We start from the raw sequence: 47,373 nt of genomic DNA on the forward strand, positions 1-47,373 counted from the left end.
TTGCTCTTGTTTTAACTGTATCATCGTGTATTAGTAAAAACAAACATCAGGAAGAATTAACTGCTGTTCGTGACAGTTTAAATACTGTAGTAGCTAATCGTGACACAGAAATAAATCAGTTTATTTCTGATTTTAACGAAATTCAGACAAACCTGGATTCTATAAAAAAAATAGAAAACCTTGTAAAAGTTAAATCTGGTAATAAGGAGATATCATCAACAACAAAAGATGAGATCATTCAGGATTTAATCCAATTGCAACAGTTGCTGGATGAAAATAAAAAGCTGGTCGACAAGCTTAAAGGAATGCGTGTTGCAGATTCCAGAAAGCTCAAAAGCTTACAAAAAACAATCAGCCTTCTGGAAAAACAAATTACAGATAAAGATAATGAACTGGCAGCTCTTAATGCCAAAATAGAAACTTTAAATATTGACGTTTCTGACCTTAAGTCAACACTGGAACAACTTAATCAGGAAAGTGAACGCAAATCCAAGGAACTTCTTGAACGTGAGAACATGATGAATCAGGCCTGGTATATTGTTGAGTTTACCGATTCACTTATCGATCAGCAGATCGTAGAAAAAACAGGTGGTTTTATTGGACTAGGTAAAACACTAAAAGTCAGCCAGTCTCTTAATAAAGAAGATTTTAACATGGTGGATATACGTTCATTCAGTTCTGTTCCGGTAAATGCAAAAAAAGCTAAACTCCTGACCGTTCATCCTGAGGGAAGTTTTCATTTTGAAAATGCAGAAAAACGTGTTGAATCATTTGTTATTGATGATCCTCAGGCATTTTGGAGTGTTTCAAAATACCTGGTTATAGCCAAAGATTAATCTGATTTTGAATAAAATACAATAGTAGCCGTCGGATGTTCTCCGGCGGCTTTTTTCTTATTTTTATTTCAAACTCAACCTACAGCTTTTGTAAAGTCTTACATTTAGAAAATTTATTTCCCTTCCTTCAGCTTTTCACGTACGGCCTTTACTTCTGTTGATGACACCGGTTCAGCCTTATTTCCGAAGTTACTACGGATGTACGTCAGAACTTTAGCAATTTCTTCATCCGAAAGATGCGCAAAAGGAGGCATCGGATTGGAATAATATTCACCTTCTATCTCTACATCCTCATTAAATCCTTTAAGTACAATATCAATCAACTTGGTTTTGTCACCCAAAACGAAAGACGTTTGTTTTAATGGCGGTGCAAGATTAGGAACCCCGCTCCCATTGGCCTGATGACAAGCCAGACAATTCATACGATAAACCTGTTCACCTGTTTTGGTCGCCTCACCAGTAGTATTCTGAGCATAGCTAACGGGTATTAAAAACAGTGAAAATAACGTCGCAACCAAATAACTGTGTTTCTTTACGTAATTCTTCATCTTATTGTTGGATATATTGATTTCTATTTATACAAAATACGGTATATGGTTCCGTGAGCATCGTCTGACACATACAACGAACCGTCAGGTCCCTGGGCCAGACCACAAGGGCGGTGTACAGCATCGCCGGGCGAAACCACATTTTCCATGCCGGCAAAATTATCGGCGAATATCTCCCATTCTCCCGTAGGTTTTCCATCTTTGAACGGTGCAAAAACCACATAAAATCCTTCCTGAAGTTCAGGAGCACGATTCCATGAACCATGAAATGCTACAAAGGCTCCGTTTTTATATTTTTCAGGAAACATATTACCGGTATAAAATAACAATGCATTCGGTGCCAGGTGACCGGGAAATGCCAAAGCCGGATCAATAGCAGGCCCATCATACTCTTTTTTTCCGTCTCCGCCATATTCCGGGGCCAGTATTTTTTTGTGCTGAATCTGATCGTAGTACATATATGGCCAACCACAATTGTCTCCTTCTTTAAGGGCATACATAGCTTCTGAAGGTAAATCAGCCGATTCCTGAGTTGTGCAAAGATCCGGAAACAAATCATGCAACTGATCTCTTCCATGCATCATCACATATAGTTGATTATCCTGTCTGTTCCAATCCAAACCTACCACATTTCTTAGTCCGGTAGCAAAACGTATTCCGTCCTCGTATGACTGATCCAATCCATCTGCCTTGAAACGCCATATTCCACCTGCCTGCTCAAGAATAGGACAAGGATCTATTCCGGGAGAACCTTTGGTTCTGTCCCTCTCCTGACATGCATTTGAATAAGCACCGATATTTACGTAAATGTACCCGTCATCGTCCAAAGTAAACGATTTGGAATTATGCTGACGCCTGTCAATCAGCCCACTAACTACCACCTCCGGTTGATCCGGATTCAGCACATGTTGCTTATCATCCAGTTTATAACGGTACACAGTACTGTTTGAACTTGCATACAGGTAATCGTCATTCAAATGAATACCGGTTCCGCCATAATCACCAAATCCTGACTGTTCATCTGCACGTCCATCACCATCTGTATCTGCTAAAAGCAATATGCCTTTGCCATCCACGGTACGATTCAGTTTTACATAAACTTCGCCATTTTGTGTGACGGCTATATGACGTGCCCTTCCTACATTGTCAGCAACCTTTAAAGCTGAAAATCTATCAGGCAGTTTTAGTTCAGCATTATCTGCATCAGGCTTAACACCTGCACCATTGGCTTTATTATTCTTTGCATCCATGCAATTAGTCATAACAAGCATGAGACCCAGTATTACTGTAAAGATGTACGTTTGTTTCATGACAAAAAGTTTTATGTTTACCGGAATAAGGATTGATATAGTAAAAACAGAATTAGACGCATTATGTTTGATTTATAACTATTAATCTCAGGCAAAATACATTCAGGCACTTCAAAACTCTTGCTACACCCAGGATATGGCATAAAAAAATGAATCCACGCATTCTTTGGACGAAATCTTAAAGAATCTGAAATACGTTAAGCTTTGTGAATTTAAATTATTTAACAGTAGTACTTAAATATTTGATTTATTGAAAAATATATTACAAAAGGCTTGTTTTTAAAGGGTTTGAGCAGGTTTAACGGTTTTTGATTTTCAAACATGCCATTAAATTTGCAGACCATATTGTTTATTTTTAAATATATGGAGGGTTCTTTATGAAAATTCGCACACACCACTTCGTCCTGATTTCCCTTCTTACCTTAACCTTGTTGACATTACCAAACACATCCATCTTTGCTGCCGGAGTTGAATTACATACTCCTTTTGTCAGAATTTCTGTTCCACCAGGCGAGTCAGTTGACTACACCATCGATGTAAAAAACAGTACGGGCGAAACTCAGAATATTCCGCTTTACGTGACGGGTATTCCTAAAAGCTGGACCTACAGCCTTAAAGGTGGCGGTTTTAATTTACAGGAACTTTCATTGCTACCGGGTCAGACAAGAACCGTGATGCTGAAGGTGGAAATACCGCAAAAAGTTAATAAGGGTACCTATAAATTAAATGTAGTTGCTAAAAGCTACGATGTATTACACCTGCAGATCAATGTCTCCACCCAGGGAACATATAAAACCGAATTCACTACGAATCAGATTAACATGCAGGGTCACGCAAAATCCAAATTCAACTTTACTACGAAACTACGAAACCTCACAGGCGAAAAACAGGAATACTCTTTCCACGCTTCTCCACCGGAAGGCTGGAATGTAATTTTCAAACCAAATTACAAACAGGCTACTGCTGTAGAAGTTGATCCGAACAGTACCTCAAATGTGTCCGTTGAAATAAATCCACCGTATAATGTACAGGCAGGAACCTATAAAATCCCGGTGGAAGCATCTAACAGAACTACATCGGCTTCACTTGAACTCGAAGTGGTTATAACCGGATCATACGACATGAACCTGTCAACACCAACAGGCAGGCTGAGTGATGAACTGACTGCCGGAAAGGAAAAACGGATAGAATTAACGGTTATCAACACAGGAACAAGCACATTAAAAAATGTGATTTTCAGTGCATCGAAACCACAAAACTGGGATGTTAAGTTTGAGCCGGACACATTAACTGCCGTAGTTGCAGGAGGAAATTCCAAGGTAGTGGCGATAGTCAAAGCCTATGACAAATCCATTCCGGGCGATTACGCCGTCAAATTTACTGCAAGAACCAAAGAAGTCTCATCGGAAGCAACATTCCGGCTCATGGTAAAAACCCCTATGTTATGGGGATGGTTGGGCATTTTGATCATTCTGTCCGTTGTTGCAGCCATATTTATTCTGTTCAGGAAATACGGAAGGAGGTGATTATGGATCACATCATTGAAATTTCAGATCTAACGAAAAAATATGGTGATTATCCGGCTGTAAATCATTTGAGCCTGAACATTGCCAAAGGTGAAATATTCGGACTGCTCGGGCCAAACGGTGCAGGTAAGTCCACTACGATTTTAATGCTGATGGGCCTTACCGAACCTTATTCTGGCCGAATCAGCGTGTGTGGGATCAACCCGGTAAAGCAACCAATTCAGGTGAAGAAAAAGGTGGGTTATCTTCCGGAAGATGTAGGTTTTTATGATGACTACAGCGGACTTGAGAATCTCATATATACCGCACGTCTTAATGGGCTGTCAAAACACGAAGCTGAAGAAAAGGCTAACCTTCTGATGGATAAGGTCGGTCTTGGGCAGGAAAAGAAGAAAAAGACCGGAAAATATTCCCGTGGAATGCGGCAACGCCTCGGTTTTGCAGATGTGCTGATCAAAGATCCGGAGGTTATCATTCTGGATGAACCAACCCTGGGAATTGATCCCTCAGGAGTAAAAGAATTTCTGGAGATGATCGTGGAACTGAGCAAAAAAGAAAAGATGACCGTTTTGCTTTCCTCACATCACCTGTATCAGATACAAAAAGTGTGCGACCGTGTGGGCATATTTGTTAAGGGAAATCTTCTGGCAGAAGGTGATATACAAAGCCTTTCCGCACAGCTTTTCACTAAAGAAAATACATTTATTGAGGGCGATATAGATATTTCAAATAACATTCAAAAAGAGTTGCTGCTTAAGGGGCTGAAGAATATTGAGAATATATCTGAGGTAAGGTTTGATAATAACCACTTCAATATTCGAGCACAAAAAGATGTTGCTGCAGAAGTGTCCAGATTTGTCATCAATAGTGGCGCAGGACTGCTTAGCCTGAATAAAAAAATCCTGGGACTTGATGACATTTATGAACGCTATTTCCAGGGTGCAGAGGCAACTATATGAATACAGTTAGCATTTTAAGCAGATTTAGTTGAATTTATAATTTTTCAAGCATGAAATCCAGTACAATACAACAAAATCCGGCATCAGATTTAACCTCATTTAGAAACTTTTTCTCATCATCAGGAAAGATTAAAAATCCATTATCGTCCACGTTTTGGAACATGGTAAGGAAAGAAATTTCGGATCATGTAAGAAGCTGGAGGTTTATTATACTTCTGATAATTATTTCTCTCACCTGCCTGGGCTCTCTTTATGTATCACTTTCAGGTTTTGCCGAGGTGGTAAAAAAAAGTGCTTCAAATGATGAGTTCTTTTTTTTGAAGTTGTTTACACAGTCAGACGGAACCCTTCCCTCTTTTTTTGTTTTTGTCAGTTTTCTGGGGCCGTTGTTGGGAATCAGCATTGGTTTCGACGCTATTAATTCAGAGCAAAACAGGGGAACTTTAAGCCGGATTCTGGCTCAACCTGTACCACGCGATTATGTTTTGAATTCAAAATTTATTGCAGGCACTGTAGTGATTGCCATCATGTTTTTCTCACTAAGTTTCCTGGTTATTGGAACCGGGCTGTTAGCACTGGGAATACCTCCCACACCTGAAGAATTTCTGAGAATAATGGTTTATACGCTTATAAGCGTCATTTATGTTTCCTTTTGGCTGAACCTGTCAATTCTGTTTTCTGTTAGATTTAAGCAAGCGGCCACATCTGCATTGTCAGGCATCGCAGTATGGTTATTTTTTACCGTATTTTATCCGCTTCTGATGAATCTGGTTTTAAAGGGAATACAACCATCAAGATACGCTTTGCCCAGAACAATCTTCAGATATGAAACATTAAAATACGGACTTACGCAGATTATGCCAAACGAGCTGTTCAGTGAGATCACCTCTACTCTTTTAGTACCTTCAGTGCGCAGTCTGGGCCCCTTAACCCAGGGACAGATACAGGGCGCCATCCCGGGCCCTTTACCTCTGGGACAAAGTTTAATGGTGGTCTGGCCTCAACTTACCGGACTGATTGCGCTTACCCTCATCTGTTTTCTCATCTCCTATTACATGTTTATGCGACGTGAAATACGGTCAAGATAAGCATAATTAAAAATACGAAAAAATATAAACTCTGGAATAAAGAGATAAGAAATGCTTTCGTGCTTGCAGGTATGCATTTATTGTTAATTTTATAGCCTGCTAACGAATATAATAATGAAAGAAAAAGCGCTTAAGACGATTTTTATCATATCTCTTTTTTTGATTTCGGCCTTGAATCAAAGTCAGACACCGGATTTCAGCATGATAGGTTTTGCTACGCTCAACGGTGGAACAACCGGTGGAGAGGGTGGTCAGATGGTAACGCCAACCACATTTACCGAATTAAAGCAGTATGTTGAAGCGACATCAATACCTTATATTATTCGAATTACCAAAGAATTTAATACCGGTGTTGATACGTGGGTGGATGCAGATGGAAGTATCGTAAGCAGTGATACACCAGGTGCCATAGCAACAAATTTTGGAGCTGTTTTACGTGTAGGATCCAACAAAACACTCATCGGCATCGGTGATCAGGCCTTTTTTAACCGTATAGGTCTGGTGGTTCAGTGCCAGTCAAACATTATCATCCGTAACATCCGGTTCACGATGAAAGATGTTCCTGCAACACGCGACGGTGAATATAAGATTCTGGATACGGACGGTGTCACCACAATCGGAGATCCTGACTGTATAGGTATTCAGGCTGACGCAGAAAGTATACCTGAAGCGGAACGCATCAGCCAGCACATATGGATTGATCATTGCGAATTTTATAACGAGAATATTGATAACAAAGACCGGTACGACGGATTGTTGGACAATAAGAACAATGTACAAAACATGACCATTTCCTGGTGCTATTTTCATGATCACTCCAAGGCTATGTTGTCAGGGAAAGGCAGCAGCGATGATTATAACCGGACCATAACCTTTCACCACAACTATTTCTATAGAATCTACGGTTCGAGGCTTCCTCTTTTGCGGTTCGGGCAACATCATTATTTTAACAATTTTATGGAGGATTGTGAAGGTGATGGTCTGGATCTGCGCATCAATACCAACTGTTACATCGAAAACAATTACTTTAAAGACTCAAAAAAACCCGTATTCGGAAAACTTTCAGAAAACGGTCAGGGCCTGCTGGTTAACAATATATTTGAAAATTGTAGCAGACTACCGGAAGGGATTTCAAATATTAACGGTGCAAAATCTGATCCTCTGAGCAGTAGTGAGGAGTTTGTGCGTGCCTGCAATTTCCTGCCTTCAGACCTCTATGATTATGCAGGAGTATTAACTCAAACTACCGATGTCCCTGCTATTGTGAAATCATATTCCGGTGTTGGTAAGATATCTGATGAATATACAAAGATGAAGCCTGCATCATCTTCAACAGCCAGATTCATGGCTGTTGAAAATGGCATTCAGATTATTACAGATCAGGATGGATTTTTATCTGTTTATGCAGTAAATGGCTTAAAACTTTCTGAATCCCGAATCACTGAATCCCCTTCAATTATTCCGGTAAAACATCGAGGAATATATATAATAACATTTTCTAACGCTTATAATACCCAAAGTAGTATTCTGACGATCCAGTAAATAAAAGAGGCCGCTATGTGCGGCCCCTTTTGTATTTATTTTTAATTAATTATTACAAACTTCTTCGTATAAACCTTGTCCTTTGTTCGAATCACAAACATATATTGACCAGGATCATATGCACCAAGACCAATATATACCTTGTTTTCTCCTTTCAGGAACATCTGCTGACCAACATGAACAGTTCTTCCGGTCATATCAACAATCCTGTAGTTCAATACCTGAGTTTCAGGAATTAGAACTGAAGCGGTAAGATTATCTTTAGCCGGAACCGGGAAGAGTGAAATGTTGAGATCTATTGGATCTATGGCAGACAATTCATCACCCATTTCTGCTTTTTTCAGATTAGCACCATCCCATGTAAACGGAACTGTTGTAGCAGGGAATGATATTGCTGCAGATTTTTGTAAAGCCGCACCCGAATAATACATTTTAAACGGATAGTTAACCGGTAACAATTCAAGTGTTGCTTCTCCGTTTATGTCAGTTGTTCCAAATGTTTTCCATCCTCCGGCATAATATTCGGCTGTACCTCCGTAAATCGGACTTCCACCCGGATCTTCAGTTAAAGTAACGGTAACTAACGCCGTCTGATATTCAACATCTGGTAGTGTTGAAATATTCTGACTTTTTTGTAATGTAGCGCCTCCATAACCAACTCTGAACGGATAGCTTAGTGGTAATAGTTCCATTACAGTTGGTGTTGTTCCTGATCCAAATGTCTTCCATCCACTGGCATAATACTCAGTCGTTCCGGTTAAAGGTGTTGTACCGTCTGATTCATAAAAATCAAAGGTAGCTTTAACCGTATTGAATACCACATTTGGATCTAAACCTGCATTCTGACTGGCTTCTTTCGTTGCTCCTCCATATCCGACTTTGAACGTATAACTTACAGGTAATAGTTCCATCGTTGCAGGAGTTGATCCTGAACCAAATGTATGATAACCACCGGCATAATATTCTGTGGAGCCGGTTAAAGGAGTTACACCATCACTTTCGTAAAGATCAAAGCTCACATTTACAGTGTTATATACGATGGCAGGATCCGAAGATATATTCTGACTTATCTGTTGTGATGCACCTCCATATCTTACAATAAACGAATAGTTTACCGGTAACAATTCCATTGTAGTTGGTGTTAAACCTGATCCGAATGTTTTCCATCCGCTGGCATAATATTCTGTTGATCCAACCAATGGAGTCACCCCATCACTCTCAAATAAATCAAATGTTGCCTTTGCAGTCTGATAGATTACAAAAGAATTACTGCTCAGATTCTGACTTTTCTGTAATGATGCCCCGGCATAATACATCTTAAATGCAACATTACCAAAACTACCGTCCATAATGCTTAGTATAGAGCCATTTGAATTTGTCGTTCCATCAACATCATACCATCCACCAGAATAGTACTGGACTTCGCCGCCAGCTATTCCTTTATTTGCGCTGTTGACAAGCCTGATATATGAGATGGTTTTTTCCATTTCCGAACCTTCAACAGTCAGTGTTTGCTGAACAGCAGGATTATCCACGTTACCGAACCTGAATGGATAATTACCCGGCAAAAGATTCATCGTCGGTTTTGTAAATGGTTTCCAACCACTTGCGTAATACATAATATCACCTGTAAAATGAAGTGTTACCGCTGTGCCTGTAAAAATAACAAGTGGATCCGTTCCAACGTTTTGTGACTTTTGCAGGCTTGAACCACCATAGTAAACTTTAAATGCATAATTTACAGGAAGCATATCTATTGTTGCTGTTGTGGTACCAAATGGCTTCCAACCACTGGCATAATACATTCCGTCGCCTGCAAGTTCTCCACCGTCAGCGTCCAGTAATTTCATGGTAACAGCTACTGTATTGAATACAACAACCGGATCACTTCCAACATTCTGACTTTTTTGCAAACCAGCACCACCATAATAAACTTTAAATGCATAATTTACAGGAAGCATATCCAGAGTAGCAGTTGTATTACCAAAGTCTTTCCAGCCACTGGCATAGTATTTACCATCACCTTCCAGTTCAGTTAAGCCATCTGAAGATAAGAGCTTCATGGTAACTGCAACGGTATTGAATACCACAACCGGATTATCTCCAACATTCTGACTCTTCTGCTGTGAGGCACCTCCATAATAAACCTTAAAAGCGTAATTTACAGGAAGCATGTCGAGTGTGGCAGTGGTTGTCCCAAAATCTTTCCACCCACTGGCATAATATTTACCATCACCCACTAACTCTGTTAAGCCATCTGAAGATAACAGTTTCATGGTAACTGAAACTGTATTAAACATCACAACCGGATCAGTTCCCACATTCTGACTTTTCTGCTGACTTGCACCACCATAGTAAACTTTAAATGCATAGTTCACCGGGAGCATTTCCAATACAGCAGTGGTCGTTCCAAAATCTTTCCAACCGCTTGCATAATATTTCCCATCACCGGTCAGTTCTGTTAATCCATCAGAAGAAAGCAGTTTCATAGTCACGGGAACCGTACTAAATACGACCAAAGGATTATCGCCCACATTCTGGCTCATCTGCTGATAAGCGCCGATATAATTCATTTTAAATGCATAATTACCGGGCAACAATTCTACCTCAGGTGTATTACCCGTTGCATCTGTTACACCAAATGCCTTCCATCCACTGGCATAATATGTTGCGGTTCCACCTTCGAGACCAGTACCAGCAGAATTTTGTAATCTTACCACAACTGCTTTTGTCTGGAACAGAACCGGAGTTGTTGTCGCAATGTTTACGTTGGACAATTGCTGATAAAAACCTGCCCAGTTCATTTTAAAGGCAAACTTTGTTTTATCAGTGTCCAGCATAAGAAATATATTTCCATTCACATCCGTAATACCGGCTTGCTTCCAGCCAGCGTCATAATACGTGGCAACTCCACCCTCAAGGCCATTCCCTTTACTGTCAATCAGTTTTATGTGAGCCAGACCTTTTGCCATTGAACATCCTCCAATCGTTAGATCTACCCTTTCAGCTCCTCTGAAATTAAATGTATAGGTTCCGGGTAATAACTCCATCGAAGGCTTATTAAAGAACCTACTGTCACCTGTTGAACCACCAAAAGAAATATCTCCGCCATAGTTTAACGTCACATTTGTTGTATTCCATGTTAAAAGATTTCCATCAACCGGAAAATTAATTTCAGTTTTGTAGTCGGTTGTACCCTGATATTGCATACGGAAAGAGAATGTTCCGGGAAATAATTCGGCCTCTGTTTCACCTGGGTTAGAACTTCCTGTATTCCCTCCCGGAAACCACCATGTTCCTGTACTTGAACCAGAGCCATAAGCTGGAGATCCACCATCCAGAGGTTCACCACCGCAGGTTTCAAGCCGCAATGTCAACAACTGGGTTTGAAAGCTATAAATGGAACTCAACTGCTGTGCCACAACACTTGCGGAATTATTGAACTTCATCTCATAAGAAAGATTCTCATTAGATCCGTCCCTGATATCAAGCAAAAGACCATCGGCATTGGTTTCTCCGGATACAAACCACTGTGTTGGAGATGAATATCCTCCACGGGCTTTACCACCGGCTAATGGATTCCCATCGTGATCCAAAAGCTGAAGCTGAGAGAAAACTTTTTCAATGCTGGTTAATCCATGATAATCCATTTCAACGACCATTGATCGCGGATCATTCCACTTATAACCAATATGGAATGTCATGGTATTTCCATAAAAATCGTTTGGAAATAGTTCCCTCGTATTCCAGATGCCATCCGTTGCACCAAAACTGCGCCAGGATCCACTTGCACGGTAGTCCAGATAACCTCCGGACCAGTGAATGGTAATACGTGTAGTTGAGAAGTTAAACGTATTACCTTCAGGGGCAACAACAAATTCAACCCTGTCAGTACTCGTACTTTCATAAATAGCAAAAAGCCTGTAAGTATCACCTACAGTGAGATCAACACTTGTCCCGGCATCATATTGCCCAACATAATTGGGACCTTTAAATACCTGGTACTTTGCTTCAATCGGATTTCCCTGGCTGTCGTACGTATTAACCAATACGGTCGCACCTTCAGCAGAAAATCCCAGTGTCAACAGAAATAAACATAACAATAGAAAGGTTTTGTTCTTTTTCATTGCAAGATTTTTGTGATTGCAAATAATTTATTAAGTAAGGGATAAGTAAAAAATTACTAAGGTTAATCAGGTATGTTAACCTGAAGAACAGAGAAGAACATTCATAATATTCTAAGGCCAGATTGTTCAGACGCGGTTTTTAACGTTATAAAAACTGCAGAGTGAATGTTACAAATTGAATTTATGTATGGGTGATTTAATATTAAGGTATAATAATTCCTTGTTAATGGAAGATATCAATGTATATGTCAAAATTTGAGAATACATTCAAAGTGGGGTTAACATTTAATTCTCTGCATTTTAAGACATCTAAATTTAAATAAAAGTAAATTAATTACATATGGGTAATTCATGCACTTTTTACCTTTTTTGAATAAAGTAAAATCAATGCAACCATTTCCATTCTATCACACTCTGTTAACCATTAAATCTATTAAAACAATCTGATATGAAACTTTACTTAAACCTACTTATTTTTACAATTCTTATTCTTATCATCAGCTCCTGCGATACTGGTAATTATGAAACCGGATTTTATACATACTGAGATTTTCAAAGTATGCAGGGTATTCCGGAAAATGAACAGTATAAAGATTACGGAGAAAATCCGTTTGTAAATGTAACTGATGATCCTGTTTCCACATTTTCGGTTGATGCCGATGGTGGTTCATATGCCAATATGCGTCGTTTTATTAATTCAGGACAAGTTCCACCTGTTGCATCCGTAAGAATTGAGGAATACATCAATTATTTTACATTCGATTATCCTGAGCCAACAGATGGTGAGAATGTGTCCCTGAATTCAGAATTATCTACCTGTCCATGGAACAGTGAACATTACCTTTTACGACTCGGCATGAAAGGAAAGAGCATTCCCGTTAATGAATTACCGTCTTCCAATTATGTATTTTTGATTGATGTATCCGGATCCATGAGTTATGACGACAAACTTGAGACTCTCAAAGCAGGGTTTAAAACCATGGTGGATAATCTGGGTCAAAATGACAGAATAGCTATTGTAACTTATGCCGGTCACGCCGGTGTGTTACTCCAGTCAACCTCAGGATCAGAAAAAAGCAAGATTAAAAAAGCCATAGATAAATTGGGTGCAGGTGGTTCTACTGCCGGTGCTGAAGGCATTAAAACAGCCTATGCCATTGCAGAAGAAAACTTTATTGAGGGCGGAAACAACCGGGTAATTCTTGGTACCGACGGTGATTTTAATGTTGGTCCCTACTCTACCGAAGACCTTGTTGAACTTATTGAGGAAGAACGTGAGAGCGGTGTTTATCTTACCGTTTTGGGTGTTGGAACCGGAAATCTGAATGATTACATGATGGAACAGGTAGCCAATAAGGGCAACGGGAATTATGAATACATCGATAATGCCAACCAGATAAAAAAGGTATTTACCTATGAACTTGCAAAATTCTATACCGTGGCTAAAGATGCCCGCATACAGGTTACATTTAATCCGGACAAAATTGAAAGCTACAGACTTATAGGTTATGAAAACAGACAGATGGATGATGAAGATTTTAAAAATGATTCTACCGATGCCGGTGAGATTGGTTCAACTCAAACCATTACAGCACTGTATGAAATTGTGATGAACCCTCAACATACCGATGGAATCTATGCTCAGTTTGACTTCAGATATAAAAAACCGAATGAGGAACAAAGCCGGTTGATCTCACATGAGGTTACTTCAGAACCGGTAAATCTGGCTTCAGCATCTGAAAACATGCGGTTTGCAACAGCTGTAGCCGGATTCGGATTGTTGATGAAAGAGTCTGATTACATGGGTACCTTGAACAAAGAGATGGTGATCGATCTGGCTATAAATGCCAAAACATTTGATCCACACGACTATCGTCAGGAATTTGTTAGATTAGTGTCAAAATAGCTTTTCAGAGCTAAGCGGAAGCAGGAAAGTACAACTCTCCTCTTCCGCTTTTCACATTTTAACAGAATTTGATTTTTATGCAAAATTTTTATCTGTTATTTAAACCGAATGCATAATGACTGGTTGGCTAAAACTGAATTTATTTTTTCAATTCCTTTATTTCAATTCTAAAACTCATCTGATTAGCAAATTCTGTCCATGGAGCCATACTGGAGGCCCTGGAAAAGCTCAATCCACTTTTCGCCTTCCCAACAGATAAATGAGTTGTTTTATATTCACTTGTCCAACTTGCAAGAGTTTCTAAAGTGACGATAAAATCATTATTAATTGTAATGTTATAGCCTGAAAGGTCAACGCTATCCCAGCCTTTTTCCTTCTTTGAGATAAATCGTATATCTTTTGTATTTATAATTTTCTGAGGATATTCATCTTCTCCACTATAAATCCTAATTCGGTATAAAATACTATCACAATAATTTTTTCTTATATGGAAATAGAACTTTTCTAATAGAATTGATTTATCGTTTCTGAACAAAGTGCCAATTTCAGCGCCGTTAATTGCTTCGCTCCATACCCAAGCCATTCTTCCAGCTTTTTTAGAGCCTATATAAACAGGTTCTTCATTAGAAGGTTTTACAGTAATTTCCTGAATTTGAATCCTTTTTTCTTTCATTTTCAGATTCAATAATTCATCATGCATTTTTTTAAAATCTCCAACCTTAAAATCAATACTAACATATCCTACATGTGAGAATCTAATTATCTTTTCATTATCAACTCCAGAAATGTCTATTTTATACATGCCATTACTGGAAGATATAGTTCCTTTGTTTAAACCAACAACACCAATATTCACATATGCTAATGGAGTATAATTTTCATCTGTCAATTTTCCGGAAATACTTTGGGCATTAATTAATATTGGCACAAAGAGTAACATCAAATAAAGTAAAGTTCTTTTCATTATTAGTTCTGGTTTATTCGTATTAATTAATTTTTTAATCTATCAAAATATGAAAATTACGACTGTATGTCAAAATATTACTTTTCCCAAAGCTTAAAGCTTTGAGAAAGTATTTTACGGATAACAGTAAAACCGGCTGCTTTTATCCTTTTTCATGTTTAAGATTTCGGCATTATTGAACCGAACCTCGGAATTATCCTTAATCTGTCCTGTTATTTCCGACATCATACACCTGACATTAACATTACTTCTGTCAGCATCCAGATTTATTTGGTCAAACGATCCGTTATAGGCATAGAACCGGGATTCTGACAACATGGCATTAACCACATGAATTTCAGTATTTCTAAATCCGCTCAACTCGCTATTTCCACTTCCCTCATAATTTAGAGTGTCTGATTTCATGTCATTGATCCAAACATGACTTTTATTTGAAATAAGGTTAACAACATGAGGATTAGTAATATTAACGGTCAGATTAATATATGCATCTGACTTTTTAATAAATAGTGTGTCATGTGCTAAATGATAGTTTATTTTAACATCATTAGTATCCTTTCTGACCATAACCGTGATTTCCGTGATTTCTCCACTTCGTACTGTTACAGACTGTTCGTCAACAGAAATATATTTAAACGATGGAAGTTCCTCAGATATAGTTTTAAAATCCATCTGTTCCCTGTGCCTGGTTTCGTGATCAAATTGAGTAAGATATATTACAAAACCCAGGAATATCAGTGCCAGAAGACTTATATAAGAGAATAGAATTATTTTACTTGTTTTCATTGTTTTATACATTTTTGCAGGTTAATAATTATGGGCTCCATCTCCTCCTTTGAAAGATTCAGCAGATCAACCTTTTTTATAAATTCAGGTAGCTCCTGCTCAAAAAATTCTTTCTTCCTGTTATTCAGGATTATCTTCACGGCATCGTCATTGATAAAAAAGCCAATACCTCTTTTATTACTGATAATATTATCGTTCTGAAGTTCAGTATAGGTTCGCATTACGGTATTGGGATTAACCCCGATGTCAGCTCCCATCTCCCTTACCGAAGGTAAACGATCGCCGGGATGATATACTTCATTCAGAATCTTCTCACAAATGGTATCACCAATTTGCTGAAAGATACTTTTGGTATTTTTAAATTCCATATTAAACCTCCTTCTCCTTTAACCTGAAAAATGCAGATGCATGTAACACAAGAGTTGAAAAAACCAAAACAGACGTAACTATATTCATCCCTGTTTCTTTTGTTATATCAGGATCAAAACCATGTGCATGTGTAAAACCAAATATTTCATCCAGGATCCAGCCATATAACCAGTAGGTACCAATAAGCACTGCAAGAAAAATGAGGGTCTTAAATAGCGGAGCTTTTGAAAAGAAAGCAGATCCGGTAAACGGAATGGAAATTAAAAACAATACCATGGCATAGATAGTAACCTCTCCTTGTGTAAAGTGCACTTCCTTATGGATCATTTTGAATGGCGTCCAAAGGTTATATCCCAACTCATAATGAGTAGTTGTAAAGCTGTTAAATATGGCTCCTGCAAAATTGGCGGCCAGCCAAAACAGTACCGGAAATACAAGGATATAGATTAAAATCCTGAACAAAACTTCAAATAAATATTTTTCGGTCATTGAATTTGGTATCAGCAGATAATCCATGGTCTTTTTCGAATTTCTGAATGCAGGAAAAGCTGTTCCGGAAAACACAATTCCACAGATTGCAAAAAGAGCCAGAAAAAGAGCGGATTGTTTATTAATATCCCAGCTTCTGTAATTGCGATCCACTCCGAGGATAAAAAGGGTCACTGCTGTAATGGCAATAAATAATCCTACCGAGGCGATTAAAAGAAAAGACCGTTTCATGATCACTTCGCGCCTGATGAGTAAACCGAAACGTTTGATACTAAAAATGGATTGTATACTATTCATAATCATAAGCTTTTTAGTCGAAACTGATGCCTTTGGTGGCTGCATTAAATAAAATCTCAATATCCAGGTCGGTCTCCTCTCCGTTTCGTGGAGTGACAATCTTATATCCACCCGGAACCGCCTCCTGATACAGTGGTTGATACTTATCCGGATCTGTTACCGATTTAAAAGAAAACTTTTCTGTAATATCATAGATGCTGTGGTTCAGTATAATAGTGCCCTGATCCACAATGATCACCTTGTCAATTATGGTCTCAATATCCTTAACCTGATGCGTTGATATCAGTACCAGCTGATCTTCAGTCAACGCACCGGAAATCACTTTTCTGAATACGGCCTTTGAAGGAATATCCAGGCCATTGGTCGGTTCATCAAGGATTAAAAGCTTGCTGCCACAGGACAAAGTCACTGAGATCAGAAATTTCTTTTTCTGTCCATAAGAGAGCTTGTTAAGCTTCCGTCCCGGATCCAATTCAAAATCCAAAAGTATCCGGTCCATTTTTTGGGTGTCAAATCCGGGATAAAACCCGCGAATGGCACTGACATAATCTTTCATGGATACTGAAGGCAATTCAAACTCTTCCGGAATAAAGAAAATATCCCGTAACAATTCAGGGGTTCTGCATCCGGGCTTAAAACCCAGAGTCTCAATACTACCTTTATCTTGTGTTTGTAACAATCCGGCAATGAGCTTCAACAGTGTTGTCTTGCCGGCACCGTTTTTCCCTAGCAGGCCTACAATACTTCCTCCCTGAATATCAAGGGTAAGCTGATTGTATAAAGCCGGCTGTTTACGGTAAGCAAATGTGAGCTGATCAATTTTTATCATGTTCTATCGTTTTGGTGTATTAGTATATTAATACACTACAAATTAAAATGGTTTATTTGGAAAAAGCAAGTAAACGTTAAAAAATAATCAGATTATGTTGTATTCCGGAGGTTTTCTGGATACTTCATTAAGATATTTTGTCTTCGGGTAACCCACTGTCAGAGCTGCAAATACCTGATGTGTATCCGGAATTCCAAAAGCTGTTCTCATTCCTTTACTACGTTCCATGGCTTTCACAATAAACCCGATGAAGCAACTCCCAAGACCGGCTGAGTGAGCGTAATGTGTTGTATATGTTGCCCAGATTAAGGCATCATCTTTAGCCAGACTGTATTTACCCTTAGTACCATGAAAAAGTAACACCAATGGTGCACCATGACAGATTTGGGATGGGTTGGTTTCCTGCCTTTTAGTATATTTTTGCTTGTATGCTTCCAGGCTTTTTACGCCGTACTGAGGAGAAATAAGATTTACAAAGGGTGAGATTATCGGGTGTGTCAGAACTCCTATTGCCTTTAACAGTGTTTTAGCCGTAAGGTCATTCAGTTCCTGAATTCTCGTTCTGTCCATTACAGCTGTTACCTGAACCGTTCTTTTATTACTGGCAGAAGGATAACGGCTCATATTTGTAATCATATCATCCAACAAATCTGAAGGTATAGCTTTGTCTTTGTAAGATCTGCAACTTCGTAAGTCTGCAGTAAAATTACGGTATCTTAAGGTATCAATACCTGAATTCATCACTGGCAACACATCACCAAACTCGGGCTTTACAGCCTGTTCAGGGCAAACAGCCACACAGTGGCCACAATGAATACAGGAATCATTAATGTGCCAATGGCCTATTTCAATGGCGTCTGAAGGACAATCCTTCACACACTTCATACATTGGGTACATAAATCGGATGCAATAGCAGGCATATTTTTTAAACGAAAGTAATCATTTTAAGAAAACAGTCTTAGCTAAAGCCAATAATAAGGCCATTTCTTCGTACGCTGTTCCCTACTTTTTTCTTCTTTCAAGACGGGAAAGATAACGTTCTTTTGCTTCCTCAGCATCAGCATCCTTATCGATATAAATTCTGGTTTTAAAATCGATGATTACTTCCTTGAGGTTATTGATATCAGGAGAAACAGCTGTGGGCTGATTTTTTTTATACATGTTATTAGCCATAACTAACGTTTTAAATTTAAATATCGAATTCATGGTAAGAGGAAGTATGCAGCGTGATGGTGCAACATAACTCAGGATGGGAAAACGATCTTAACGTTTAAATATACGACTAATAAACCTGAGATGTCCCCGGTAAATTCAAATAATGATATAGTTTATAGATAATTAACTAAAATCGATCCACAGAATCATATATATTGCGATACAATAGTACTTAGTTGATTTTTATCCACAACACCCGATTGACGCCAAAGACTCTGTCCGTTTTTAAAAAGTGCTAGGGTTGGTACACCACGAATCTGAAAACGCGCTGCAATTTCCTGGTTTCTATCCACATCTATCTTTATGACCTTTACCTTTCCTTCCATTTCGCGTGCAAACTGAGCCAGAATAGGTGATTGTACTTTACAGGGGCCACACCACTCTGCAAAAAAATCAATTAAAACAGGTACATCTGAATGAATGAGTGCATTAAAATTTCCCTTCATGATATATAAAAAAATCGGGCAGGCACTGCGTCCTGCCCGGGTTTAAATTATTATGATATTTTAATGGTTTTTGCCGGTTTTGGTTTTACCTCTTCCCTTTTGGGAATACTGATATGCAAAATTCCATCTTCGTACTTAGCGGAAATTTTTTCAGCATCCACAACTTTTTCAGATACACTGAAACTACGCTGGAATGACTGATAACTGAATTCCCTTCGGGTGATTTTCTCACCTTCTTTTTCTTCGTTTTTAAACTCTTTTTCGGATGAAATTATCAAACGTCCATTGTCATAGTCTACTTTGAAATCGTCTTTTTTCATCCCTGGTGCTGCAACTTCAATCGTGAAGTCGTTATCGGTTTCTTTAACATTTACAGCCGGTAAGGTTGAATTCATACCAGCGTAATTGAAATTGTTCCAGTCCATCAGATCTCCTTCAAAAAATCTGTCCAGTAATGAAGGAAAGGATGGAAACATGTTGTTCTGATAGTTATCAGATGATTTTCTTAACAGTGACATAATTGAATCCTCCATTTTTTAGTTAGACTTATGTTTTAATTTCGACACTAATTAATCAAAGGATATGCCATAAGATACGGGTACAACATAGCGGAAATATCACATTTATTGTAAATATCTGGATGTCAGTTTTTTCAAAAAATTATGTTTTAAACGGCAATTTATACTTTTTAACTATCTATGCCAAAATGACTTACACAAACAATTCAACAATGAAAATTTGACACTGAAATTTATTTTTTTAATCGGCTCAGCCGGAATATTTTATTGGATTCTTATCTGATGATTCCTGTCCTATCCAACCCAGATGCGTGTGCTTAAAATCATCCTTGTGCTTCAGCCCGTATCCAAATATGCGATCCATAGAGCTGTGACCGAACAATACAATTCCAATGAACAGCAACCAGTGAAGTTCCAGAAAATAACCAGTCAAGGCAATAATTAGAGCGAGAGCACGATGATGAAACAGGTTATATATTGCTGCTCCTATCCGTGGTCCGGATAAATAGCCCAGCATGCTAAGGTCAGGAATCAGCAGACAAACCCAAAAAAGCCACCAGTTGAATCCCAACACAAGCGACATCACGTATGCAAAAATCATTAAAGCTGCCTCCTCAAGTCTGATCATCTGAGTCATATTCAAACAATTAAGTTTTCCTGATCCCTTACCATCTCTTCCATGTAGAATTTTGGACATATGGCATCGTTAAAGTACGCATCCATGGACTGAACCAGTTTACGCAACCTGCTTTCAGTTTTAAGATCTGTACAATTACCATTTGCATCAAATTTTTCCTTAACATGAGCTACGGAAATGGGTCCCGGAAGAATTATCCCTCCTACATGCGAACAGACACCCCGTAAACTTTCCAATGATTTAACAGCTCCAATTTCACCACTGGCCACTCCTAGCAGGGCAATGGGTTTTCCTGATAACACGGATGGATAGCCAAGATTTTCTATAATCAGTTTTATCACACTACTGAATGATCCGTGATACTCCGGTGTGGCCAGAATTACACCTGTAGAATCAGCAACAAGATGTCGAAGACGACTTACATCTTCTGAGTGATTTTTCATCCCCGGAAAGGGCAGTTCATAATCTACAGGATTAATAATGTTTACTGTAAGATCCTTCGTTTTTCGTATCTCATCAACCAGAACTTTAACAACCTTAGATGTATAATTTCCCGGCCTCACACTGCCAATTATTATAGATATAACTTTTGTCATAATGTTAAATATTGTTCTCTAGCATAACAATCCTCAACCCATAATGATCATTACAGTTTTGCCAAATCCTTCAGTTAATAAGTTTCCTGTCTGAAATCAATGCACGAGAATACGCAAGGAATAAAAATGCATTAGACCTTTGCCTGGTATTTCAGGAAGTTTTTCTCGTAAGCATTGAAAATGATTCCCAGGCATACCACTTTTGCTAAAAAGGATAAACCGTAGATTAAAGAAACAGATAAAGTCACGAAGCCCTAATTTTTCCCATTTATCTTTTGACTTTTCCCTTTTGACTTTTCCCTTGATCTGTCAAAACTTTCGGTAAATAAAAACATGTATTTCTTTAGTGGTAATGGAAGATTCAAAATCATCGTAGGATAAAATAACATACTCAGAATCAGCCTCAGCAGAACCATTGCCAAGATTCACCGCATGAACATCCACCCATATTTCGTCCTCTGTATTTCGCAGATTGTATCCAACAACCGTTGAAGCACGCATACCACTTTCGTTGGTATTACCATCAAAATTAAAGAATCCTTTTGCTGCAGTCCCACATGGAATTTTGTAAATATTAAAATAAAGTAATTGGTCAGGAATAGGATTGTTATCTTTATCCAGTACTGTAACAGTAGCTTTCAACGAAACGGTTATTTCCGGTGCAACCGTATCATCACATGGGTCCATCTTAGTATCAGAGCAAGAAAATAAAAGTACCGCCATCGCTGTTACCAACAAACGAACCGGGGAGATTTGTGAACTTTTCATGGCAACTGAAAATTTGCAAGTTTTATGTTGAAGTACATAAATTTACGTCATTTTCAGTAGTTTACGAAAAATATCTTCTTACCGGAAAGCGGTACTTTCGTCAACTATTTTTGAGCATCTATAATATTGTTCTTCTTCTTTCATGCTTTTAAAAAGGTGACCCGTTCATCAACCCCTTCTTTGAATGCCAATATCATAAACAACAATTCTAATCCATTTGCTACGACCTTTTTATAAATAATTAACACGAACAAAAAAAACCGGTATCACTTGAATCCTGTAACGCTAATATCCTTTTCAGTAAAGAGATTCAGAAGGATAAATATTTACAAACATCGTAAAACCTGTAGATAGTATTACACATTCTGAGGAATTATTTCACGTTTTATTCTATAAGTGACACTGTTTCTCATCTTTCAAATTTCTCTGTTGAATACACTGTCAGAAGGATATAAACGCCTTCACATTATTTAATACTTTTTTCTGGTAAGTGGTCCTTTTATTGGTACATCTTAAAACCGAAACATTTACAGACAGACAAAAAAAATACAAAAATGAACGCCGAAAATAGTTACTTACCAATAGAAGATTACGGATTAATAGGCAATCTGCAAACCGGAGCCCTGATTTCCAAAACAGGATCCATTGATTACCTGCCCTTCCATCGGTTTGATGCTCCACTAGTGCTCGGATCTTTACTCGATGCAAATAAAGGTGGTTATTTTTCTGTTGAACCGGAAAGCAAGGATATAAATCATAAACAACTCTACCTTCCGGATACTGCAGTCTTACTGACGCGATACCTGGCAGAAGATGGCATAGCTGAATTAACCGATTTTATGCCACCGGTATTTATTGAGGATAAAATGATTCTGGTCCGAAAGCTCAAAGTCATAAAGGGAGCTCATACATTTCTATTCACATTTAAACCGGGATTTAATTTTGGACGTACACCGTTTGATTATCATGTAAAAAAAGACCGGATTATCATTAGCACAGATAATGGTGAGAAGCTGATCCTGAAAAGTAATCTTGAATTCACGTTTCAGGATGGACAATTTACAGCTAAGGCTGACCTCGAAACCAAAGATGAGGTGTTCGTAGTTCTCATCAGTGGTGATGAAGAAGACTCAGTGATAGAACTGAAACCATCTTCCTACTTTACAAAAAAACTATTTACTAAAACCATTAATTTTTGGCACAAGTGGATAAAAAAATCATCATATAAAGGGAAATGGCAGGAGATTGTCAACAGGTCTGCCATTACACTTAAAATGCTGACTTCTTATGAATTCGGATCAACCATAGCAGCAGCTACCCTGGGACTGCCGGAAGTTATTGGCGGAAACCGTAACTGGGATTACCGCTACACATGGATCCGTGACGCTGCGTTTACCATGCGCGTGTTTTTACAGCTGGGATATATGAACGAGGCAAAACATTTTATTCACTGGATTGAGGATCGTTGTAACGAAATTAATGATGCAGGCGATTTGAAACTGATGTACAAAGTGGATGGCGGAAAAGATATAGAAGAAAAATCACTGAATTTTCTGGAAGGCTACAGAAAGTCATATCCTGTACGAACAGGAAACGGTGCATACAGCCAGTTTCAACTTGATATTTACGGGGAACTTATCGATACCATTTACCTGTATAACAAACACGGAGGCCCTATCAGTTATGAATTTTGGGTCAATTTGAAGAAGTTTGTCGACTTTGTTTGCGACAACTGGAAAACAAAGGACCGTGGAATGTGGGAAGTGAGGGACGAAAAACGTGAGTTCCTGATTTCAAAAGTCATGTCGTGGGTTGCCATAGACAGGGGAATACGGATCGCGGAACATCGTTCTTTCCCTGCGCCACTGGAAAAATGGAGAAAAACACGCGATGATATTTTCGATGACTTTTATAATAATTACTGGAATCCGGAACTCAAAGCATTTGTGCAGTTCAGGAACTCAAAAAGTCTGGATGCTTCTTCTTTACTAATTCCACTGGTAAGAATTCTTAGTCCGAAAGAACCAAGATGGATGTCAACGCTTAAAGCAATTGAGAACGATCTGGTGACCGACACACTTGTTTACCGGTACAGACTGGACGAAGGGGCCAGTGATGGGTTCACAGGAAAGGAAGGAACATTCAGCATGTGTTCATTCTGGTATGTAGAATGTCTGGCAAGTTCCGGCGAGAAAGAAAAAGCTGTACTGGCATTTGAAAAGATGCTGGGATATTCTAACCATCTGGGACTGTATTCCGAACAAATCAGCATGAAAGGAGAACAGCTAGGGAATTTTCCGCAGGCCTTTACCCATCTGGGACTCATCAGTGCAGCCCTCCAACTGAGCAAAACAAAATAGATATAAGATACAAGACATAAGACAAAAAAATGGATGATATGAAACTGAAGGGAAAAGTGGCACTGATTACAGGTGCCTCAAGTGGAATAGGAAAAGCAATCGCACTTCGTTTTGCTGCTGAAGGCGCAACAGTTGTAGTGAATCATTTTAATCAGGAAGATAAGGCCAAGGAAGTGGTAGAGAAGATTCGTTCAGAAAACGGGAAAGCCATTTATATTGAGGCAGATATCAGTGACGAGACGGCAGTCAAAGCCATGTTTGCTAAAATAATGGAAAGGATAGGCACACTTGATATACTTGTGAATAATGCCGGAAGACAAAAGGATGCTCCGTTCTGGGATATGTCATTACAGGATTGGAATACTGTAATAAATGTGGATTTGACTGGTCATTTTTTATGTACTCGCGAAGCTGCTAAACTTTTTCTGCAGAAAGAAACGCATGAAGATGAAATGCCCGGCAATATCATATTTATTACCTCGGTTCATCAGAATATTCCCTGGGCACAACGCGCCAATTATACAGCAGCCAAGGCTGGTGCTTCCATGCTGATGAAGACCGCTGCCATGGAACTCGCACCAAAGAATATCAGGGTCAATGCTGTGGCTCCCGGTGCTGTAAAAACAGCCATTAACATCGAAAACTTCAGGGATCCCAATGAGAAAGAGAAAATACTCCGTAAAATACCGTTCGGAAAAGCGGGAAGGGCTGAAGATATTGCTTCTGCTGTTTTATGGCTTGCTTCCAGTGAAGCCGGATATATCACCGGTGAAACCTTATTTGTTGACGGAGGAATGGAGCTCTATGCCGATTTTGCCCACGGAGGATAGATCAGACGTTTCGTTCAGATAAACTTTATTTCCACTTCTCCACCCTTCTGCGCCATCTCAAATATACCACTATTCTGTATCGTGGTCATTGTTTTAAAACAACTTTGGGTGAGATCGCTGAAAATTTTATCCTTTTCTTCGGGAATACAATCCATATGAAAATAGCAATGCAGATGGTTTTCATCTTCCTTATCATATTGGATTATAAATGCCGCATGTTCCGGGAAAACCAGGTCATCATAAGCGTACATAATATTCAATCCGGTGGATTCCTTAACTATTCCGCGCACCTTTTCTAAATCGTAATATGCCATGTCTTTTCTATAACAGTTTGAACCACATACGTAACTGGTGAAAGAATTCGGCATCATCGGCAGAGCGACATTTTACCAGCTGCATATTTATTGCATCTTCGAATTCCACATCGTTAAATTCGAGCCATTTTAACATCTCCCTGCGGGTTTTAAACTCTGCACATTTATCTCTCAACTCTTTGCTGGAGATCGCATCTCCCAGAAACTGAATTGCTTTACTCAGGGCCATATTTCAAAAATTTAAATTTCACATGATGTTGAACTACACGAGTTGCAGGAACTACCACACGAGGGAGTTGTCTCAAAAGCCATCTGTGATGAAAAAAGCTCCAACTCTTCATCAATAAAATAAAGTATATTTTCCTGTAAATCATCTCCTTCAGCTCTGTAAACATTAATTCCACTCTCTACAAACAATCCCAAAGCCATAGGCGGCATTTGCTGACTGATAACCGCATAAATACCCATCTTTTTCAGGCCAATGCTTATATTTCCCACATCCTCACTTATCGACGAGGTTTCAATCCACTCTACCATTCTTGAATCGGTATCATATACAGAAGCAAACTCTGCATTATGAAAACTTTTTGCCAGAACATTCCTTGAACGCTCAGTATCAACCACCGGAATAATCACTTTCATATGCGTTATCTTTTATATTCTGATCCGGTTTAAACAATACAAATGCCACAAATTAAATTAAAATGAATATCAACAGGTTAGACAACATCATAGTGTATATATCCTACATTTTTGTAGGAACATATTCAGAATTCAACATATTTGTCGTCTGGAACAGAACCTTTCAGAGTCATTATTCCCCTGTAAGCGAAAAGAGAAAATGAATTGAGAACAGATAAAAAACCCGGACGATGAATGCCCGGGTTCTGCTTGTATGAATGAAAATACATACATCTACATGTATGAAAAAGAGAAGTACTATTTTATAATCTTACCGGCACGCACCTGCTTATATTTTTCCCAGTTGAAATTGCGCAGAAACTGATCGGCAGCTCTGGCACCACGCACAAAAAGGTCAATTTTTGCTTCTTCCGTGATCCCAAAGTTCAACCAGTCGTGTTCACCGATATCAATATTCTGAACCAGCATTCGTAATTCCGGATTTTTAAGTATAAACTCATAATCATGCAGATGCCTTATGGAATTAAAAAGAGCACCAAACAAGCCTAAAGGGCTTTCCACTGTATTGGCTTTATTGCGATCAACACCAAGTTTTACACCAAATGTAGGTAAACGCGGAACCGTATTAAACTTATGAAATAAATCTATGGGAAAGTTCGACATGATGCCACCATCCACAAAATAAGCTTTTTCAGGAACGACTCCTTTAAATTTGGCCATATCGTACCACCGGTTCATGGCATCAGGTCCCTGTGGCAAATTATCTATGACCAACGGTTCAAAGAAATACGGAATCGACATTGAAGCCCGTACATAATACGCAGGATTTATTTCATCGGCATTTGCCCAGTATAGCGACCTCATGGCAGGAAATTCCACTTTAGTTTCTGTTGTAATATCCGATGCAATCACAGCAAATTTTGGCTTCAACCCCTCTAAAGTTCTGTCCACCCCATCACGTATTTTTAACCCGTCGGGCAGGCTGATGAACTGATCAAGCAGATCTTTGGTGGTTACAATACCATTTTTCATGAGCACATCAGCCAGCCACCGGTAAAAATCATTCCCCGGATTCAAGCCAAGACTGTCAAATACGTTATCAATCACCTGCATTCCTTTCCAGATAAGCTTAACGCGTTTGGCTTTTTCCACTACGGCCTCAATAAAATCTTTGGAATCCTTATCACCATCCACAAAATCGTACAGATTTTTCGATGCTAATACGTTCAAAAGCTTTTCATATTTCGACTCATTGATATTACCTAACGAGGCTAACAGCAATGCATTGATTGACCCGGCTGATGTACCCGCCAGACTGAAAAAGCGGATACCCATTTGTTCCATCACATAAGTATAGCCGATAAGCGCAACACCAAGAACGCCACCTCCCTCCTGCACTAACTCCACATATTGGTTCTTCTCTGAATCCACAACGTCAGAGTATATTTTTTTATCAATTCCATCCTGCTTCAAATTACGCAAGGTCATAAAGACCTCCGGATTTTCTGTAAAATCTGAAATTTCCATAGTAGTATAATTAATGTTTACAATATCTAACCAATCAGAAAAATGTAGAGAGTAGCAACCTGGAGGATGCAATTGCAAGTTAGATTTAATTTAATGTGGGGAGAATTTTTAGTGATAATCAGTCAAATATATGTTAATAAAAACAGAAAGTCAATATAATTTAAATGACATTAAACGTAAGACTTAAGAAATAAGATTGGTAAGCACCTGTCAGAAGCAATAATTTTAATGGCTGTTCTCTGTTAAGTTTTATTTTCATAACTTAGCCTGATAAACGAAATATCCTTCCGAAATGAAAAAAATAGTTATTGTTGCCATACTTTCAACATTTCTTATTGGTTGTCAGCAGAATATATCAAATAAAACCATAGTGTTAAAAGCCTCAGGTTATGTGTTGGCTGAACCGGACCAGGCATCCATTGATCTTAATCTGAACTGCGTGGATAAAAACATGGAAAAAGCCAAATCAAAATTGATAAATAAAGCCAATACGGTAAACGACATACTCAAAAAACTGGGCGTCGATGAAAAAGATATACTCACAACCAGTTTACGCTTAAATAAAGAATATCAGTGGCGAAATAATTCAAATGTATTCACCGGATACAATGCTTCATCACAGGTTCATGTGGTGATCCGGAATCTGGATATCCTGGGCGACTTTTATACCCGCTTTCTGGTTATGGAGGACCTCTCCATTGGGAATTTAACTTACCAGCACAGTAAAATCGACAGCCTGAGCAACGAAGCTTACCTGAATGCACTTGAAAATGCCAGCATACTGGCAGATAAATTATTGACAAAATTGCCTGAAACCAACAAAACCATAGGCCGGATTAGTAATGTAGAACTGTCAGTTTCTGAAAATACAGAAACAGCTAAAATGCTAAACAACTTTGAATCTGATAAAAATTATAAGACGCAGATGCCAGTCAGCACTGGGAATATGGCAGTAGAACAAACCTTATTCGTAGAATATGTTATTTACTAAACCTGTTGAATCATGAAAAAGATAACAGCGGTCATACTACTTATTCTCGCAGTTACTGCCTGCAAAACCACCAGTGGCTTACCTGCATCAGAACGGGATGGCAGTTCCTTCGAAAGGGCCATCATTGTGAACAGTGTTCCAGAAGAATACCAGTATGCCAGGGAAAACTGTGAAGATTGCCAGTTTGTTGGACAATCACTGGTATATGAACGTAAAAAACCTTACGACATCCTTGAATTTAAAACCCAAACCGGAGAAACCATCAAATACTATTTTGATATTTCGAAGTTTTTTGGAAAAGATTTTTAAATTAAATCTCTAGTATACCCATGTACAAATGCCTGTTTATATTAATCCTGTTAATGAATGTTACACTGCTAAAATCTGAAAATGAAACTGAAAAGTATATTAGCAAAACATTGGAACGTTTAGACAAACTCCTTACAAAAGGGACCTTTACAGATGGATATGTATTTATGAATAACGATACTATAGCCACAAAACTACTTGCATTCAAAGGCAGAGCAAAGAGTAACTATTATTTGTTTTGTATTTCAAAGGATGCCAGTGATTCAGTCAAAGTTTACAGGGCAAATGAGATAAAAGGATATCAAATTGACGATAATTTATACTTGTCACATTCATCGCAAGGAAGTGATTTTTTTATTCAAAAGATTAAATCCGGCAGGGTTGATCTGTATGAACGGGATTATATTCCTTCGGACAAACACTTTTTATATTATCTGAAATTTCCGCAGTATAATGATCTAATGGTCATTAGCCCCTATGAAGATAATTTTAAAGTTTGGGAATATGATAGAAACAGTTCATCTGGTGTCAGGGGGCAGCAAACAGCCATTATTGAATCTAAAAAGATTCACCAAAAATTTAAAGTTTTTATCAATCAATACTTCGGGGATTGTGGTACGGTAGTTAACCTGGTTCAGGCTGAAATATTTTTTATAGCCGATTTACCTGAAATTGTTGAAACCTTTAACAATTGCGATAAAAACTAATCGGGAACATTGTGCATGACATACAGCTTAAACCAACGATTGAAAAAATCTGCGTTTATCGGCGAAATCTGCGGGAAGTCAAAATTAATCAAACGCCAGCGAATTAAAGCGCCGTATACCGATCCGATCAATCGTTCCTTTGCCTTTATAGTTGCATAAAAATACAACCAGTTCAGCGATTTCTTCCGGTTGAATGAGGTCTTCTGTATTGATGTCCGGTCGGACTTTTGAAACCATTTCTGTATTTACACCTCCGGGTGATATCATATGAACCCGGATTCCCAGTTCCTGAACCTCTTTAGCTAAGGCACTGGTAAAACCGGCTACAGCATGCTTGGATGAGGCATATAAACTCTGGTTAGGATAGCCTTTGTGATCCACCACCGATCCTATGTTGATGATTACCGGACGGGAAGTTTCTTTCAGGTAAGGCACAGCCTTTTGACACAGGAAGTAAGAAGCCTTAACATTGACATTAAAAATAGTGCGCCAATCTTCAATGGTACTCTCAGCAAATGGCCGGTTCAAAGCTATACCGGCATTGTTAACCAGCACATCCAAACGGCCAAAATGACTGATGGTTTGGGAAATGATATATTCCGGGGCAGTATCATCTTCCAGATCAACTGCCACCGGTAAAATTTCTACATCTGAATTTTTGAGCTCTTCAGATATGATTGCCAGACTTTCATGAGAACGTGCCACCAGTGCCAGATTATACCCATCCTGAGCAAGGGCAAGCGCAATATGCCTTCCAATTCCTCTGGATGCTCCGGTTATGATGGCCACTTTTTTCATGCTTGTCAGGCAAAGGTATTTTGTAACAAATAAGTTTCTGCTTCAACACTCCAGAGGCCGTTATGAGCCTTACAGATTTCATCGAGTTTTGCAAACAAAGGATCTGTTTTTCCTTTTTCAGCGAAATCCGAAATCGCAGTTAGCGGCATATCCAGATGGGTATAAATCAATTTTTTACCACCCGGAATATGAGGAAGATCCAATGTGGTTTCAGGTACTGCATTCAGTCCGCCAATATGGGTGACCAGACCGGCAGGATCCAGTCCCTGTGCGAACATTTCCAGCGATTCCACCATGTCGTCGTTATTTCCGCCACTGGTTCCAACCACATGTGTTGATGCATAATGGACGTTATAAAAGTTAAAGCTTGCTTTAAAGTTCGGATCAGATGGCCCGGCAAAAAAGTTCAGGCATCCATCCTGTCCCAAAATGGCATCCCCCTGTTCTATCACCGGAGGAACCGGCGCAAATACAAATACATCGTCGTAACCTGTTCCGCCTGTCTGATCGCGCAATGCTTTTACAGGATCAGCCACATCACCCGTATTCAGATAAATCAGTTCTATGCCGTTCAGTTTTGCAGCTTCAGGAGGAAAGATCGATGCAGCCCTGTCCAGACGTGACTGGTCAATATCGGTTACCACCATCAAAGATGGTTTGCGATCCTTACGATTTATCACATAATTGATGGCTGCAAGTCCCATCGGACCAACACCGGCAAGGATGGCCATTTTTCCACCATCCACAATTTCCATTTTGTGTTCGTATGAACCGGGCGTTGTATGGTAGTTGGCATGCATGGCACCAATCACACACGATAATGGTTCAGCCAGTGACGCCGGATAATAACCGGGACCGTCATAAGCCAGCAGACAATCCTGAACCAGTACGTCTTTCGGAATGATCACATAGGTTGCATCACCACCACAGTAAGGATAAGAGTAGCCTGGTGCACTTAAAATACCTACAGGTCCTTCGGGATAATAAATCGCAGGTTGTATGGAAAATTTCTGACCTGCCTTGAATTTGTGCTGCCAGTTTTTACCGATTTCAACCAATTCTCCAGCAAACTCATGCCCGATAATGATCGGATTATCAGCTACATTGTCAGGAATACGCTTATGATCTGTTCCCTGGGTTGCCGCCTTGTAAGACGACATGCAAATGCTGTCGCTGACCACCTTTGCCAGGATCTCATCATCGCTGATAGCCGGTAATTCAAACTCTTCGAGTCTTAAATCTTTTTTACCGTATAATCTTACTGCTTTTGTTTTCATTGTTTCGTGTTTTATAGACTAACGTCTATACTTTTATATTGTTCTGATAGTTAGGCGTAGTCTCCAGACTACGTCGATCTGAATATAAGCAAATGACGTAGTCCAGAGACTACGCCTAACTGCTTAAGTAATAATTACCGCAACATTTCCTGGCCGCCGCTTACCGGTATGGCCTGACCTGTTTCGTTTTTCTGATCGATGGCATAAAGCACTGCTTTCACCACATCTTTAGGTGAACAGCCTTTTCCAAGTGGCACCTGAGCCAGATAGAATGCTTTCACATCATCAATGGTTTTGGCACCGGGAACCTTACCAGCATTCAGATACTGCACAAACAAGCCGTTTTCAGGATCGGACCACAGAGGACCTTCATAAAAGTTACCCGGACATACCGAGTTGACTTTAATTTTGTCAGGTGCGAGTTCCAATGCAAAGGACTGTGTCAGCCCAATGCCACCAAATTTTCCACCGGCATAGGCAAAATTCTTTTTACTGCCTTTCAGTCCTGATTTTGAGTTAATCTGAATGATATCGGTGTAATATGCCGGTTTATATGCATTCTGAAGCTTCATGACAGCTGAAGCCACTTTAGTGCAATAGAAATAGGCGTTGTAATTGATTTTTGTTACAAGATCGAATGTGGCCGGATCCATTTCATCCAGTCCGCCTGCACGTAAGATACCGGCATTACTGATAAATGCATCCAGTCCCCCAAACTCTGCAACGGTCGTGTCCATCAGGTTATTCAGACTGTCCATATTCGACACATCCGTCTGAACAAAAATGGCGCGGTTCTTTGAAGCGATGTCATTAAAAGCGACTGCGGTCCTTTGTCCCACTTCGGGATTAATGTCAGCCACCACAATATTGGCACCTTCAAGGATCAGTTCCCTGGCTATGCCTTCTCCAAAGCCCTGTGCAGCTCCGGTAACAATGATCGTTTTATTTTCTACCCGTCCCGGTTTTGCTGATCCGGCAGCTACCTTACGGCGGTAATTCTCTACCTCCCAGGTATCGATAAACTGTATCTGTTCGGCTGTCATGGCGTGCGGACCTCCAAAAGATTCAGAAATCCAGCCAATTTTCAGCATGTCCTCAAATACATCCAGAATAATGTTGGTCTGCGCAGCTGTTTCAGCAATGGCTGCAATGCCATAGTCCTTAATTACAACGACTTTAGGTTCATGCGTCTGCTCTTTCTGAAACACCTTATATTTCTGCTGAAACTCAGCAATGAGCGCTGCTGCTGATTCTGTATTCTCAAGGTAAATGTAGTTGGATTTGCAATAGACAATGATATCCGGTGTAAACGGTTTGCTGACTTTATCAAAGTTTTCAGCGTTTGATGCAAAGTGTTCCGTCAGTTTATTTCGACGTACCTTTAAGGTCTTAACTTTGTCATCGGAAACCAGCATACGAATAGCCGGAATAAATTCAGAGACACCATCTTTTACCGGCAAGGCTTCTTCCGGCAGTTCATTTTTGATCTGTGCTTTTACCTTACTGAAAATATCATCGTAAATGGATTTGACTTCATCCGTTGTATCTGCAGCAACAAAAACACCGTGGTTCTGAAGGAAAATAACTTTCGGATCAACCCCTTTTTCTTTCACATATTTCTCAACCTGACTTTCAACTTCCTTAAATAAAATATAGCCCGGATCGGTATAAGGAATGTAAATGGCAGAGTCACCAAACAGTTCATTTATAACCTGTCCAGCATTCTTACTGCACAACAAACCATTCAAATATGTAGGATGCAGGTGGATCACAAAGCTGTAATTCATCAGGTCGTGCAGTGATGTCTCAACGGACGGGCGACGCTCTTTTGTTATGGTTGCCGCATACAAATCGTCTTTAATCTGCTGTTCTCTTTCAAACGGATCGCTGCTGTAACTGTTTTGTGCAATCAGCTTCAGTTTAGCGCGATCAAGAACCGCAAATCCTTCTTCGGTTATGGTGCTCAGGGCACTTCCACTGGCTTTGACCCAGATTTTATCGTCTGTCTTTACCGAGGTATTCCCTCCACCGGCAATCACCATCTCACTGTTTTTCCCGTAAAACTGCGATATTTCAATCAGATCTTTAACGTGTTGTTCCATATCTGTCTCGTCCCTGTTATTTAATAAATGATTTGATCACTTCATCACCCATTTTAATGTAGCTCTCAATATTTTGTTTATCTGCATTGCCTTCCTCATCCACATAACCGGCCTGATCGTTGGCATGGAGATGCTGATGAGCTGCAATCAGACAGGCACCTTCGTACGATACATGTTTCAGGTCGTCCGGTAGTACCTCTGTACCTTCAATCTTAACTTCCACCGGAAATACACCGGGTGTATTGTGCTCTGATCCTAAAAATACTGCATATCCTTTCGCCCTGAAGTAAGCTACAAATTCCCTCAGTTTTTCCACTGAGTTTCTGGATGGAATTAATTCAACGGCATGCACATTCAGTTCCTGCAGAATGGTATCCATGGCTTCCCAGTGCGATTCAAATTCCGTCAGAATATTCCCTTTTTTATCGTCCAGCAAAACCGGATAACATGGAATACCACCGGCATTCAGAATAAACTGAATAATGCGTTTCAATGGTGGGAATGCCGCCGGATCTTCTTCCACAAAAGCTTTTCCGCCACTTTTAAGCAGGTTTCCACGCAATTCATTTTCCACAGAAGCGATATCATTCAGATTGGCTTTTACCGCCTTTCCGTCATACAGCTTTTCAAAAAATGCGTTACGGTCGGCTTCATCAGCAAATTTTTCAAATACCGCAATACGGATCGCTTTAGCGATGTGTCGCTCACGGACCAGCTCTTCAGCGTAATCAGCTTTTACCGACTCGTATGTGAATCCCAGTTCCGGATCGATGGCCTCAACCAACGCACTCGCCTTTTGTGTCATCTCCTTTATCTGGCGCTGGCTTTCACTGATCAGTCCGTCAATAAATGCTTTATTTTCATCGTTGATCACTAATGGATAACTCAGGCCTTTTCCGCTAAAGTAGATTCGTCCCGGATTATTCGGGTCATTAATTCTAATTCCTTGTTCCTGCAGGTCGCTCAGCAAGCCGATAAACTCCACGTTAAACTGAGGATAGACTTTATATTGTTTGCTTAGCCTGCTGAATTCAGGATAACCGTCCATGGTAAAAAAGTCGTTGATACCAAGTACATGTACATCCTCTTCCCTGGCCATTTTAAACATCTGTTCAATAGAATCGAAAGAACAGAATGAATAAGGCGAATGGACATGCCCGTTTACATTCAGGATGTCCAGTTCGCTGTTTATTATCATTGGATTTTTTGTCATATTATACTGATGCTTAAATTCCCAGTTTGTTTCTTCTGATCTGCTCGGCTTTGGTAAAGTTGCTTTTCACGGTATGTCCTTTCAGCGGAACAATTTTTTCGTGAATGGCATCCAGATACCAGTCCGGCTGTGGGAAGAAATACTCTTCCAGCTCATAAGCAGGTGTGATCCAGTTGCGTGACCCAACCACTACCGGAGGTGCATCGAGGTAATCGAAAGCCAGTTCGGCAATGTTATGCGCAAAATCGTTCAGGAAAGATCCACGGGCAGTGGCATCACCTGTCACAATCACACGGCCGGTTTTCTTAACGGATTCAATCACCGGTTCATAGTTGAACGGCACTAAAGAGCGGGCATCAATCACCTCTGCTTTCATGCCATATTCAGCTTCCAGTTTATCGGCGGCTTCCAGTACACGGTATAAGGTAGCACCAACCGACAAAATGGTAATATCAGAACCTTCACGTTTTACATCCGGTTCACCAAACGGAATCTCATAATACCCTTCAGGAACACCTTCCTTGTGGAACTGTTCACCAATATCGTAAATACGCTGACTTTCGAAGAATACCACAGGATCTGTTCCCTGTAAAGAGGCGTTCATCAATCCTTTGGCATCATATGGTGTAGCGGGGAATGCTACTTTAAGACCAGGAATATGTGCTACCAGCGATGTCCAGTCCTGTGAATGCTGTGCACCATATTTCGATCCTACCGATACACGAATTACAACCGGCATTTTAATGAGGTTACCACTCATGGCCTGCCATTTCGGTAACTGGTTAAATACCTCGTCACCACTACGTCCCAGGAAGTCACAATACATAATTTCCGGCATCACACGGCCACCACACATGGCATAACCGATAGCTGTTCCAACAATGGAGGCTTCAGAAATTGGTGAGTTGAACAGGCGGTTGTAAGGCAGAGCCTCAGTCAGGCCCCGGTAAACGGCAAATGCACCACCCCAGTCACGGTTTTCTTCACCATAAGCAATCAGGGTCGGATCTTTATAAAAACGGTCGGCAATGGCTTCAAACAAGCCATCACGTAACTGGTATTGTTTCATTTTAGAAAACGGCTTACCATCCTTATCGAAGGCATAGCGCTCTTTGCGTTCAATCTGTTTTACGCGTGGGTTTTCTGCCAATGGATGGTTAACTTCCGGTTCGCGGTCTTCCATTTTATCCACTGACTCGTCAGAGAACATCATATTACCAATCAGTTCAGGATATTTTTCCATGTCCATGCGTGGCGATACTTCATCATCGATAGATAATTTCAGCATGGCCTGTAATTCAGATTTTATATCTTCCCAAACAGCATCCAGATCATTCTGAGCAGCTACTTTGGCTTTAATCAAATCTTTTCCGTACGATGCAATACAATCCTGCGATTCCCATGCCTCTACTTCTTCTTTTGAACGGTATGAAGATGCATCTGAAGGCGAGTGTCCGCTGTAACGGTAGGTTAGTGTATCGAGTAATACCGGACCTCTTTTCTCATCCAGAATCTCACGTTTGCGACGATAAGCATCAATCACAGCTAAAGGATTGTAACCGTCAATACGTTCTGCATGCATCTGGTCGCGGTTCACACCGGCACCAATACGGGCTGCAATGTCATATCCCATGGTTTCACCGCTGGTCTGACCACCCATACCATACTGGTTGTTCATGATGTTGATGATGACCGGTAGTCCACCTTTCATATCACCTTCCCACAACTGGGTAAACTGATCCATGGATGCAAAGGAAAGGCCTTCCCAAACCGGACCGGTTGCCATAGAGGCGTCACCGATATTGGCAACAACGATACCTTTTTTACGGTTTACCTTTTTGTATAAGGCAGCACCAACAGCAATATCACCACTACCACCTACGATGGCGTTATTCGGATATACACCAAAGGGCGTAAAGAACGCGTGCATACTTCCACCCAAACCTTTGTTAAAACCTGTCTCACGGGCAAAAATCTCAGCCAGTGTACCGTAAATCAAAAAGCGGCGTGCCAGTGCTTTGGTATCTCCAGAAAAGTCTTTTTTAACGATGTTAAGAATGGCACCATCAAAGAAGTTTTCCATGATCTCCATCAGCTCCTTGTCACTCAGTTGACGAATAGCACTTAAACCTTTGGCTAAAATCTCGCCATGGCTACGGTGTGATCCGAAAATAAAGTCATCCACACCAAGGGTGTAGGCCATACCAACGGCAGCTGCTTCCTGACCGATAGAAAGGTGGGCAGGACCCGGATGGTTATAAGGGATACCACTGTATTCACCTGTGGTTTTTATCAGGTTCAGCATGGTTTCAAATTCCCTGATCACCACCATATCGTGATAAATGGACTTTAACTCTTCGTTGGTAAAATTGGCTTTTTCTTCTTCAACAGTCTTGTTATACTGGTTAACGGGAATTGGCTTAAATGTCAATTCTCCTGATTTCCGGACCGCTTTTGGGTCGATAAACTGTGCTTTAGGCATATCTGTTTGTTTTTATTATTTCGTTACAGGTAACGGGTTACGCGTTACTTTAATACGTGTCACCAGTGACATGTAACCCGTAACTTATTTATAGTTCAAATTCTAAATTTTCAATCTCAATTGCGATCTGCTTCAGGAAGCGGGTTGCTTCTCCTCCATCCAGCGCGCGATGGTCATACGTTAAACTCAGACCGATGTGAGGCACAAATCCGTACATGCCGTCTCCCAGATCTTTCGGACGTGGTAAAATTGTGTTGACACCAAGAATCGCAGACTGTGGCAGGTTGATAACCGGAGTAAAGATCTCCACACCATAGTTTCCAAGATTGGAAACGGTAAACGACGCTGCTTCAGAAGCCAGCAATGAAGGATCGATGGCACCTTTACGACATGCTGCAGCTACTGTACCCATTTGATTGGAAAGTCCCTTTATGGATAAATCATCCGCATTTTTAATGGCCGGAACCATCAATCCACGTTCTGTATCAACCGCTAAACCAAGATGAACCTTTTTAAATAAGCGCATCTCTTCACCCAGGAAGTGTGAATTGGCCTGTGGAAATTTCTTCAGTGCTTTAACAACGGCATAGCACACCATATCGTTAAGTGTGATGTTGGTATCATAACCGTCTGCCATGGCTGCTTTTACTTTTTTGCGCAGTTCCAGCATTCTGCGTGCATCCGCACTTAAATGGTGCGTCAGCTGAGCTGAATTCTGCAGCGACGCATGCATCGCTTTGGCAATCAGTTTGCGAATCTGAGTCAATGGCTTTATCTCATAATCTTCACCATATACAATATTCGGTGCCGCAGCCAGATCTTTACTGGTAATGCGTCCCCCCAAACCTGAACCTGCCGATGCGGACAGGCCTTCGCTGCTCATCATCTTTTTCGCCAGTGGCGTAGCTTTTGGTCTTGAACTCATGGCATCTTTCACGTCACGTTCAATGACACGGCCTTCAGGTCCTGTTCCTTCAAGCGATTTCGGATCAAGCCCCTCTTTCTTAGCCAGGTTTTTAGCCCTTGGTGAAACACCGGTAAATTCAGCACTCTCTTTCGGTTGAACAGGAGCTTCAGCTTTCTTTTCTACCGGTGCCGCTTTTTCTTCCTTTTCAGGCACAGCCGCAACCTCAGTTTCCGGTTCCGCTTCGGCACCACCTTCCGGTTTAAACTCAGAAACATCTTCACCTTCCGAACCGATTACACATACATTCAGTAAAACCGGAACTTCGTCGCCGGCTTCATAAAATCGCGCCAGTAAAACACCATCGCAGGGTGCTTCTTCCTCAAACGAGGCCTTGTCGGTTTCATACGAAAATAAAACGTCTCCCTTGGATACTGAGTCCCCAACATTTTTAAACCAGTCGGAAATGATGCAGACCTCTACAGATTGCCCCTGTTTGGGCATGATAACAGCTTGTGCCATATGATATTATTTCAATTTTTTGTCAACTTATATTTACATGTTAACACACATGTAATCATTCTGAAATCTTTATGAATAAACCATTAACACAGATTTATTCAAAAAGCACCACAAACTTATAACAATAAACTTGTATTTACAAGTTGGTTAAACTATTTTTTTTACATACTTTTGAAAGCTGGATTTTGAAACGCACTAAAACAGGCAAAAATGGAACAGAATTTACCGCAATACAGAAGGCTTTATGAAATTCTGAGACGGAACATTATTAGCGGAATGTATCCGGAGGGTAGCCTGTTGCCATCAGAAAATGACCTGTGCCGCATACATAATATCACCAGGCCCACAGTTCGTCAGGCTTTAACGGCTCTGGTCAGTGACGGATACATTAAGAAGCAGAAAGGAAAGGGAAGTATTGTAAATGCCTTGCCAAAAAATATCGGCATTCTCTCCATACAGAGTACCACATCAGCTGTTGGTGATCAGAATCTGAAAACAAAAATCATTGTAAAACCGGAAATTCGCCCCTGGCCGGAAGATTTTATTTTTCCTGTTGATGATGATATTAAAGCATTGGGGTGTATTTATTTTGAACGCCTGCGGTTTTTAAATAATGATCCTATTTTTTATGATATCAGCTATATGCCAAACATCAATATGCCACGGTTTACGACTTTAAAGCTTGAAGACCGGTCCTTATTTGATGTGCTGCGATCCAATTATCAGGTAGAAATTAAGGGCGGTGAACAAAACCTGAAAGCGATAATTGCTGACAATAACATCAGTAACTTTCTGAAAATAAAACCCGGTAGTCCGGTATTAAACCTTGAACGTAAGATTGAGACCAACCGTGTTGGGTATCACTTCTACTCCATCATTTATTGTAATACATCGAAATACGCCTTAACGGGGATATTTTAAAAAGACACAAGAATCAAGACGCAAGATAATTATTCACCGGGTGAATATTTACATCATGGCTATAATCACCCGGTGAATAGTCCCAAATTCGTAATTTTAACTCATCCCCTTTTGTAACGAGGATGTTATGAGTGGTACATAAATAATGTCTTTTCTAGTCCTGTTTGTATCTTAACTACTTTGGTCCTCATCGGGTAAACCCCGAACCGTAAAGACAATCCACAAAATCAGAAAAATCAAAGCCATTCCAATCAATCCGGATGCCAGCAAATTTTTAGTACTGATCTCAACATAATGATGAAGTATCACCATTCCCAACCAGAAAATCAACGATGTAAAATAGGAAATGGCAGCAACTTTATGCGCAATTTTCCTTGCCAGTTCATCCTCTGGTGTATATCCATCCTTTTTCCCTTTAATCCTGCCATAGCTCAACACAATTCCCGAGAAGAAAAACGCAACTAATACAACAATAAAAACAATCTCCATGACCTCTGAATCGGATTCTTTTGTCTGAAAAAGAATTATTCCTGACAAGACCAAAACCCAGGTCAGGACAAATAGAGGAAGAAACAGCCTTTTCATACTTGTGCATTTAAAAAACCGGGTAATAAAGTTATGAATATTCAGGTTCAGTAACAATATTCTGTATTATTCACCGGGTGAATAATAACGATATTTAAATAATCACCCGATGAATACTTATGCTATTATTTTAATTTGTTCTAAATAAATTAATCAATTATTTTTGCAGGCAAATTTTCTGATTATGGATCCGTATGGAGGCAAATTAAAACTCATAAATAAACTCGGGCGTGAACAGTTGCTTGAACGTCTGAACAACGAAACATTCAAACGCACAACTATTTCGTTTTACCGTTATGTTATTCTGGAAGATCCGATGGAGATGCGTAACCTCCTATTTAAAACATGGAATGAACTTGGTTGTCTGGGTCGCATATATGTAGCAAAAGAAGGGATCAATGCACAGATGAATATACCGGAACATAATTTTGAAGCCTTTAAGTCACACCTCTACTCCATCCCGGAATTCAGCGATGTTCCTTTTAAGTTTGCTATTGAAGATGATGGCAAATCGTTTATTAAATTATCGGTCAAAGTAAGACGACAAATAGTAGCTGACGGTCTGAAACCGGAAGATTATGATGTGACCAACGTTGGAAAACACCTGACTGCTGAAGAGTGGAACCGGAAGATTGAAGAAGGTGCTTTGGTCGTGGATATGCGCAATTACTACGAGAGTGAAATCGGTCATTTTCAGGGTGCAAAGTTACCACAGGCTGAAACGTTCCGTGATGAATTACCGGAAGTACTGGATATGCTGAAAGGCCATGAGGACAAACCTGTACTTCTTTACTGTACCGGTGGTGTACGGTGTGAAAAGACCAGTGCCTACCTGAAACATCACGGGTTTAAACATGTCAATCAGTTGTATGGCGGCGTCATTGAATATACACGACAGGTGAATCACAACAACCTGGAGAACAAATTCAAAGGCAAAAACTTTGTATTCGACAAACGACTGGGAGAACGGATTTCAGATGAGATCATCGCGCACTGCCATCAGTGCGGAAAGCCCTGCGATACCCATACCAATTGTAAAAACTCACATTGTAACCTTCTGTTTATTCAATGCGAGGAATGCAAAACCAAACACGACGGATGTTGCTCGGATCGCTGTGAAACTATTTATCAAACACCGGAAGAGAAAAAGAAAGAAGTTATGAAAGAACTGGGTTTTGTCAAATCACCGCGCTATTACCGGCACGACTGTTCTTTATAGGTTCAGGTAAATACCACGTCGCCATCACCATCCTGAAACGTTAATCCGGCATTTTCATTTTCCGCAAATGAAGCATATATATTCATACTGAACGGACGGTACTTTATAAACGGAGATTTCAAAGATTTAAGTTTTTCTGCCAGTTCGGAATCCAGAACCGTTAATGTTTTGATTTTGTGTTCTGCACAATAGTTCATCAGAAACTCTGCCATGACATCCGGAGCCGCACTTCCAAATCGGTATAAAAATTTCAGATTGCCCTTTTGACGGGAAAGAATCAACCTGGTTTCTTCTCCTGATACCTTGTGAACCAATGTGACCAAAAGGTATTCAAAAGCATCAAGATAGGATGTAAACGGATAATTGATTCTATCTGATTTATCCGTTGATACCCATGGATAATTAAAAATCCACTTAAATTCCTTCACCGCTCTTTTTAAGGGTGAAATGGTATCCATACAGTTATTGAGAAATGATATAGTTGGTGAAGAATCCAGATAAACCGAATAAGCGCTCAGGTCATATTTGGAAAACAATCGTGCTTTTATTTTTGCATAGGACGTAATAAATGGATCAATAAGAAATGAAAAAGCATTAATAAGCTTATATTCTTCTCTTCCACTGGTGAACGTTTTTACATCAATATTACCGTAAAAACGAGCTCCGGTTCTTTGACTTAAAAGCTTAAACTGACCTGTTTTATGGTATAATTTGTGTGAGGCATCAGCATAATTGGTATACATCAGCCGGCCTTCCCAATCCTCATACATTTCCCGAAGCAGCAGATCAGAATATCCTTTTCTTCTTTCATCCGGATCCACCCAGTTTCCGCTGCACCAGCCAAAGTTGTAAAGCTTTTTTCCCAGAACGATCTGATCCGCAAAAACGGTCCTAAATGCAATGAGTCGCTTTTCAGAAATTAAAAGATATAAAGAAATATGATCTTTAACGGACCGGGGATTGTGAATATAAGATTGTACACGTTGTGGTGAAATTGGCTTAATATTCAGATTTCTATAATAGTCACCAGAGACAAATTCAGCCAACTCTGAAACATGATACTTTTGAATATGAAGTTTATCAGAAACCTTTATTTCAATCATAAGCCCTCATATTTCATTACAAGTAGTTTACATCCGTTCAGGTACTTCAATTCCAAGCAGACTTAGAGCCGTTTCAACGGTTTCGCCTGTTGTTTTTGAAATCAGCAGGCGAAGCTGCTTTTTCTTTTCATCTTCTTCTCCCAGAATGGTACAGTCGTGATAAAACTGGTTGTATTCTTTAACCAGCTCATACGCATAATTGGCAATTAACGCAGGACTGTAATTATCACCGGCACTTTTCACCACCTGTGGAAAATTGGATAAGCGCTTGATTACGATGCTCTCTTTTTCATTCAGTTCAATATCCGGATCTGCTTTACCGGTAACTGTAATTCCGGTATCTGCTGCTTTACGTAATACAGACTGAATCCTGGCATAGGTATATTGTATGAACGGGCCTGTATTCCCATTAAAATCAATGGATTCCTTTGGATTAAAGGTCATGTTTTTGCGCGGATCAACTTTTAAAATAAAGTATTTCAGAGCTCCCAATGCAACAATTCGAAAAATGTTTGCTGCTTCCTCATCAGAAAAACCTTCCAGTTTTCCCAGTTCGAGAGAAACTTCCCTGGCCGTATTGGTCATATCCTTAATCAGATCATCTGCATCAACCACTGTACCTTCACGGGATTTCATTTTTCCTTCAGGAAGTTCCACCATGCCGTAGGAGAAATGAACCAAATCCTTACCCCATTCAAAACCCAGCTTGTCCAACAAAATAGATAAGACCTGGAAATGGTAATTCTGTTCATTACCTACCACGTAAATCATCTTGTCGATGTCGAAGTCCTCATAACGCAATTTTGCAGTCCCGATATCCTGCGTCATATAGACTGATGTGCCATCGCTTCTCAGAAGTATTTTTTCATCCAGTCCGTCTTTGGTAAGATCTGCCCATACGGAGCCGTCATCCCGGCGGTAAAATACACCTTTTTCAAGGCCTTCCAATACTTTCTCCTTGCCTTCAAGGTAGGTATCCGACTCGTAGTAAATTTTATCAAAAGCTACACCCAGCGCCTTATAGGTTTCATCAAAACCGGCATAAACCCAACTGTTCATGGTTTTCCAAAGCGTATAAACTTCGTCGTCTTTTGCTTCCCACTTCCGTAGCATCTCACGGGCTTCAGACATCAACACCGAAGCTTTCTCCGCTTCTTCTTTTGTCATGCCCTGAGCCTGCAGGTCTGCCAGTTCCTTTTTAAATTCCTGATCGAACTTCACATAGTATTTACCAATCAGATGGTCGCCTTTCATGCCCGTTGATTCCGGTGTTTCACCTTCACCCCATTTTTGCCATGCCAGCATGGATTTACAAATGTGAATACCCCTGTCGTTAACAATATTGGTTTTAACCACTTTATTACCATTGGCTTCCATGACCTTAGCCAACGAAAATCCCAACAAATTATTGCGGATATGTCCCAGGTGAAGCGGCTTATTGGTATTTGGCGATGAATACTCAATCATCACCAGCGGGGAATCTTCATTTACTGCTTTAAGACCATAGTTCTCAGTAGCTGCAATGGTATTCAATTGTTCAATCAGCTTTTCTTCCCCAAGCAACAGGTTCAGAAAACCATTCACCACATTGAAATCTGAAATAAAACCTTGTTCTTTTAGGTATGACCCAATTTCTTCTGCAGTATCCTGCGGTTTCTTCTTTGATGCTTTTAAATAGGGAAAAACAACCAGTGTTAAATCACCTTCAAAATCTTTCCGGGTCTGCTGAAACTGAACGGATTCAACCTTCTGTTCCAACTGATATAATGTTGCCAGTGCTTCTGTTACAGCTTTTTTTAACTGAACCTGAACATTCTCCATCTTTTTACTCTGATCGTTTGAAAATTATCGTAACTGTGCATCCAGCTGATGTTCGTAGGCTTTTATCAGACGGTGCATAATTTTATCTATATCTTTATCTTTCAATGTTTTGTTCTCATCCTGAAGAATAAAACTTACCGCGTACGATTTTTTACCGTTTGGCAAATTCTTTCCTTCATATACATCGAACAGGGACACTTCCTTTAACAAATTTGACTCTGTTTTATAGGCTATCTTTTCAACTTCCTCAAACCGTGTAGTTTTATCCAGTAACAGCGCCAGATCACGTCGTACTTCCTGGTATTTACTGATCTCTTTATAAGCTGTGGTTACCTCCTTTATTTCTTTCAGAACCACGTCCCAGTTGAAGTCGGCGTAGTAAACTTCATTATCAATGTCAAACTGTTTCTGTAATTTTTTGGCCACCTTACCAAAATACACCAGCGTATCGCCTTTCCGGGTCAGATATGTCATGCCGTAATCAAGCAAATCATCGTCTTCCACCTCGCCACCAATCAATGAACCGGAATGAATACCCAGTTTTTTCAATGCATTGAGCACATACGCTTTCAGGTCGTAGAAATCCATCTCTTTCTGAGCCTGATTCCATATTTCTTTTGATCCGAAACCCGTGATAGCAAGCGCCAGATGCTGTACCTCGGAATATGCTGCCAAAGCAACGCCATCCTTTAAATCTTCTTTTTTATCAAAATAATAGCAGTTTCCGAATTCATACAGTTTCAGATCACTGTTTCTTCTGTTCTGATTATATACCACAGATTCAAGCACACCAAATAAGAGTGTCTGTCTCATGGCATTCAAATCTATGCTCAAAGGATTCAATATCTCAACAAGATGCTCCGGCTTAAAGGTTTCCAGACCTTCATAATAAGACGCTTTGGTAAGCGAATTATTCATAATTTCATAAAAACCCTGGGCTGAAAGTAAATCACCCACCATGTTTTTCACGCGATGATCATCAGGCTTTTTGGCATACGAAATGGTTGAGTGTACCGTATCGGATAATTCAACCTTGTTATAGCCATAGATCCGGAGAATATCCTCCATCACATCTGCTTCCCGCTGAACATCCACCCGATAGGTCGGCACTTCAAGTTTCAGAATATCACCTTTGTCTTCTGCTACCTTTATTTCAAGACTATTGAGGATATTCAGAATAATCTCTTTAGTCAGGTTTTTGTCTATGATTTTTTGTGTTCTGGACACCGAAAATTCCACCTCAAAAGGTTTTACAGGTTCCGGATAGATATCCACGACCTCAGAACTGATCTCACCACCGGCCACTTCCTTTATCAGCATGGCAGCCCGTTTCAGTGCGTATACTGTTCCGGCCGGATCAATTCCCCGCTCGAAACGGAAAGAACTGTCTGTACTGATCTGATGGCGACGTGCGGTCTTACGCACCCAAACCGGATTAAAGTAGGCACTTTCAAGGAATATTTTAGTTGTGCTTTCTGTTACACCCGAATCCAGCCCACCAAATACACCACCGATACACATTCCCTCCGTTTCATTACAGATCATCAGGTCCTGATCGCTCATTTCACGATCCAGTTCATCGAGTGTTGTAAATTTTGTACCGTCTGCAAGTGTTCTGACCACAATTTTATTACCCGATATCTTGTCCCCGTCAAAGGCATGTAAAGGTTGTCCCAGTTCATGCAATACAAAGTTGGTCACATCAACCACATTGTTGATCGGGTTCATGCCGATAGAAACGAGGCGTTTCTTTAACCAATCAGGAGATTCCTTTACGGTAAGACCTGAAATGGTTACGCCACTGTACCTCGGACAGGCCTCATGATTTGCAACGCTTACATCCAGCGTATAATTTGTATGGTCAACTTTAAAATCGTCTACCGAAGGCCAGTTGACTTTAATATCTTTGCTTTCCTGTTGCAGATAGGCAGCAAGGTCGCGGGCCACACCAATGTGCGAACCGGCATCTATACGGTTTGGCGTCAGATCAACCTCGATCATATAATCTGATTCCACCTTGAAGTAATCGCTAGCCAGTGTTCCCGGAACGGCTTCGGGATTCAGCACCATGATGCCGTCGTGTGAACTGCCCAAACCGACTTCATCCTCTGCACAGATCATCCCTTCAGATACCTCACCACGAATTTTTGCTTTCTTAATCGTAAAACTGTCATCACCCATAAAAAGCGTTGTTCCAACCGTTGCGACGATTACCTTTTGTCTAGCCGCTACATTCGGTGCACCACATACAATTGGTAAAGGCTCACCAGTACCAATATTCACTGTAGTACGGCTTAATTTATCGGCATTGGGATGTTTTTCACAGGTCAGTACCTCACCAACCACAATACCTTTCAGTCCACCTTTCACAGATTCCACCTCTTCCACACTCCCTACCTCCAGTCCGATATCGGTTAAAATACCTGATAATTTGTGAACGTCTAAATCTGTGTTGATGTAGCTTTTAAGCCAGTTATACGAAATATTCATAGTTCTTTTTTGTCCTTGTTTTCAAGATGTGCAAAAGTAATAAATTTTATTTAGAGAAACAGGGCGTTAGAGGGATAAACCCGATTAAAGTTATCGAGGGTTTCACTCAAAGTGAAGCCCTCGGTTATTCCCTGTTCTTTCGCTCCGCCGCAGCTCTGTTTGGCGGGGAATTCTTATGTACCATACTTTCGCCCGTACCGGGCTTAAATGACAACAGTACTTCTGTGAATCTTTCAAAAGGTTCAGCTTCGTGGAGGCCCCGAACTATCCGGGTGTTGTAGAAATATACAACATAATGAATGAAAATCTTCCGTCATCCCGATATGCATCGGGATGCCACCCTCTTTTTAAAAGAGGGACATAGGCCTGCAACTTTGATGGTATCGTTGTCCTCCTTTTTGAAAACCTTAGATTTGTGGATATATTCTTAAATGATCTGGAAAGGCTTAAATTTGAGATAATAACATAAATTCAAAAAGAAAGGAAAACCAGTAAGTAA

General features: G+C 40.0%; 42 protein-coding genes (1 of these 42 running past the window's edge). 13 read left to right on the forward strand and 29 right to left on the reverse strand.

The genetic code is table 11. The features are described from left to right. Positions 1-836, forward strand: partial view of a Cbp1 family collagen-binding glycoprotein adhesin gene (locus ACE01N_RS15765; protein ID WP_380591055.1) — the 3' portion only. 22 nt of this gene lie to the left of the window's left edge; the window shows 836 of its 858 coding nt (coding positions 23-858); its start codon lies beyond the left edge, outside the window; the stop codon is at positions 834-836. 113 nt (positions 837-949) lie between these two features. Here ACE01N_RS15765 and ACE01N_RS15770 read toward each other — a convergent pair whose 3' ends face one another. Continuing rightward, positions 950-1,384: a c-type cytochrome gene (locus tag ACE01N_RS15770; protein ID WP_380591058.1), complete on the reverse strand. Its 435-nt coding sequence runs from the start codon at positions 1,382-1,384 to the stop codon at positions 950-952. A gap of 23 nt (positions 1,385-1,407) precedes the next feature. Beyond that, positions 1,408-2,694 (reverse strand): PQQ-dependent sugar dehydrogenase, encoded by a 1,287-nt coding sequence (locus ACE01N_RS15775; RefSeq protein ID WP_380591061.1) that lies wholly within the window; start codon positions 2,692-2,694, stop codon positions 1,408-1,410. A 377-nt stretch (positions 2,695-3,071) separates the two neighbouring features. Between ACE01N_RS15775 and ACE01N_RS15780 the strand changes: the two genes are divergently transcribed. The 4 genes from ACE01N_RS15780 (at position 3,072) to ACE01N_RS15795 (ending at position 7,809) form a co-directional block, all read left to right on the forward strand. Beyond that, positions 3,072-4,220, forward strand: a complete 1,149-nt coding sequence (locus ACE01N_RS15780) for a COG1470 family protein (RefSeq protein WP_380591064.1) — start codon at positions 3,072-3,074, stop codon at positions 4,218-4,220. A gap of 2 nt (positions 4,221-4,222) precedes the next feature. Next, positions 4,223-5,179, forward strand: a complete 957-nt coding sequence (locus ACE01N_RS15785; protein WP_380591067.1) for an ABC transporter ATP-binding protein — start codon at positions 4,223-4,225, stop codon at positions 5,177-5,179. Between the two features lie 50 nt (positions 5,180-5,229). Next, positions 5,230-6,267 (forward strand): ABC transporter permease, encoded by a 1,038-nt coding sequence (locus tag ACE01N_RS15790; RefSeq protein WP_380591070.1) that lies wholly within the window; start codon positions 5,230-5,232, stop codon positions 6,265-6,267. Positions 6,268-6,381: 114 nt separating this feature from the next. Further along, entirely contained in the window at positions 6,382-7,809 is a 1,428-nt protein-coding gene (locus tag ACE01N_RS15795; RefSeq protein WP_380591073.1) for a pectate lyase family protein, read from the forward strand. 41 nt (positions 7,810-7,850) lie between these two features. Here ACE01N_RS15795 and ACE01N_RS15800 read toward each other — a convergent pair whose 3' ends face one another. Continuing rightward, a complete protein-coding gene (locus tag ACE01N_RS15800) occupies positions 7,851-11,936 on the reverse strand; it encodes a T9SS type A sorting domain-containing protein (RefSeq protein ID WP_380591076.1) in 4,086 nt (1,361 codons plus the stop codon). A 559-nt stretch (positions 11,937-12,495) separates the two neighbouring features. Here ACE01N_RS15800 and ACE01N_RS15805 point away from each other — a divergent pair. After that, positions 12,496-13,842 (forward strand): vWA domain-containing protein, encoded by a 1,347-nt coding sequence (locus tag ACE01N_RS15805; RefSeq protein WP_380591079.1) that lies wholly within the window; start codon positions 12,496-12,498, stop codon positions 13,840-13,842. A 139-nt stretch (positions 13,843-13,981) separates the two neighbouring features. Here the strand turns inward: ACE01N_RS15805 and ACE01N_RS15810 are convergent, their stop codons facing one another. From ACE01N_RS15810 to ACE01N_RS15865, 12 genes are all read right to left on the reverse strand, one after another. Beyond that, the gene (locus tag ACE01N_RS15810; protein WP_380591082.1) at positions 13,982-14,806 is read right to left on the reverse strand and encodes a carboxypeptidase-like regulatory domain-containing protein; all 825 of its coding nucleotides are present in this window, start codon (positions 14,804-14,806) and stop codon (positions 13,982-13,984) included. A gap of 114 nt (positions 14,807-14,920) precedes the next feature. Further along, positions 14,921-15,592, reverse strand: coding sequence for a hypothetical protein (locus tag ACE01N_RS15815; RefSeq protein WP_380591085.1), 672 nt, complete (start codon positions 15,590-15,592; stop codon positions 14,921-14,923). Then, on the reverse strand, positions 15,589-15,960 hold the full coding sequence (locus ACE01N_RS15820) for a GntR family transcriptional regulator (RefSeq protein ID WP_375729244.1): 372 nt from the start codon (positions 15,958-15,960) through the stop codon (positions 15,589-15,591). The genes ACE01N_RS15815 and ACE01N_RS15820 overlap by 4 nt, the downstream gene beginning before the upstream one ends. 1 nt (position 15,961) lies before the next feature. Then, the gene (locus ACE01N_RS15825; RefSeq protein WP_375729243.1) at positions 15,962-16,747 is read right to left on the reverse strand and encodes a hypothetical protein; all 786 of its coding nucleotides are present in this window, start codon (positions 16,745-16,747) and stop codon (positions 15,962-15,964) included. 13 nt (positions 16,748-16,760) lie between these two features. Continuing rightward, on the reverse strand, positions 16,761-17,576 hold the full coding sequence (locus ACE01N_RS15830; protein ID WP_380591090.1) for an ABC transporter ATP-binding protein: 816 nt from the start codon (positions 17,574-17,576) through the stop codon (positions 16,761-16,763). 87 nt (positions 17,577-17,663) lie between these two features. Continuing rightward, on the reverse strand, positions 17,664-18,497 hold the full coding sequence (locus ACE01N_RS15835; RefSeq protein WP_380591093.1) for a nitroreductase family protein: 834 nt from the start codon (positions 18,495-18,497) through the stop codon (positions 17,664-17,666). Between the two features lie 82 nt (positions 18,498-18,579). Further along, a complete protein-coding gene (locus tag ACE01N_RS15840) occupies positions 18,580-18,750 on the reverse strand; it encodes a hypothetical protein (protein WP_375718865.1) in 171 nt (56 codons plus the stop codon). Positions 18,751-18,938: 188 nt separating this feature from the next. Further along, positions 18,939-19,238 carry a thioredoxin gene (trxA, locus tag ACE01N_RS15845; protein WP_380591097.1) on the reverse strand — a complete coding sequence of 100 codons (300 nt, stop codon included), beginning with the start codon at positions 19,236-19,238 and terminating at the stop codon, positions 18,939-18,941. Positions 19,239-19,288: 50 nt separating this feature from the next. After that, positions 19,289-19,771: an Hsp20/alpha crystallin family protein gene (locus ACE01N_RS15850; protein ID WP_375729239.1), complete on the reverse strand. Its 483-nt coding sequence runs from the start codon at positions 19,769-19,771 to the stop codon at positions 19,289-19,291. 235 nt (positions 19,772-20,006) lie between these two features. Continuing rightward, the gene (locus ACE01N_RS15855; RefSeq protein WP_380591101.1) at positions 20,007-20,453 is read right to left on the reverse strand and encodes a DUF4260 domain-containing protein; all 447 of its coding nucleotides are present in this window, start codon (positions 20,451-20,453) and stop codon (positions 20,007-20,009) included. Further along, positions 20,396-20,989: an NADPH-dependent FMN reductase gene (locus ACE01N_RS15860; RefSeq protein ID WP_380591104.1), complete on the reverse strand. Its 594-nt coding sequence runs from the start codon at positions 20,987-20,989 to the stop codon at positions 20,396-20,398. The genes ACE01N_RS15855 and ACE01N_RS15860 overlap by 58 nt, the downstream gene beginning before the upstream one ends. A 309-nt stretch (positions 20,990-21,298) precedes the next feature. Next, on the reverse strand, positions 21,299-21,757 hold the full coding sequence (locus tag ACE01N_RS15865) for a hypothetical protein (protein WP_380591107.1): 459 nt from the start codon (positions 21,755-21,757) through the stop codon (positions 21,299-21,301). A gap of 554 nt (positions 21,758-22,311) precedes the next feature. On the opposite strand from ACE01N_RS15865, the gene ACE01N_RS15870 reads away from it, so the two are divergent. Both ACE01N_RS15870 and fabG read left to right on the forward strand, forming a co-directional pair. Next, positions 22,312-24,117: a glycoside hydrolase family 15 protein gene (locus ACE01N_RS15870; protein ID WP_380591110.1), complete on the forward strand. Its 1,806-nt coding sequence runs from the start codon at positions 22,312-22,314 to the stop codon at positions 24,115-24,117. 38 nt (positions 24,118-24,155) lie between these two features. Then, positions 24,156-24,947, forward strand: a complete 792-nt coding sequence (gene fabG / locus ACE01N_RS15875) for a 3-oxoacyl-ACP reductase FabG (protein ID WP_380591113.1) — start codon at positions 24,156-24,158, stop codon at positions 24,945-24,947. A 14-nt stretch (positions 24,948-24,961) separates the two neighbouring features. Here fabG and ACE01N_RS15880 read toward each other — a convergent pair whose 3' ends face one another. The 4 genes from ACE01N_RS15880 to ACE01N_RS15895 form a co-directional block, all read right to left on the reverse strand. Continuing rightward, positions 24,962-25,261 (reverse strand): hypothetical protein, encoded by a 300-nt coding sequence (locus ACE01N_RS15880; protein WP_380591116.1) that lies wholly within the window; start codon positions 25,259-25,261, stop codon positions 24,962-24,964. 7 nt (positions 25,262-25,268) lie between these two features. Further along, positions 25,269-25,490, reverse strand: coding sequence for a hypothetical protein (locus ACE01N_RS15885; protein WP_380591119.1), 222 nt, complete (start codon positions 25,488-25,490; stop codon positions 25,269-25,271). Positions 25,491-25,501: 11 nt separating this feature from the next. Then, positions 25,502-25,903, reverse strand: coding sequence for a NifB/NifX family molybdenum-iron cluster-binding protein (locus ACE01N_RS15890; protein ID WP_375729231.1), 402 nt, complete (start codon positions 25,901-25,903; stop codon positions 25,502-25,504). Between the two features lie 297 nt (positions 25,904-26,200). Further along, the gene (locus tag ACE01N_RS15895) at positions 26,201-27,430 is read right to left on the reverse strand and encodes a patatin-like phospholipase family protein (protein WP_380591123.1); all 1,230 of its coding nucleotides are present in this window, start codon (positions 27,428-27,430) and stop codon (positions 26,201-26,203) included. A gap of 292 nt (positions 27,431-27,722) precedes the next feature. Between ACE01N_RS15895 and ACE01N_RS15900 the strand changes: the two genes are divergently transcribed. Genes ACE01N_RS15900 through ACE01N_RS15910 form a run of 3 tightly spaced genes read left to right on the forward strand, consistent with a single transcriptional unit; the run spans position 27,723 to position 29,437 of the window. Further along, the gene (locus ACE01N_RS15900; protein WP_380591125.1) at positions 27,723-28,421 is read left to right on the forward strand and encodes an SIMPL domain-containing protein; all 699 of its coding nucleotides are present in this window, start codon (positions 27,723-27,725) and stop codon (positions 28,419-28,421) included. 12 nt (positions 28,422-28,433) lie between these two features. Next, a complete protein-coding gene (locus ACE01N_RS15905) occupies positions 28,434-28,730 on the forward strand; it encodes a hypothetical protein (RefSeq protein WP_380591128.1) in 297 nt (98 codons plus the stop codon). 53 nt (positions 28,731-28,783) lie between these two features. Next, entirely contained in the window at positions 28,784-29,437 is a 654-nt protein-coding gene (locus ACE01N_RS15910) for a hypothetical protein (RefSeq protein WP_380591131.1), read from the forward strand. Positions 29,438-29,521: 84 nt separating this feature from the next. Here ACE01N_RS15910 and ACE01N_RS15915 read toward each other — a convergent pair whose 3' ends face one another. The 6 genes from ACE01N_RS15915 to ACE01N_RS15940 all read right to left on the reverse strand — a co-directional run bounded on the left by ACE01N_RS15915 (position 29,522) and on the right by ACE01N_RS15940 (position 38,735). Continuing rightward, positions 29,522-30,235, reverse strand: a complete 714-nt coding sequence (locus ACE01N_RS15915) for an SDR family NAD(P)-dependent oxidoreductase (protein WP_380591134.1) — start codon at positions 30,233-30,235, stop codon at positions 29,522-29,524. 5 nt (positions 30,236-30,240) lie between these two features. Continuing rightward, positions 30,241-31,512 (reverse strand): zinc-binding dehydrogenase, encoded by a 1,272-nt coding sequence (locus ACE01N_RS15920; protein WP_380591137.1) that lies wholly within the window; start codon positions 31,510-31,512, stop codon positions 30,241-30,243. A gap of 134 nt (positions 31,513-31,646) precedes the next feature. Next, on the reverse strand, positions 31,647-33,614 hold the full coding sequence (locus ACE01N_RS15925) for an SDR family NAD(P)-dependent oxidoreductase (RefSeq protein ID WP_380591140.1): 1,968 nt from the start codon (positions 33,612-33,614) through the stop codon (positions 31,647-31,649). Positions 33,615-33,630: 16 nt separating this feature from the next. After that, positions 33,631-34,812, reverse strand: coding sequence for a PHP domain-containing protein (locus ACE01N_RS15930; protein WP_380591143.1), 1,182 nt, complete (start codon positions 34,810-34,812; stop codon positions 33,631-33,633). 28 nt (positions 34,813-34,840) lie between these two features. Beyond that, positions 34,841-37,309, reverse strand: a complete 2,469-nt coding sequence (locus ACE01N_RS15935; protein ID WP_380591146.1) for an alpha-ketoacid dehydrogenase subunit alpha/beta — start codon at positions 37,307-37,309, stop codon at positions 34,841-34,843. An 88-nt stretch (positions 37,310-37,397) separates the two neighbouring features. Further along, the gene (locus tag ACE01N_RS15940; RefSeq protein WP_380591149.1) at positions 37,398-38,735 is read right to left on the reverse strand and encodes a dihydrolipoamide acetyltransferase family protein; all 1,338 of its coding nucleotides are present in this window, start codon (positions 38,733-38,735) and stop codon (positions 37,398-37,400) included. Positions 38,736-38,945: 210 nt separating this feature from the next. Here ACE01N_RS15940 and ACE01N_RS15945 point away from each other — a divergent pair, with 210 nt between their 5' ends. Next, entirely contained in the window at positions 38,946-39,656 is a 711-nt protein-coding gene (locus ACE01N_RS15945) for a GntR family transcriptional regulator (protein ID WP_380591152.1), read from the forward strand. Positions 39,657-39,827: 171 nt separating this feature from the next. Here the strand turns inward: ACE01N_RS15945 and ACE01N_RS15950 are convergent, their stop codons facing one another. Beyond that, positions 39,828-40,241: a hypothetical protein gene (locus tag ACE01N_RS15950; protein WP_380591154.1), complete on the reverse strand. Its 414-nt coding sequence runs from the start codon at positions 40,239-40,241 to the stop codon at positions 39,828-39,830. 184 nt (positions 40,242-40,425) lie between these two features. On the opposite strand from ACE01N_RS15950, the gene trhO reads away from it, so the two are divergent. Next, positions 40,426-41,460: an oxygen-dependent tRNA uridine(34) hydroxylase TrhO gene (gene trhO / locus ACE01N_RS15955; RefSeq protein WP_380591157.1), complete on the forward strand. Its 1,035-nt coding sequence runs from the start codon at positions 40,426-40,428 to the stop codon at positions 41,458-41,460. 2 nt (positions 41,461-41,462) lie between these two features. On the opposite strand, the gene ACE01N_RS15960 is transcribed toward trhO, so the two are convergent. The 3 genes from ACE01N_RS15960 to pheT are packed head-to-tail and all read right to left on the reverse strand — an operon-like array spanning position 41,463 to position 46,874. Next, on the reverse strand, positions 41,463-42,563 hold the full coding sequence (locus ACE01N_RS15960; protein WP_380591159.1) for a hypothetical protein: 1,101 nt from the start codon (positions 42,561-42,563) through the stop codon (positions 41,463-41,465). A 27-nt stretch (positions 42,564-42,590) separates the two neighbouring features. Next, positions 42,591-44,384, reverse strand: a complete 1,794-nt coding sequence (gene argS, locus ACE01N_RS15965; protein WP_380591162.1) for an arginine--tRNA ligase — start codon at positions 44,382-44,384, stop codon at positions 42,591-42,593. A 24-nt stretch (positions 44,385-44,408) separates the two neighbouring features. After that, positions 44,409-46,874, reverse strand: a complete 2,466-nt coding sequence (pheT, locus tag ACE01N_RS15970; RefSeq protein WP_380591165.1) for a phenylalanine--tRNA ligase subunit beta — start codon at positions 46,872-46,874, stop codon at positions 44,409-44,411. Positions 46,875-47,373: the final 499 nt, after the last annotated feature.

Origin of the sequence: Quyinboa ferrireducens (assembly GCF_042436675.1) — a bacterium.
Classification (GTDB): Bacteria; Bacteroidota; Bacteroidia; order Bacteroidales; family UBA5342; genus JBHJHP01.

Coding starts and splice junctions, on each gene's coding strand:
- ACE01N_RS15770 (WP_380591058.1), bottom strand. CDS start 1,384: ATGAAGAATTACGTAAAGAAACACAGTTATTTGGTTGCGACGTTATTT.
- ACE01N_RS15775 (WP_380591061.1), bottom strand. CDS start 2,694: ATGAAACAAACGTACATCTTTACAGTAATACTGGGTCTCATGCTTGTT.
- ACE01N_RS15780 (WP_380591064.1), top strand. CDS start 3,072: ATGAAAATTCGCACACACCACTTCGTCCTGATTTCCCTTCTTACCTTA.
- ACE01N_RS15785 (WP_380591067.1), top strand. CDS start 4,223: ATGGATCACATCATTGAAATTTCAGATCTAACGAAAAAATATGGTGAT.
- ACE01N_RS15790 (WP_380591070.1), top strand. CDS start 5,230: ATGAAATCCAGTACAATACAACAAAATCCGGCATCAGATTTAACCTCA.
- ACE01N_RS15795 (WP_380591073.1), top strand. CDS start 6,382: ATGAAAGAAAAAGCGCTTAAGACGATTTTTATCATATCTCTTTTTTTG.
- ACE01N_RS15800 (WP_380591076.1), bottom strand. CDS start 11,936: ATGAAAAAGAACAAAACCTTTCTATTGTTATGTTTATTTCTGTTGACA.
- ACE01N_RS15805 (WP_380591079.1), top strand. CDS start 12,496: ATGCAGGGTATTCCGGAAAATGAACAGTATAAAGATTACGGAGAAAAT.
- ACE01N_RS15810 (WP_380591082.1), bottom strand. CDS start 14,806: ATGAAAAGAACTTTACTTTATTTGATGTTACTCTTTGTGCCAATATTA.
- ACE01N_RS15815 (WP_380591085.1), bottom strand. CDS start 15,592: ATGAAAACAAGTAAAATAATTCTATTCTCTTATATAAGTCTTCTGGCA.
- ACE01N_RS15820 (WP_375729244.1), bottom strand. CDS start 15,960: ATGGAATTTAAAAATACCAAAAGTATCTTTCAGCAAATTGGTGATACC.
- ACE01N_RS15825 (WP_375729243.1), bottom strand. CDS start 16,747: ATGAATAGTATACAATCCATTTTTAGTATCAAACGTTTCGGTTTACTC.
- ACE01N_RS15830 (WP_380591090.1), bottom strand. CDS start 17,576: ATGATAAAAATTGATCAGCTCACATTTGCTTACCGTAAACAGCCGGCT.
- ACE01N_RS15835 (WP_380591093.1), bottom strand. CDS start 18,497: ATGCCTGCTATTGCATCCGATTTATGTACCCAATGTATGAAGTGTGTG.
- ACE01N_RS15840 (WP_375718865.1), bottom strand. CDS start 18,750: ATGGCTAATAACATGTATAAAAAAAATCAGCCCACAGCTGTTTCTCCT.
- trxA (WP_380591097.1), bottom strand. CDS start 19,238: ATGAAGGGAAATTTTAATGCACTCATTCATTCAGATGTACCTGTTTTA.
- ACE01N_RS15850 (WP_375729239.1), bottom strand. CDS start 19,771: ATGGAGGATTCAATTATGTCACTGTTAAGAAAATCATCTGATAACTAT.
- ACE01N_RS15855 (WP_380591101.1), bottom strand. CDS start 20,453: ATGTCCAAAATTCTACATGGAAGAGATGGTAAGGGATCAGGAAAACTT.
- ACE01N_RS15860 (WP_380591104.1), bottom strand. CDS start 20,989: ATGACAAAAGTTATATCTATAATAATTGGCAGTGTGAGGCCGGGAAAT.
- ACE01N_RS15865 (WP_380591107.1), bottom strand. CDS start 21,757: ATGAAAAGTTCACAAATCTCCCCGGTTCGTTTGTTGGTAACAGCGATG.
- ACE01N_RS15870 (WP_380591110.1), top strand. CDS start 22,312: ATGAACGCCGAAAATAGTTACTTACCAATAGAAGATTACGGATTAATA.
- fabG (WP_380591113.1), top strand. CDS start 24,156: ATGAAACTGAAGGGAAAAGTGGCACTGATTACAGGTGCCTCAAGTGGA.
- ACE01N_RS15880 (WP_380591116.1), bottom strand. CDS start 25,261: ATGGCATATTACGATTTAGAAAAGGTGCGCGGAATAGTTAAGGAATCC.
- ACE01N_RS15885 (WP_380591119.1), bottom strand. CDS start 25,490: ATGGCCCTGAGTAAAGCAATTCAGTTTCTGGGAGATGCGATCTCCAGC.
- ACE01N_RS15890 (WP_375729231.1), bottom strand. CDS start 25,903: ATGAAAGTGATTATTCCGGTGGTTGATACTGAGCGTTCAAGGAATGTT.
- ACE01N_RS15895 (WP_380591123.1), bottom strand. CDS start 27,430: ATGGAAATTTCAGATTTTACAGAAAATCCGGAGGTCTTTATGACCTTG.
- ACE01N_RS15900 (WP_380591125.1), top strand. CDS start 27,723: ATGAAAAAAATAGTTATTGTTGCCATACTTTCAACATTTCTTATTGGT.
- ACE01N_RS15905 (WP_380591128.1), top strand. CDS start 28,434: ATGAAAAAGATAACAGCGGTCATACTACTTATTCTCGCAGTTACTGCC.
- ACE01N_RS15910 (WP_380591131.1), top strand. CDS start 28,784: ATGAATGTTACACTGCTAAAATCTGAAAATGAAACTGAAAAGTATATT.
- ACE01N_RS15915 (WP_380591134.1), bottom strand. CDS start 30,235: ATGAAAAAAGTGGCCATCATAACCGGAGCATCCAGAGGAATTGGAAGG.
- ACE01N_RS15920 (WP_380591137.1), bottom strand. CDS start 31,512: ATGAAAACAAAAGCAGTAAGATTATACGGTAAAAAAGATTTAAGACTC.
- ACE01N_RS15925 (WP_380591140.1), bottom strand. CDS start 33,614: ATGGAACAACACGTTAAAGATCTGATTGAAATATCGCAGTTTTACGGG.
- ACE01N_RS15930 (WP_380591143.1), bottom strand. CDS start 34,812: ATGATAATAAACAGCGAACTGGACATCCTGAATGTAAACGGGCATGTC.
- ACE01N_RS15935 (WP_380591146.1), bottom strand. CDS start 37,309: ATGCCTAAAGCACAGTTTATCGACCCAAAAGCGGTCCGGAAATCAGGA.
- ACE01N_RS15940 (WP_380591149.1), bottom strand. CDS start 38,735: ATGGCACAAGCTGTTATCATGCCCAAACAGGGGCAATCTGTAGAGGTC.
- ACE01N_RS15945 (WP_380591152.1), top strand. CDS start 38,946: ATGGAACAGAATTTACCGCAATACAGAAGGCTTTATGAAATTCTGAGA.
- ACE01N_RS15950 (WP_380591154.1), bottom strand. CDS start 40,241: ATGAAAAGGCTGTTTCTTCCTCTATTTGTCCTGACCTGGGTTTTGGTC.
- trhO (WP_380591157.1), top strand. CDS start 40,426: ATGGATCCGTATGGAGGCAAATTAAAACTCATAAATAAACTCGGGCGT.
- ACE01N_RS15960 (WP_380591159.1), bottom strand. CDS start 42,563: ATGATTGAAATAAAGGTTTCTGATAAACTTCATATTCAAAAGTATCAT.
- argS (WP_380591162.1), bottom strand. CDS start 44,384: ATGGAGAATGTTCAGGTTCAGTTAAAAAAAGCTGTAACAGAAGCACTG.
- pheT (WP_380591165.1), bottom strand. CDS start 46,874: ATGAATATTTCGTATAACTGGCTTAAAAGCTACATCAACACAGATTTA.